At 72.3% G+C, this 57671-nt stretch carries 34 protein-coding genes and 1 pseudogene (2 of these 35 running past the window's edge); 19 read left to right on the forward strand and 16 right to left on the reverse strand.

What is annotated here, in order from left to right; genetic code table 11:
• From ACWCQM_RS07945 to ACWCQM_RS07960, 4 genes are all read left to right on the forward strand, one after another.
• Positions 1-5519, forward strand: the 3' portion of a protein-coding gene (locus ACWCQM_RS07945) for a lonely Cys domain-containing protein (RefSeq protein WP_450914429.1). 8731 nt of this gene lie to the left of the window's left edge; the window shows 5519 of its 14250 coding nt (coding positions 8732-14250); its start codon lies off the left edge, out of view; it ends in the stop codon at positions 5517-5519.
• Between the two features lie 151 nt (positions 5520-5670).
• Positions 5671-8940, forward strand: coding sequence for a hypothetical protein (locus tag ACWCQM_RS07950; protein WP_450914430.1), 3270 nt, complete (start codon positions 5671-5673; stop codon positions 8938-8940).
• 3 nt (positions 8941-8943) lie between these two features.
• The gene (locus ACWCQM_RS07955; RefSeq protein WP_450914431.1) at positions 8944-10251 is read left to right on the forward strand and encodes an RICIN domain-containing protein; all 1308 of its coding nucleotides are present in this window, start codon (positions 8944-8946) and stop codon (positions 10249-10251) included.
• Between the two features lie 39 nt (positions 10252-10290).
• Complete coding sequence (locus ACWCQM_RS07960; protein WP_450914432.1) at positions 10291-11577, forward strand: ricin-type beta-trefoil lectin domain protein; 1287 nt, start codon at positions 10291-10293, stop codon at positions 11575-11577.
• 27 nt (positions 11578-11604) lie between these two features.
• Here the strand turns inward: ACWCQM_RS07960 and ACWCQM_RS07965 are convergent, their stop codons facing one another.
• Positions 11605-11832 carry a hypothetical protein gene (locus ACWCQM_RS07965; RefSeq protein WP_450914433.1) on the reverse strand — a complete coding sequence of 76 codons (228 nt, stop codon included), beginning with the start codon at positions 11830-11832 and terminating at the stop codon, positions 11605-11607.
• 226 nt (positions 11833-12058) lie between these two features.
• Between ACWCQM_RS07965 and ACWCQM_RS07970 the strand changes: the two genes are divergently transcribed.
• Complete coding sequence (locus tag ACWCQM_RS07970; protein ID WP_450914434.1) at positions 12059-12820, forward strand: HAD family hydrolase; 762 nt, start codon at positions 12059-12061, stop codon at positions 12818-12820.
• The gene (locus ACWCQM_RS07975) at positions 12820-15249 is read left to right on the forward strand and encodes a glycoside hydrolase family 65 protein (protein WP_450914435.1); all 2430 of its coding nucleotides are present in this window, start codon (positions 12820-12822) and stop codon (positions 15247-15249) included. Before ACWCQM_RS07970 ends, ACWCQM_RS07975 begins: the two co-directional genes overlap by 1 nt.
• Before the next feature lie 44 nt (positions 15250-15293).
• Here the strand turns inward: ACWCQM_RS07975 and ACWCQM_RS07980 are convergent, their stop codons facing one another.
• The 9 genes from ACWCQM_RS07980 to ACWCQM_RS08020 all read right to left on the reverse strand — a co-directional run bounded on the left by ACWCQM_RS07980 (position 15294) and on the right by ACWCQM_RS08020 (position 27770).
• A complete protein-coding gene (locus ACWCQM_RS07980; protein ID WP_450914436.1) occupies positions 15294-15977 on the reverse strand; it encodes a class E sortase in 684 nt (227 codons plus the stop codon).
• Between the two features lie 80 nt (positions 15978-16057).
• Positions 16058-17716, reverse strand: coding sequence for an ABC-F family ATP-binding cassette domain-containing protein (locus ACWCQM_RS07985; protein ID WP_450914437.1), 1659 nt, complete (start codon positions 17714-17716; stop codon positions 16058-16060).
• Between the two features lie 539 nt (positions 17717-18255).
• Complete coding sequence (locus ACWCQM_RS07990; RefSeq protein ID WP_450914438.1) at positions 18256-18972, reverse strand: ABC transporter ATP-binding protein; 717 nt, start codon at positions 18970-18972, stop codon at positions 18256-18258.
• A complete protein-coding gene (locus ACWCQM_RS07995) occupies positions 18969-19847 on the reverse strand; it encodes an ABC transporter ATP-binding protein (RefSeq protein ID WP_450914439.1) in 879 nt (292 codons plus the stop codon). The genes ACWCQM_RS07990 and ACWCQM_RS07995 overlap by 4 nt, the downstream gene beginning before the upstream one ends.
• Positions 19844-21496: a branched-chain amino acid ABC transporter permease gene (locus ACWCQM_RS08000; RefSeq protein ID WP_450914440.1), complete on the reverse strand. Its 1653-nt coding sequence runs from the start codon at positions 21494-21496 to the stop codon at positions 19844-19846. Before ACWCQM_RS08000 ends, ACWCQM_RS07995 begins: the two co-directional genes overlap by 4 nt.
• Positions 21497-21558: 62 nt before the next feature.
• On the reverse strand, positions 21559-22518 hold the full coding sequence (locus ACWCQM_RS08005; RefSeq protein ID WP_450914441.1) for a branched-chain amino acid ABC transporter permease: 960 nt from the start codon (positions 22516-22518) through the stop codon (positions 21559-21561).
• Between the two features lie 228 nt (positions 22519-22746).
• The gene (locus ACWCQM_RS08010) at positions 22747-23988 is read right to left on the reverse strand and encodes a branched-chain amino acid ABC transporter substrate-binding protein (RefSeq protein ID WP_450914442.1); all 1242 of its coding nucleotides are present in this window, start codon (positions 23986-23988) and stop codon (positions 22747-22749) included.
• Between the two features lie 229 nt (positions 23989-24217).
• Entirely contained in the window at positions 24218-25909 is a 1692-nt protein-coding gene (locus ACWCQM_RS08015; protein WP_450914443.1) for a PucR family transcriptional regulator, read from the reverse strand.
• A 199-nt stretch (positions 25910-26108) separates the two neighbouring features.
• The gene (locus ACWCQM_RS08020; RefSeq protein WP_450914444.1) at positions 26109-27770 is read right to left on the reverse strand and encodes a PucR family transcriptional regulator; all 1662 of its coding nucleotides are present in this window, start codon (positions 27768-27770) and stop codon (positions 26109-26111) included.
• Between the two features lie 316 nt (positions 27771-28086).
• Between ACWCQM_RS08020 and ACWCQM_RS08025 the strand changes: the two genes are divergently transcribed.
• Both ACWCQM_RS08025 and ACWCQM_RS08030 read left to right on the forward strand, forming a co-directional pair.
• The gene (locus ACWCQM_RS08025) at positions 28087-29298 is read left to right on the forward strand and encodes a S8 family peptidase (protein WP_450914445.1); all 1212 of its coding nucleotides are present in this window, start codon (positions 28087-28089) and stop codon (positions 29296-29298) included.
• 530 nt (positions 29299-29828) lie between these two features.
• A complete protein-coding gene (locus ACWCQM_RS08030) occupies positions 29829-32135 on the forward strand; it encodes an esterase-like activity of phytase family protein (protein ID WP_450914446.1) in 2307 nt (768 codons plus the stop codon).
• Positions 32136-32363: 228 nt separating this feature from the next.
• Here the strand turns inward: ACWCQM_RS08030 and ACWCQM_RS08035 are convergent.
• Positions 32364-32621, reverse strand: a pseudogene (locus ACWCQM_RS08035) (DUF1838 family protein); the annotation flags it as partial.
• 279 nt (positions 32622-32900) lie between these two features.
• Between ACWCQM_RS08035 and ACWCQM_RS08040 the strand changes: the two are divergent.
• Both ACWCQM_RS08040 and ACWCQM_RS08045 read left to right on the forward strand, forming a co-directional pair.
• A complete protein-coding gene (locus ACWCQM_RS08040; RefSeq protein WP_450914447.1) occupies positions 32901-33500 on the forward strand; it encodes a hypothetical protein in 600 nt (199 codons plus the stop codon).
• A 242-nt stretch (positions 33501-33742) separates the two neighbouring features.
• Entirely contained in the window at positions 33743-34507 is a 765-nt protein-coding gene (locus ACWCQM_RS08045; protein ID WP_450914448.1) for a polysaccharide deacetylase family protein, read from the forward strand.
• A gap of 82 nt (positions 34508-34589) precedes the next feature.
• On the opposite strand, the gene ACWCQM_RS08050 is transcribed toward ACWCQM_RS08045, so the two are convergent.
• Complete coding sequence (locus ACWCQM_RS08050; RefSeq protein WP_450914449.1) at positions 34590-34838, reverse strand: DUF6243 family protein; 249 nt, start codon at positions 34836-34838, stop codon at positions 34590-34592.
• Between the two features lie 202 nt (positions 34839-35040).
• On the opposite strand from ACWCQM_RS08050, the gene ACWCQM_RS08055 reads away from it, so the two are divergent.
• Entirely contained in the window at positions 35041-35571 is a 531-nt protein-coding gene (locus ACWCQM_RS08055) for a GNAT family N-acetyltransferase (protein ID WP_450914450.1), read from the forward strand.
• A complete protein-coding gene (locus ACWCQM_RS08060; protein WP_450914451.1) occupies positions 35568-36137 on the forward strand; it encodes an AAA family ATPase in 570 nt (189 codons plus the stop codon). Before ACWCQM_RS08055 ends, ACWCQM_RS08060 begins: the two co-directional genes overlap by 4 nt.
• Positions 36138-36589: 452 nt before the next feature.
• Here the strand turns inward: ACWCQM_RS08060 and ACWCQM_RS08065 are convergent, their stop codons facing one another.
• Positions 36590-39868, reverse strand: coding sequence for an AfsR/SARP family transcriptional regulator (locus tag ACWCQM_RS08065; protein ID WP_450914452.1), 3279 nt, complete (start codon positions 39866-39868; stop codon positions 36590-36592).
• A gap of 242 nt (positions 39869-40110) precedes the next feature.
• Between ACWCQM_RS08065 and ACWCQM_RS08070 the strand changes: the two genes are divergently transcribed.
• The 4 genes from ACWCQM_RS08070 (at position 40111) to ACWCQM_RS08085 (ending at position 45189) form a co-directional block, all read left to right on the forward strand.
• Positions 40111-42165: a tetratricopeptide repeat protein gene (locus ACWCQM_RS08070; protein WP_450914453.1), complete on the forward strand. Its 2055-nt coding sequence runs from the start codon at positions 40111-40113 to the stop codon at positions 42163-42165.
• A gap of 427 nt (positions 42166-42592) precedes the next feature.
• On the forward strand, positions 42593-43024 hold the full coding sequence (locus tag ACWCQM_RS08075) for a hypothetical protein (RefSeq protein ID WP_450914454.1): 432 nt from the start codon (positions 42593-42595) through the stop codon (positions 43022-43024).
• 519 nt (positions 43025-43543) lie between these two features.
• A complete protein-coding gene (locus tag ACWCQM_RS08080; RefSeq protein WP_450914455.1) occupies positions 43544-44707 on the forward strand; it encodes a hypothetical protein in 1164 nt (387 codons plus the stop codon).
• Positions 44704-45189, forward strand: coding sequence for a hypothetical protein (locus ACWCQM_RS08085; RefSeq protein ID WP_450914456.1), 486 nt, complete (start codon positions 44704-44706; stop codon positions 45187-45189). Before ACWCQM_RS08080 ends, ACWCQM_RS08085 begins: the two co-directional genes overlap by 4 nt.
• Positions 45190-45272: 83 nt before the next feature.
• Here ACWCQM_RS08085 and ACWCQM_RS08090 read toward each other — a convergent pair whose 3' ends face one another.
• From ACWCQM_RS08090 to ACWCQM_RS08100, 3 genes are all read right to left on the reverse strand, one after another.
• A complete protein-coding gene (locus ACWCQM_RS08090; RefSeq protein ID WP_450914457.1) occupies positions 45273-48617 on the reverse strand; it encodes an ATP-binding protein in 3345 nt (1114 codons plus the stop codon).
• 104 nt (positions 48618-48721) lie between these two features.
• On the reverse strand, positions 48722-51628 hold the full coding sequence (locus ACWCQM_RS08095; protein WP_450914458.1) for an FG-GAP-like repeat-containing protein: 2907 nt from the start codon (positions 51626-51628) through the stop codon (positions 48722-48724).
• The gene (locus tag ACWCQM_RS08100) at positions 51628-54198 is read right to left on the reverse strand and encodes a S8 family serine peptidase (protein WP_450914459.1); all 2571 of its coding nucleotides are present in this window, start codon (positions 54196-54198) and stop codon (positions 51628-51630) included. The genes ACWCQM_RS08095 and ACWCQM_RS08100 overlap by 1 nt, the downstream gene beginning before the upstream one ends.
• A 303-nt stretch (positions 54199-54501) precedes the next feature.
• Between ACWCQM_RS08100 and ACWCQM_RS08105 the strand changes: the two genes are divergently transcribed.
• The 3 genes from ACWCQM_RS08105 to ACWCQM_RS08115 form a co-directional block, all read left to right on the forward strand.
• On the forward strand, positions 54502-55764 hold the full coding sequence (locus ACWCQM_RS08105; RefSeq protein WP_450914460.1) for a phospholipase D-like domain-containing protein: 1263 nt from the start codon (positions 54502-54504) through the stop codon (positions 55762-55764).
• A gap of 227 nt (positions 55765-55991) precedes the next feature.
• The gene (locus tag ACWCQM_RS08110; protein WP_450914461.1) at positions 55992-56627 is read left to right on the forward strand and encodes a DUF998 domain-containing protein; all 636 of its coding nucleotides are present in this window, start codon (positions 55992-55994) and stop codon (positions 56625-56627) included.
• Positions 56624-57671 carry the 5' portion of a sensor histidine kinase gene (locus ACWCQM_RS08115; protein WP_450914462.1) on the forward strand. It continues 56 nt past the right edge of the window, so only the first 1048 of its 1104 coding nucleotides appear in the window; the start codon lies at positions 56624-56626; its stop codon lies beyond the right edge, outside the window. The genes ACWCQM_RS08110 and ACWCQM_RS08115 overlap by 4 nt, the downstream gene beginning before the upstream one ends.

Below are 57671 nucleotides of genomic sequence, written 5' to 3' on the forward strand. Positions count from 1 at the left end.
GCTGGCACCAGGAGGCGGCCACCCCGGAGGGCCGGGAGCGGCTCGGCGGACGCGCGGAACCGCCCGCCGTCGTGCATGTGAAGGCCCCGGCCGCCCCCGCACCGCCGCCGCCCCCGGCCCGCCCCGTGTACACCAGGACAGGCACCGGCGAGGACGCGCGGCTCACCTCGCCCGACCAGGTCACCTACACCCTCCACGACGTGCCCAGGGACGGGGACGCCTTCCTCCACGCCCTGCTGGAGGGGCTGAGCAGGACGGCGCCCGAGCTGCTCACCGACCGGGGCATCGACCTCACGGACCGGCGCGCGGCAGTCGCCGCGCTCCGGCCGCTGCTCGCGAGCCGGCTCGACGACCCGTCGGACGCCGACCTGCTCGACCTGGTCGCGCCGGACGACACGGACACCTTCAGCGACGCGGAGGTCACCGCGGCGGGACTGCGGGGGGCGGGCCCCCTGGGCGTGGACACCCCGGGCGGCCGTGAGTTCGACGGGCTCGACGGGCTGATGCCGCACTCCGTCACACCGGACCGCCGGGCCCGCGCGGCGCTGGCCATCGCCCAGCTGACGCGGCCCGGCGACGCGGACGGGGAGGCCGGGTGGAACCACGGGGCGGCGGACCTGCTCCCGGCCCTCGCCGCGCGGACCTTCGGCGTGGACATCACGGTGGTCGACGCGTCGGGCCGCCCCCAGGTCTTCCACCCCGCGCCCAGCGACACCACGGGCACGCTCGACCTGCTCCTCGGCGGGCCCGCGGGACCGCCTCCCCATGTGGTGCTGAGCCTCGCGGACCGGCACTACCAGCTCGCGGTACGGGAGGACGCGGAGGCTCCGGGGACGAAGTCCTCCGAGGCCGGAGGGAAGGCACCCGGGGGGAAGTCCCCGGAGGCCAAGGGCCCCGAGGGCTCCAAGGGCCCCGAGGACTCCAAGGACCTCAAGGACCTCAAGGGCTCCCAGGACGCCAAGGACCCCAAGGGCAAGGGCAAGGCGCCGGAAGGAAAGGCTCCCGAGGGCGACGGGGCGGTGTCCGCGAAGAAGACCGGCCCCCTCTCGCCGGGTCGCCCCGCCCGGGGCCGGCCCGTGACCGTCCCCGGGTCCGGCGAGTGCCTGCTGTTCTCGTTCATGGCCGGCGACCCCGCCTATCTGCGCAACCGGCTGCCGGGCCTCGCGGAGTCGGACCCCGCCGCGTACGCCTGGCTCGGCGACCCCCGCACCGTACGCGCCGGTCTGACGGCCGCCGCTGCCGCCACCTCTCCCGACGGCACGTACGAACAAGGCCCGGAGGCGGTCGTCGCCGCCCGGATGCGCGCCGCCGTCGACGGCTATGTCAGGGCGAGCCGGGGCCGGCTGCACCCGCACATCATCGGCCAGTTGCGCATGTCGGCGGCCCCGGACTTCGCCGGCCGCATCGGCGGACTCCACCGGACCGCACTCGTCACCCTGCTCGCCCACCACGGAGTGGACGCGGACACGCTGGTGGACCGTTCGGACGCGGGTCTGCGCCGGGAGCTGACCACCCTCTACGCGACGAGTGAGGCGCCCCTGGACGACGTCGAGCTCCAGACCGTCCTGGACGCCGTCGCCCACTGGGAGGACCGGTACATCGACCCGGTGGGCGAGATCTTCCTGCCGCTGCTCGCCCATGCCTTCGAGGTCCGGGTGGAAGTGGCGAGGGACGGCCTGCTGTTCGACGAGAACCGTGCCGGGCTGCGGGACGCGTCCCGGGTCATCGAGGTGCACTACAACGGGCACAACCACTACAACGGCAGTGGCGCGGCACCCCGCGACCTCCTCACCTTCGGCGAACAGGTCGCCCCCAAGCGGGTCAAGGACGAGGAGCGGGACGCGGCGGGCGACGTACGCGTGAATCCGCTGTGGGTGCCCCTGGACGAGGTCGATCCCGACCTGCTGGTCACCGGCAGCAAGGACGCCGTGTGGATCTACACCGTCACGGGGGACGGGCGGGTGCTGCTGGGCAGCGAACAGCCGAGCGCGATCGTGACGCCGGAGCAGTTCGACGCGCTGCTCACCGGCATGCGGCGCGTGACACCCGAGCTGACCGCCGATCAGCTCCGCGCGCAGCTCGACGGACTGGGTCACACGGGGATCGCCGCGGACTTCGGCGGGAAGGGGCGGACGGTCCCCGGCCTGAGCCGGGTCTCCGGGGAGTTCCGGTGGAACGCGGAGCGCGGCCGGTGGACGGTGAACGACAAGTCGGGCCGCTACATGAGCGAGTCCGTGCGCCCCGGGCTCGATCCCGCGGTCGCGGCGGGCTGGCTGGAGCGGGTGGCCGGTCTCTTCACGGACCGGCTGGGCGTGCGGGTCGTCCCCGACCAGGTCAAGACGTCCGCCGCGCCACCGCCCGAGGGCGGTTCCGCGCCGCCGCCCGCCCCGCCGGTGGTCCCCCTGGAGGGACACGTGTCGCTCGCCGAGCTGGACGCGATCGGGGTGACGCTGTCGGCTGGGCAGACCGCGCAGGCCGTCCTGCTCGGCAGCCGGCTTCCGGTGGAGGGGCTGGGACTGACGCCGGAACAGCAGCGGCTGGTGCGGGTCCAGCGGGGCGAGCCCGACACCTCCGCGCCCACGCGGCTGCTCCTCGACTCGCCGGAGCCCTCGTCCCCGGCGAGCAGCGTCGACTCCCTCTACATGATCATGGACTGGGAGGACGGGGAGTCCGGTGAGGGCAGCCCGTCCCCCGAGCCGGGGCCGGACCACCACCAGATCCTGGTGGACCTCTACGGCCCGGACATCGACGGCAACCCGCTCTATCCCACGCTCCGGGAAGCCCTCGTGCGGCTGGACACCCTGCGCGGGAACGGCCCCCGGTCGGCGCTGCGCGACGGCCCGTTCGACCTGGACGCGGTGGCTCGGTACGTCCTGGGCCTCGGCGAGCAGGAGCCGGTGACCAGGGCGCGGCGCGGCGAACTGTTCCGGGTGGCGCTCGACGAGAACGTGGAGGGCGCCCGGGGCCTCGCCGAGCTGGCCGCGTTCCACCTGGTGCTCGAAGGGGTGTTCGCCGTCGCCCGTACCCTGCCCAGGACCGGCGGCTCCATCGGACGGAACTGGACGGGCGGCAGGGTCAGGGGCCTCGACACGGCGCAGCTCGATGCCTCCCTGCAACGCCCGGACGGAGGGCCGGTGTTCGACCCCGGCGGCCCGCCGCCGTACGTCGTGATGGCCGCCGAGGGCAGTCACGACCATGTCGTCGTGCTGGACGCCGACGGCAACGCCCACCGGGTGCCGGGCGAGGTGTTCGCCGAGCTGATGGCCATGGACCCGGTGCTGGCCGGGCTCCCGCCGGACGTGCCGCTGGTCCTGCTGGTCCCGGAGGCGGGCGCCCGGGGCCTGGACCTGCCACGAGCCGTCGCCGACCGGACCGGCCGCACGACGTGGTCCACCAGCGGACGTCTCGCCTTCTCCGGGTCCGGGGACCGGGCCGTGGTCTCCCCCGAGCACCGGCCCGGTGAAACGGCCGGGGTCTGGATCGTCAGCGAGCCCGGTCAGCTGCCCGGGCCCGGCGCCCGGCAGGACGCGCAGGACTGGGAGAGCGACGTCGTGTCGTACACCCAGGTCTCGCAGGGGAGGTCCATCGGACGGTTCGTCTTCCACCCCGCCGAGGCGGCCCGCTTCGAGGGGCTCATGCGGCAGATGCCGACGACGACGGAGCTCTGGCACCAGAACCCGGTCACGGGTGTCCTGACCAAGGACCCCGGCCTCGTGCCCTGGGCGGGCAGGCCCGCGTACTTCTTCGCCGTGCACGCCTTCCCGGGGATGACCGACATGGCGCTGGAGGGCGGAGCGAACCACATGGCGCGCGGGCCCCTGACCGGCGCCTTCCTCAAGCGCCGGCCGAGTGTGTCCCAGCTCCCCGACGACCATGTGATCGTGATGGACGCCTGCTGGCACGCGACCCCGGGCGGCGCGGACTTCGTCAACGGGGACTCCCCGCGGGCGCCGTACGTCGCCGATCCGCTGGCGACCGTCAGCGACGCCCAGTACACCGCCAACGAGACCGGCCGCACCGTGTTCGCCTCCACCCGGCCGAGCGGAATCCAGCGGCTGAGCGCGCGGCAGGGCGGCGGACACGTCCGCATCCTGAGCACCGATCCGCAGGGCAGGCGCGGACGGTGGCTGGAGTTCCGGCCCGAGCCCACCGGCGCCGCGCTCGACGCCACGGCACGCGGCGCGGGCCTGCACCAGGGTGACGGGCCCGCTTCGCCCGAGGTCCGGGACGCGGCGCTGCGGCTGGTGCGCGCCCTGCGGAACGTGTTCGGCCCGGATGTGGAGCAGGACGCCGCGTACTCCCAACTGCTGGCCGGCATAGGTTCCGTGGAGTCGATGCGGGCGGGGGACCCGGCGCTGGCCGGTGCCACGCCGTTCACCATGGACCTGCTGGAACAGACGGTACGGGCCCTTCGTGGCCCCCTGCCCGGCACGGCCCTCACTCCCGACGACCACCGCGCCGCCCTGCTGCACGCAGCCACGGCCTCCGGTACCGGAGCCGCGCTCAGCGCGTTCGTCGCGCTGCCCCTGCTCGTCGAGGCCGCCCGGCGGCTCGACGGCTTCGCCGGGCCCGACGCCCTGGACGCCGAGGCCGCGCGTGTGCTCGGGCTGCCGACGGGCGCCGAGGTGGGGCCCGCCCAGCGGGCCTGGCTGTTCTGGGCGACGGCCGCCGCCCTGGCATGGGAACAGCGGACGCCCGATCCCGACGCCGCCGGGGCGCGCCTCCTGCATCTCGGCGGGCCCGACCCGGCGCGGCGCGGCGACGTCATCGACCTGGTGACCCGGGCGGCCGCCGCCGGGCGGGACCTGGACAACCCGACGGCCGTGGCGGCCTTCCACCTGGAGACGCTGGGCGCCCTCGCGCCGGAGACCCGGCTGCTCGCCGCCGACGGCAGCACGGCGGGCCGCACCTGGTTCCCGACCCCCCGGAAGCCCGGCCCCCTGAACACGGCCGCCCTCGTCACGGCCGTGCCGGGGCCCGGCGGCGGCTTCCAGCCGGGCGGCGTGGTGCCCGCGCCGTGGAAGACCCCCGACAGCCCCGACCCGTACGTCATCTGGGCGCCGGGGGACTCCGGCCACCTCGTGATGCAGCTGCCCGGCAGCCCCGTCCTGCGGGTTCCGTACGACGAGATCGGCGAACTGCTCTCGCGCGACAGGGAACTGGCGGGCAAGCCCCTGCGGACCGATGTGCTCCTGGCCGTGCGGGAGGCCGGAACGGCGGGCGGCACCGATCCGCGCCCGGTGATCGGCGCGCTGACGGGCCGGGGTGTCTGGACGACCACGGACAAGGTGTTCCTGACCGGTTCCAGCGCCCCGGGTTCCCCGTACGCCGTCGTCGTCCTCCGGGACCAGGCGGCGCCGGGCGGGCCTTCGGCGGCGGGGGCCTGGTCCCGTGCCCGGCCCGGGGACCCCGCGCAGCCCGGCCCCGGCACGGCGGTCCCCCAGACCGGAGAGCCCGGGTTCCTGCTGACGCCCGGCGCCGTGCCGGGGCCGGGCGGGACACGGACGACCGCGGGCTGACCGGGCAGCCGTTGTCGTATGTTCACCCAGTCTTCATGGCGTAACTACCCGCCCTGTGCGACCAGTTGGGCTCGGCTGGGTGATGTGGGGCGGTAGTGGTTGCCGAGGCGTGGACACGTGAGGACCGTATGACTGAGCTCGGAGCCGGGCTGTGAGCCGATGGTCCCTGAAGCGCAGGAGGCCGGCCGGTCACGTCCGCCCCCCGGAGACCGACGGCGCGGCGGTCTTCGCCGTCGAGGAGTACGACGGCGTCGTGCTGCTGCGGTCGCCGTCGGACGACGCGCTGAGCACCGCCGACATCGGTGATCTCGCCCGCTCCCTGGCCTTCGACGACGACGGCACGGTGACCGTGGTGACCGGCGCCGACGAGTCGCTGGCCGACGCGCTGTGGCCACGGCTCGCCACGCTGCTCGACTCGCTCCGGGAGGAGGACGTCACCTCCGTCAGGCTGGTCATGTCCGGTGCCGGACTCGACGGCCCGGACCGCGAGGCCCCCGCCCGCCGCATCGCCGACGCCTGGGGGCTGGAGGTGATCGCGCCCGACGCGGTCGTCCTGGTCGTGCCGGGCGGCGGGCTCTTCGTCCCCGGCGTACGCCCCGGCTCCCGTACGGAGGCCGGCTGGTGGCGCTTCTCGCCGGGGGCCGAACCGGTCGCGCTGGGCCCGAGGCAGCCCGCTCCCGCGTGGCAGCCGGGACCCGCGGCCGGGGTGCGGAGCACGGCGGGCGGATGTGTGGTCGAGCAGATACCCGCCGGGCTGCTGGTACGCCCCAGGGACGCGATCGCTCCGCGCCTCGGGGACCTCTGCTACGCGATACCGGTGGACCGGGGCGGGCCGCTGGTCCTCGTCGGCGTACCGGACGGGGAGGACGTGCTGCCGGCCGATGTGGCCGAGGCCGTCGGGTCGCTGCCCCCGGCGGCGCGCTCCCGGGTCAGGATCGCCCCGGGGGGACGCAGCGACGTACTGGAGGCGGGGCGTGCGCTCGCCGGGTCGCTCGGCCATGAGGTCGTCGTCCACACCGGGCTGCCGCTGCTTCCGGCCGGCGGTCTGACCGACCGGTACTCCGTGCGCGCGACCCTCGTCGACGCCGAGGGGGTCCCGCGCTGGCACCCGTATGTGGACGCGGTGGTGTGCCCGCCGGGGAAGGAGCCCCGGCTGCTGCGCTGGACCTCTCCGGTCCCCGGCCGAGGGGCGGGCGAGCAGGGGGTGCTGCCGCTCTCCGGCCGCTGGCAGGTCAGCGTGACCCGGGCGGGCCTGTGGGTCGGCGGCCCGGACGGTGAACCCGCGCCCGTCGCCGGACGCCCGGTGGCCGCGGACGGCCCGGTGATCGAGGTGGGCCGGACCGGCGAACCGCTGGACGCGTCGCTCTGGCCGGAGCTGTCCCGGCTGCTGGGCGCGCTCGGGGCGGACGTCTGCACCCGCGCCAGGCTCGTGGTGCACGGCACCTGCGTGGACGGCGGCCAGGCCCTGCGGCACCTGGCCGGCCTGCACCATCTGCGAAGCCTCCGCTTCGGGAAGCTCCCGGTGCCGGGCAAGGTGCCGGGGCGTACGGCCGGGCGCGGGGCGGGGCACGCGACTGCGGGGGCCGCGCCGGCACGGGGCGCGGGGTCGGCGCCCCGTACCCCGGCGGTCGCGGCGCCCAGGGCTCCTGCTGCGGGGACGTCCACGCGGGGCGGCGTGCCCGGCCCGGCAGCCGCGTCGGCGTCGTCCGCCGCGCCGGGCCGGGGCGTTGCGCCCGACGGGGGTTCGGGTGCGCCCGGCGGGGGTTCCGCGCAGGGCCGGGGGGTTGTGCCTGGCTCGGGGGTCGTCTCAGTCCCGGGCGCGACTGTTCCGGGGTCCGCATCTGGCCCGGGCGCGACGCCGGGTTCGGCCTCGGGGTCTGCTTCGGGGTCTGCCTCGGCTCCTGTTCCGACTTCGACGTCTGCTCCTGAGCCGGCTCCTGAGCCTGATCCGGCGTCTGCGTCTGCTTCGGCCTCGGCTTCCTCCTCCGCTTCGGCTTCTTCCTCCGCTTCGGCTTCCGGTTCTGGTTCCGCCCCGGCTTCGACGTCTCCTGGTCGGGCTTCCGGCCCGAGTCCCGCTTCGCGTCCGGGCGTCTCTCGTCCCCGGATTCCGCTGGCCCAGCTCCTGGAGCCCGACCCGGAGCCGGCGGGCCCGCCCGGCTCTCCGGCCGCCGCGTCCGGGCGGACGCCGGGCCGTGCTCCCGTCGCCGCCACCACGGGCGGCGGGCCGTCTCCGGCGCGTACGGCGGCGACCGGGGCCGCACCCGGACACGGCGACCCGGAGCCGGCCGGTGCTGCCGAGCCCGCCGGTGCGGCCGAGCCGACCTCGGGTTCCGCTGCGACCGGGCGCACCTCAGCACCTTCGGGCGCCCCGGACTCTTCGGGTACGCCGAACTCCTCGGGTACGCCGAACTCTTCGGGTGCCCCGGAGCCCTCAGGCACCCCCGCCCCTTCGGGTCTCTCCACGGCCCCCGAGGGTGATCCCGCACCCCCTGTCCCCGCGGCCACGACGTCCGGACAGCCCGCCGAGACCGTGTCCGCCCCGCCCGTCCGAGCCATCGCGACCTCCTCCGCGCCCGGTCCGACTCCACCCGAGGGCGGGACCCCGGCGACCGGTGTCGTCCGGGGGGTCGAGGACTTCGCCCCGGCGCCGTTCCTGCCCGGGTACAGCAGCACCGAGGAGGACCGGGTCGCGTTCCGGGGGGTCGCGGAGTCCGAGTGGGAGCGTTACGGGGCCGCCGTGGCCCGGATGCTCACGCGGATGCCCGCACTGCGCGGCCAGGAGCAGGAGGCCGCCCGGGCCGATCTGATCGCGCTGAGTCTCTATCTGCGGTCCACGGTCGGGCCGTTGAGCCACACCGCACTGCACCGCGCCCTCGGTTCCGGCGACGGGCGGCTTCTGCCGTACGCCGCCTGTGTGGCCTCGGGGCTGCGCCGCCTGCCCGCCTTCCGAGGTGCGGCCGTGCGGGGCGCGGGCACGGGGGCGGCCCCGGCGCCGGGCAGCCTGCTGAGGGACGCCGGGCCCGTCAGCGCACTGCCCGTCGGCAGTGATGAGCCACTGCCGGGCGGTGCGCGGTACGTGATCTGGTCGGTCACCGGGCGCCGGGTCCGGCAGCTGTTCGACGGCCCGGCGGAGAACACCCGGACCGACGAGGTGGTCTTCCCGCCAGGGACGGTGTTCCGGGTCCTGGATGTCCGCCAGGGCGGCGGTGCGCCCGCCTCCCCCCTGATTCTTCTGCGTGAACTCCCTGGAATCCCAGGGGAATCCGCCTCCGGTGGGACACCGCTCGACGAGCAGGACGAGGCCGCGCTGGCGCGGCTGGACGCCTCGCTGAGCCGGAGCCCCGACGGGGCGGCCACGGGCCCCTGGCCCGGCCGCTGTGCCGGACCGGTCGGCCTCCCCCACAGCGATGGAAGTGAGTGACTCATGGCCAGTGAAGAAGGCACCGCGCAACCGGCGGTGCGCCGCGCCACGGCCCTGCCTCAGGTCTCCGGACCCGCCGCCGCGAACCCCGCCCTCGCCCCGCGCACACCGGCGGCGGGCAGGGCCGGAGCCGAACCGGGCGCGAGTGAGCCGGGGCCGGGTGCGCCGACCGCCGAACCGGGCGCGAGCGCACCGGAGCCGGCCGCATCTACGGCAGGCGAGCCGGCGGCAGGCGAGCCGACAGCGGGCGAAACCGCACGGACCGGCACGACGGGCCGCGCCCGGACGGTGGGCAGCACCCCCGTGACGCCCGAACCGGGCCCCGGCGCCGCCACCGCCCAGCCGGACGGCGGGACCGCCGCCGCGTCGGGCGCGGGCGGTGCCGCGGAGCCGCCCGCCGTGACCACGGCCGCCGGTGACCCGCCGTCCCCGCGCCCCAACAAGCCGCTGCTCGCCGCTGCCGCGATCGGCGGGAGCCTGCTCATCGGCGTACCGCTCCTCTTCATGGGGATGAGCGACGACGACACCCGGACGCGACCCACCGCGGCGTCCGTCTCGTCCGACGTGCTGCCGCACGACTCGGGCCGGTCGGGCAGCACCCCGGGCAGTTACGTGCCCGCCTCGCCCTCGGCGACGCCCTCGCCCACCACGGGCCCACGGAAGGAGTCCACCGGGCCCTCGCCGTCGACCCGGGCCGCCGCGGACACCGGCCCTGCCCCGGCGAGCGGTACGCGTAAGGAGGCGGCGGAGAAGCCCGCGAAGGCGGCACCCTCACCCACGGCCGCCGCCCGCCGCGCCGCCGTACGTGCCGGAGGCGCACTGCCCACGAGTGCGCGGTTCTCGACCGTCACGGGCATCCTCATCAAGAACCGGATGACCGGGCTGTGCGTCGACGTGCCGAACTACGGCAAGGGGAAACTCAACGGCTCCGTCGAGCAGTTCACCTGCGACGGCACCAGCCGCGACAACCAGCTGTGGGACCTGGTGGTCAACCAGAAGGGTGCGGGCCCCGGCGGCGCGGACCTGTTCACGGTCCGCAACGGCAAGGACAACTACTGCCTGGACCTGCCGGATTACGGGGCCAAGCCCGCCAGGACCGCCGTCTACGAGTGGCACTGCAACCCGGGCTCCGGGGACAACCAGATGTGGTACCTGGACAAGCGGGCCGACGGCGCCTTCTGGATTCGCAACCACAAGAGCGCGGGCCTCTGCCTGGACGTCGCGGGCCTGGGCGGATCGGGCGGCCGAGGCGCCAACCTCACCGTGTACGGCTGCTCCGCCCAGGACGACCACCTCTGGTCGTTCGCCTGAGCACCTGCTCGCCCCCCACCTCACGGAGGATGTGATCCGATGTCCGTTCCCCCGGTTCCCGGAGGCAGCGGGGCCGCCGCGCCTGTCCCGTCAGGCCGGCCCGGCCCGCCCTCCGTCCGCCAGGCGGTCGCGCTGCCCGCAGGTCCCGGCGCGCCCGGTACCGCCCTCGTCCCCGCAGCCGCACCGCCTGCCACCGCCTCTCCTGAGGCACCCACCGCCACACCGCCTGCCACCGCCTCGCCCGCGGCATCCACCGCCGCGACCCCGGCGGCGGGCGGCACCACGACGACCGCAGCCACGACGGCCGGGGGCAGCGGTAGAGCCGGCGAGGCCGCGAGGGCGAGCCGGGCCGGTGACCCCGAGGCGGCCGGTCAGGCACGCCACGCGGGTCAGGCAGGTCAGGCCGTGACGACCGGCCGCCCCGGCGCGGGTTCCCCGGGCGAACCCCCGGCCGCAGCGGTATCGACGGCCTCCGCCGAGCTCCCGGCAGCGGCGGCGGCAGCCGCCTCCGCCGTGCCCGGCGGTCCCGGTGCCGACGGGGAGGCCGCCGTGGGGGGACGGCCCAAGAAGCCACTGCTGGCCGCCGCCGCGATCGTCGGCTCCCTGCTGATCGCCCTGCCCTTCGCGCTGGCCTCCGACGGCGGCCGGGACGACGGCGCGGCCCAGCTGGTCACCTCGCCCACCACGGGCACCGTGCTCCAGGACGGCTCCTCCCGCAGACCCGGTGCCTTCACCGCCGCGTCCCCCTCGCCCTCACTCTCACCCTCACCGTCCGCCTCCTCGGCGGGCCCCGAGGACAGGCAGCCGAAGACCGCCCCCAGGCCCGCACCCGCCCCCGGTGGCGAGAAGGCGTCCACCGAGCCCGCCACGGTGAAGAAGAAGCCCGCCGCGTCACCGAAGGCGACAGCCAAGGGCACCGGCACGTCGGTCGGCGCGGCGCCCAAGCCGCCCGGGAACGCCCTGGTCAGCGCCCAGTCGGGCAAGTGCCTCAGCGCGGGGTCCGGAAAGGACGGCACCCAGCTCAGCCTGTGGCCGTGCGACGGATCAGCTTCCCAGCGCTGGGACTTCAGGGCGGACGGCACCGTACGCGCCCTGGGGATGTGCATGGATGTCGCCTGGGCGTCGACGGAGGACCTCACCGCGATCCAGGTGGCCTACTGCAGCGGCAACCCGGCCCAGCAGTTCTACCTCAACTCCACCCAGGACCTGGTCGCCAGGATCGCCACCAAGTGCGTGGACATCTATCAGGCGAGCACCGCCAACGGCACCCCGGCCGTGCTCTTCCCCTGCTCCGGCGGCCCCAACCAGACCTGGTCGAAGGCCTGACCCCGGGCCCGAGCCGGACGAGAGACCCTAGGCGGACCCGTGGGAGACGGACTCGCGGGAGTCGCGCGTCGTCCCGGCGACCCGGGGCTTCTCTCCGTACCTGTGGCAGTGGGGGTTGTGGCAGGACCCGGGACCCCAGTGCGGGACGAAGATGCCGAGGGTCTTGTGCCGCTCCAGGACGGTGTCGACGGGCTTCTTGCAGGCCGGACACGCGTACTCCGCCTGCCGGTCGGTCTGACGCTCGGTACTGGCCATGTCTTTACGGTAATCCAACATCGGACAATAAGAAACTTGTCCGACTTTTTACCCTCTGGGGTCCGGAGGAGCGCCGGAAACGTGCTCCGGAAGTGTGCCGCCCGGGGCGCCCGCCGGGCCTTCCGGCAGCGCACGGCGGACCGGCCGCAGGGGCTACAAGGAGCGGCCCGGCCCGGAACCTGATGCCATGGGACGGGGGACGCCTCGACGAAGGGACCATCCGGTCATGGCACGCGCACCGTCACCGGCCGCAGTCCTGCTCTCCGTGCACGCCGTCGTCTTCGACACGGACGGTGTGATCACCGACTCCGCGACGGCCCACGCCTCGGCCTGGAAGGAGGCGTTCGACGCCTGTCTCGCCACCCATGAGGGGCAGCGGCCGTTCGACGAGGCCGAGGAGTACCGGCAGTACGTCGACGGCAAGGCGCGCAAGGACGGCGCCTCCGCGTTCCTCGCTTCCCGGGGGATCGACCTCCCGGAGGGCAGCCCCGACGACCCGCCGGGCACCGGGACGGTGTGGGCGGTTGCCGCGCGCAAGGACAAGGCGTTCACCGAGAGCCTGCGCACCCGTCCGATCGCCGTCTGGCCGGGCACAGTGCGCCTCCTGCGCGTGCTGCGCGACGCGCGGGTGCCGATCGCCGCCGCCTCCGCCTCCCGGCACGCGACCGAACTGCTGGCCGGTGCCGGTCTCCTGGGCCTGTTCACGGCGGTGGTCGACGGCAACGAGGCACGCCGCCTGGAGCTGCCCGGCAAGCCCGATCCCGCCCTGTTCATCGAGGCGGCCCGGCGCCTGGGCGTCCCGCCGGGGGACAGCGGAGTCGTGGAGGACGCGCTGGCCGGGGTCGAGGCGGGCAGGCGCGGGGGCTTCGGCCTGGTCGTCGGGGTGGACCGCTCGGACACGCCCGAGGGCGCCGCCGCCCTGCGCCGGCACGGCGCGGACCTGGTGGTGTCCGATCCGGGGGACCTGCTGATCAGCGGGGCGAACTGATGGCGCGGGACTGGGTCTGGGTGTACGAGGGGTACGACCCGGAGAAGGAGCGGCTGCGCGAAGCCCTGTGCACCCTCGGCAACGGCTACTTCGCCACCCGGGGTGCCGCGCCCGAGACACCGGCGGCGACGTCGCACTACCCGGGCACCTACGCGGCGGGCTGCTACAACCGTCTGACCTCGTCCGTCCAGGGCCGCCAGGTCGAGAACGAGGACATCGTCAACCTCCCCAACTGGCTGCCGCTGCGCTACCGCATCCACCCCGAGGGCGCCGGCCCCGGACCCTGGCTGACCCCCGACCACCCGTATCTCGCGGAGCACCGGCAGTCCCTCGACCTGCGCGGTGGAGTCCTCACCCGCCACTCGGTGTACGAGGACGGCGACGGCCGCCGTCTGACGGTCGCGCAGGAGCGTCTCGTGCACATGGGCGACCCCCATCTCGCCGCGCTGCACACGGTGTTCACGGCCCATGGCTGGGCGGGTGAGCTGGAGGTGGAGGTCGCGATCGACGGCGACATCCGCAACTCAGGTGTCGCCCGCTACCGGGAGCTCGCCGACCGCCACCTCATCGGCTGGGAGACCGGCACGGAGCCGGAATCCGCGGTGTGGCTGCGCTGCCGCACGGTCGAGTCGGACATCGGTATCGCGCTGGCCGCCCGCACGGTGGCCTCCTGCGGCCCGGAGCGTAACGGCGACCACCGGGCGGAGCCCCGGCAGGAGCCGCGAGCGGTCCACCAGACGCTGATGCTCCCGCTGTCCCCGGACTCGGACGCCGTCGTCGACAAGACGGTCGCGCTCTTCACCTCCAGGGACCCGGCGATCGGCAGCCCGCTGCGGGCCGCCGTGTCCGCCGTCGATGAGGCTCCGGTGTACGCCCGGCTGCTGACCACCCACCGCCGGGCCTGGGCGGATCTGTGGCAGCAGGCCAGGCTGGAGGTGCCCGGCGAGCCCGGACGCATTCTGCGGCTGCACCTCTTCCATGTGCTCCAGACACTCTCCCCGCACACCGCCGAGCTCGATGTCGGCGTACCGGCCAGAGGGCTGCACGGCGAGGCGTACCGGGGGCACGTCTTCTGGGACGAGCTGTTCGTCCTGCCTTTCCTGAACCTCCATCTCCCGGAGGTCTCACGGGGGTTGCTCGACTACCGCCACCGGCGGCTCCCCGCCGCCCAGGCCGCGGCGCAGGCGATCGGCAGGTCCGGGGCGATGTACCCGTGGCAGAGCGCCGACGAGGGGCGCGAGGAGACCCAGGAGGTCCACCTCAACCCGCGTTCGGGGCGCTGGCTGCCCGACCGGTCACGCCTCCAGCACCATGTCGGCTCGGCGGTCGCGTACAACGTGTGGCAGTACTGCCAGGCGACCGGCGACACGGAGTACCTCTACTCCAAGGGCGCCGAGATGCTGCTCCAGATCGCCCGTTTCTGGGCGGACAGCGCGGAGTGGGACGCGTCCCTCGGGCGCTACCGCATCAGGGGCGTCGTCGGACCCGACGAGTACCACGACGCCTACCCGGACTCGGAGTCCGCGGGGCTCGACGACAACACGTACACGAACGTGACTGCGGCCTGGGTGCTGGCGAGGGCCGGTGAGCTGTGCCGCTCCCTCCCCGCGAGCCGCTGCCGGCAGCTTCTCGACCGGATCCGGCTCGACCCGTCCGAGATGGACCGCTGGGACGAGATCTCACGCAGGCTGTACGTGCCCCATCACCGAGGCGTCATCAGCCAGTTCGCCGGTTACGGGGATCTGGCCGAGCTGGACTGGGAGGGCTACGGGGAGCGGTACGGCAACATCCGGCGCCTGGACCGGATCCTGGAGGCCGAGGGGGACACCGTCAACCGCTACCAGGCGTCCAAGCAGGCCGACGTGCTGATGCTGGGCTACCTCTTCTCGCCCAGGGAACTCGCCTCGCTGTTCCGGAGGCTCGGGTACGAACTCGACGACGAGACCTGGCGGGCCACCGTCGACTACTACGTGAAGCGCACGAGCCACGGCTCCACCCTCAGCTCCCTCGTCCACGCCTGGGTGCTGGCCCGGGTGCACCGCGACGACGCCTGGGCGTACTGCGAGGAGGCGCTGATCGGGGACGTCGCCGACATCCAGGGCGGTACGACGGAGGAGGGCATCCACTTGGGGGCGATGGCGGGCACGCTCGACTTCGTCCAGCGCGGCATGACCGGTCTGGAGACCCGCGACGACGCCCTGTGGCTCGCCCCGGCCACCCTGCCGCAGCTGTCGAAGTTCCGGATGCGGCTCCGTTTCCGGCGGCACTGGGACGTGGACCTGCGGCTGCGCGCCGAACGTCTGCGGATCGCCGTGCCGGACTCGGAACGGCCGGGCGTCCGGGTCAGGCTGGACGGCAGCGCCTATGTCGTCCAGCCGGGGACGGCGCGCTGGCTGGAGCTGCCCACCGACATGCCCGGCGGGTCCTGAAAGAGGGGCCCTGGGAGCCGGCCGCTTCCGGGGCCGGTCCCCGTTCACGCGGGCCGGGACGACACCAGCACGCCGATCTTGTCGATGCGGTGTTCCGGGTTGTGCTGGGCGTCGCGCCAGAAGTTCCCGGCCGCGTCGTCCTCCGGCGTCGCGCAGGTGGAGAGGGTGATCATGGCCTCGGTGGGCTTCTCGCCCGGTTCGCCCGGCACCTCGGCGCGCTGTTCGGCGAGCGAGCGCTCCGAGCGGAACGAGGTCTCCCGGGTCTCCGTGATCCGGTACTCGTACACCGTGCCGCTCCGGGTGACGAGGACCGTGTCGCCCTTCTCCAGCGACGGCAGGTCGTGGAACGGACCTCCGGCGGAGAGCCGGTGGGCCGTCACCAGGTAGTTCCCTCTCTCGCCGGGCCCGACGCCGCCCTTCTCGCCGTACGGGCTGGCCGCCGCACCCGTGTCCTGGACGCGGGTTCCCGGAGCGTCGTCCGTCGTGCCCTCGTACGGCACCACGCGCAGGCCGGTGATGCCGATCGCCGGGACGGTGAGCTCGGCGGTCTCGGTGCGCGGGTCGGTCCTGTCGGTGGGCGCCGCGGCTGCCGTGGCCGCGGCGGCCGGGGTGGCCGCGGCGGCCGGGGTGGCTGCCGCGACCGCCGCCGGACCTCCGGCGGCCAGCACGACGACGGCTGCGGCGGCGCAGGCTCGGGGGAGCCGGCGGAGTGCCTGGGAAGGGTGCATGACGGGTTCCGGATCGATGGCCGGTGCTGCCTCGGTGCGGGCCTGTGGGGCCCGGCCCGCACCTTCCAGTACACCACCGGTCATCCGGCGGCGCCCGGGTCGAGCAGCTCGCGCACCTCCTCGGCGGTCGTCTCCGTGAGCTCCTCGCCCACGAGCACCCAGCGGGTGATGCCGACCGACTCCAGGAAGGCCAGGTCGTGGCCGGCGATCACGAGCGCGCCCTCGTAGGAGCCGAGTGCGCTGGTCAGCTGCCGCACGCTCGCCAGGTCCAGATTGTTGGTCGGCTCGTCCAGCATCAGCAGCTGGGGCGCCGGGGTGGCGAGCATCGTCGCCGCGAGGGCGGCACGGAAGCGCTCCCCGCCCGACAGGGTGCCCGCCTCCTGCTCGGCCCGCGCGCCCTTGAAGAGGAAGCGCGCGAGCTGCGAGCGGATCTCGTTGTCCGTGGTCCCCGGCGCGAGACGGGACACGTTCGCCGCGACGCTCAGCGAGTCGTCCAGCACGTCCAGGCGCTGCGGCAGGAAGCGCAGCGGCACGAAGGTCCTGGCCTCCCCCGACTCCGGTGCCAGCTCCCCGGTGAGGGTGCGCAGCAGCGTCGTCTTGCCCGCGCCGTTGCGTCCCACGAGCGCGACGCGTTCGGGCCCCTGGACGTGGAGCTCGCCCTCGCGCAGGGTGCCGAAGCGGGGCCGGAGCCCCTGCACGCTCAGGACCGTGCGGCCCGCGGGGACCGCGGTGCGGGGGAGCTTCACCCGGATCTCCGCGTCGTCACGGATCGCCTCCGACGCCGTGTCGAGCCGCTCGCGCGCCTCCTGGAGCCGGTCCTCGTGCAGCCCGCGCAGCTTGCCCGCGGCCTCCTGGGACGACCTCTTGTGCTCGCCCGCGACGATCCTCGGCGCGCGCCGCTGGGCGTCCATCTTCTTGTTGTGCCGCTGGCGGCGGGCGACCTTGATCTGGGCCTCCTCCAGCTCGCGCTTCTGACGGCGTACGTCGGACTCGGCGGCCCGCACCATGCGCCCGGCCGCCTCCTGCTGGGTGGCGAGCGCCTCCTCGTACGCCGACCAGCCGCCGCCGTACCAGTTCACCGTGCCGGCGCGGAGATCGGCGATGCGGTCGACCCGTTCCAGCAGGTCACGGTCGTGGCTGACCACGAGGAGCACACCGGAGCGCCAGGACTCGACGGCGTCGTACAGCCGGCGGCGCGCGAACACGTCGAGGTTGTTGGTCGGCTCGTCGAGCAGCAGCACGTCGGGGCGCTCCAGCAGCAGCGCGGCCAGCCGGAGCAGCACGGTCTCGCCGCCGGACAGCTGCCCGGCGGTGCGGTCGAGGCCGACGTCGCCGAGGCCGAGCGAGCCCAGGGTCGCCAGGGCCCGTTCCTCGACGTCCCAGTCGTCGCCGACCGTCTCGAAGTGTCGCTCGGAGACGTCCCCGGCCTCGATCGCGCGCAGCGCCGTACGCCGCTCGGTGATGCCGAGGGCGTCCTCGACACGGAGGTCCGTGTCGAGCGTGATGTTCTGCGGCAGGTACGCGAGGTGACCGCCGACGGTCACCGAGCCCGACGAGGGACGGAGCCGGCCGGCCAGCAGCCTCAGCAGGGTGGATTTTCCGGAGCCGTTGGTGCCGACGAGACCGGTGCGGCCCCGGGGGACGCTCAGGGAGAGCCCGTCGAAGACCTGCGTGCCGTCCGGGTGGCTGAAGGACAGGGCGGAGCAGGAGAGCGACGCGGCGGGCGTGGGCTGGGACATGTGATCCTCGCGGTCGTAAGCATGTGATCAGGGGCTTCGTGTGCGAGCACCACGCGGCGACCGGCCGAGGAGAGAAAGGGGTGCGGTCCTCCGGAGAGACGGGAGGACGGTCCATGCACCGAGGTCGCATCCACGCGGGGTCACGGGGCGGCAGAAGAGCCGACGGCGGCGTGACGGGCTACGGCAGGGGCCGTACCGCGCGATGATCGCGAACCTCAGATGCGCAACGTCCACCTCTATCGGAGACAACAGGACTCAAAAACTGTACACCGTGTGCGGGCCGGCGGCCCGGGATTTCGCGGGGGACGCCGTCTTGACGCGGGGGCGCGGGTTCCTCAGCGTCTGCTCGCCCGATCGCGGGGTACTCCGAAACATTCGGGATCGGCGATGTGTGACGCCGCCTCCTGCGCTGAGGGACCGGATCAGGCCCGCGGAGCCCCGGTCGCGTCAGCCGATCCGCCCCGCGAACAGGGCTCCGCCCCCGCACGCACGCGGGGAGGCGTGTGCGCACGGGGGCGGAACCGGGGGACGGGGCGTGGTCAGTCCTCGCCGAGGTAGGCCTTGCGGACGCTCTCGTCGTGCAGGAGCTCGGGGCCCGTGCCGGACAGCACGATGCGGCCGGTCTCCATCACGTACGCCCGATCCGCCAGCGCCAGCGCGGCGCGGGCGTTCTGCTCGACGAGGAGGATCGTCGTGCCGGACGCCTTGAGTTCGGCGACGGTCGCCATGATCTTCTGCATCATGATCGGTGACAGCCCCATGGACGGCTCGTCGAGCATCAGCAGCGAGGGCTGGCACATCAGCGCGCGGGCCATCGCGAGCATCTGCTGCTCACCGCCGGACATGGTGCCCGCCGGCTGGGACCGGCGTTCCCGCAGGCGGGGGAAGAGCTCGTACGAGCGCTCGATGTCCTCGGCGATCGAAGGGTCGTCCTTGCGGATGTACGCGCCGAGCAGCAGGTTCTCCTCGACGGTCAGCCGGGGGAAGATGTGCCGCCCTTCCGGCGAGTGGGCCAGGCCCAGCGAGACCACCTTGTGGGCGGGTACGCCCGCGAGGTCCCGGCCGTCGAAGCGGACCGAACCCGCCGACGGGAGCAGCTGACCGCTCAGGGCCTGGAGCGTCGTCGTCTTGCCGGCGCCGTTGGTGCCGATCAGGGTGACGACCTGGCCCGCGTCCACAGTGAAGGAGATGCCCTTGACGGCCTCCACCTTCCCGTAGGCGACGCGAAGGTCGGTCACTTCCAGCAGCGCGCTCATGGCGTCTCCTCCTCGGCGGTCGCGGTGGTGGCGCCGGGGGTGGACGGGGCGTCGCCGCCGAGCGCCTCCTCCAGTTCCGGCGGGGCGCCCAGATAGGCGTCGATGACGCGCGGGTCCGCCTGGACCACGGCCGGGGCCCCCTCGATGATCTTGCTGCCCTGGACGAGGACCGCGACCCGGTGGCAGAGGTTCATGATGAAGCGCATGTCGTGCTCGATCACCAGGATCGCGACGCCCCGCTCCCGTATCGCCAGGACCAGTTCCTCGGCCTCGCGGGTCTCCTGCGGGTTCATGCCCGCCGTCGGCTCGTCGAGCAGGAGCAGCGCGGGGTCGGACGCCATGGCGCGGGCGATCTCCAGGCGGCGCTGGGCACCGTAGGAGAGGTTGCGGGCCAGTGAGTCGCCGAGGCCGTCCAGGCCAGTGAAGGCGAGGAGTTCGTCGGCCTTCGCCCGCGACTCGCGCTCGGTGCGCCGGTGGCGGGGGCCGTGGCCGATCGCGGAGAGCAGCCCGGCCCGGCTGCGGGTGTGGTGGCCGACCATGACGTTCTCGCGGACCGTCATGTTGGCGAACAGCCGGATGTTCTGGAAGGTACGGGCGACCCCGGCGCGGGTGACCTTCGCGGGGCGCGGCGGCAGGGCCGCGCCCCGGAACCGCACCTCGCCCTCGGTGGGCACGTACAGGCCGGTCAGGCAGTTGAAGAAGGTGGTCTTGCCGGCGCCGTTCGGGCCGATCAGTCCGACGATCTCGCCCGCGCGGACGGTCAGGTCCACGTCGTCGACGGCGGTCAGGCCGCCGAACCGCATGGTCACACCCCGGGCGTCCAGGATCGCCTCGGCGGTGGACGCCTCCGCGGTGTGTTCGGTGGTCTCGGTCATGCCCTGGCCTCCACAGCGGCCTCGTGTGCCTCGGCTTGCGCCACTTCTTCCTCGTGGAACTCCAGTTGCCGCTTGCGGTCGGGCACCAGGCCCTCCGGGCGGTAGCGCATCATGAGGATGAGCGCGAGACCGAAGAGCATCATCTGGTACTTGCTGAAGAACTCGAACTTCGCCGGGATCAGATACAGCAGCGCGGCCCCGACCAGCGGCCCGGAGATCGTGCCCATGCCGCCGAGGACGACGGCCGCCAGCAGGAACGCCGAGTTGGGCGGGGCGGTGTCGGCGAACTTGTAGTTGTCCGGGACCGCGTTGGTCTGGAGGTGGGCCATGACCGCCCCCGCGAGACCGGCCAGCGAGGCGCCGAGGCCGAAGGCCAGCAGCTTGAACCGGAAGCCCTCGATGCCCATCGCCGTGGCCGCGGTCTCGTCCTCGCGCAGCGCGACCCAGGCCCGGCCGACGCGTGAGTTGCCGACCTGCGCGTAGACGAAGACCACCAGGGCGATCACCGCGAGCAGCAGCAGGTAGTAGTTGGCGAACCGGCCGAACGTCACGCCGAGGATGGTGTGGCTCTGCCCGAAGTCGAAGCCGAGGACGCTCAGGTTCGGGATGGAGTTGATGCCGTTCGGGCCACGGGTCAGCAGCGGACCGGACGTGCCGTCGAGGTTGTTGACGGTGATCCGGAAGATCTCGCCGAAGCCGAGCGTCACGATGGCCAGGTAGTCGCCGTGCAGACGCAGTGTCGGCGCTCCGATCACCACACCCGCCACCAGCGAGACGGCCATGCCGAGCAGCGCCGCCGCCCAGAAGGGCAGGGTGATCCCGATCGTGGAGAACGAGGACCCGGAGACCAGGGCGGCGGTGTACGCGCCGGTGCCGAGGAAGGCGACGTAACCGAGGTCGAGCAGCCCGACCATGCCGACCACGATGTTCAGCCCCAGCGCCACGGCGGCGAACACGAGGATGTTGTCCGCGATGGCGGTGTACTGCTCGTTGCTCTGGGTGAAGGGGAAGACGAGCGCGGCGGCCAGGGTGGCGACCGCGACCGCGATCCTGTGACGGGAGTTGATCTCGCTCATCCGCGCGGTGAGGCCGCTGACCACCAGGGCGCGCAGACCCAGCCCGGCGGCCGGGAGGAAGGCCAGGAACTCCTCGGCGGAGCCCGTGGTGATCCCGTACGTCAGGACGTACATCGCGGCCAGGAACACCACGGTGATCAGGGCGATCTCGGCGGCGTGCGGCAGCCGTACGGCGGCCTTCCGGGCCACCGGCGCGTCCTCACCCGCCGGCAGTCCGTAGGCCCCGGCGGTGAGCAGCAGGACGGCCGCGGCGGCGAGCCAGCCGCCCGGCTCGATGTTGACGGCTCCGCCCAGGGTGACGGCGATGGCGCCGACGGTGATCAGGGTGCTGGTCAGCGCGGCGAGCGCGGCGGCGCGGACGGCCCTGACCTGGCGCAGCACGGCGAGGAGCAGGGTGAGCAGTCCCGTGGCCAGCGTGACGAACTGGCTGCCGCCGGGATAGCCGGCCAGAGTCAGGTTGCCGGGGAACGCGGCGGTCCACGTCCACGGCAGGAACGGGGAGACGAGGGTCAGGGCGAGGCCGGTGCCGGTGAGGGCCTTGGCCGCCACCGGGTTCATGGGCTTCATGGGCATCACGGATTTCATGGAACGCGCGGGGGTACGGGCGCCGGAGGCGGGAGTCGTCGTCATCGCGGTCACGCCCTGTCCGCGACGCGTTCGCCGAGCAGGCCCTGTGGCCTGATCAGCAGCACGACGATGAGGATGACGAAGGCCCACACGTCCTTCCAGACGGACCCGCCGAACATCGACAGCGACGGGATGTGCGGGAGGATTCCGGAGGCGGCGGACTCGGCGACACCGAGCACCACCCCGCCGAGCATGGCTCCGCGGATGTTGCCGATCCCGCCGAGCACGGCGGCGGTGAAGCCCTTCAGACCGGCGATGAAGCCCATGTTGTACGAGATGAGCCCGAGGCGGAGCCCCTGGGTGACGCAGGCGACGGCGGCCAGGACGGCGCCGATCGCGAAGGCGATGACGATGACCCGGTCGGTGTCGATGCCCATCAGCCGTGCGGTGGCGGGGTCCTGGGCGGTGGCCTGCATGGCGCGGCCGGTGCGGGTGCGGCGCACGAACCAGGCGAGGCCCGTCATGCACAGCGCGGCGACGACGACGGTCAGCACGGCCGCGTGACTGATGGCCACGCCGCCGATCTCCAGTGGCTTGCCCGGGAGTTGGGGGAAGGCCACGGGGGCGGTGACACCGACGGACTCGCCCGGCAGCGTGAAGAAGTTGAAGACGACCTGCTGGAGGAAGAGCGACAGGCCGATCGCCGCGATCAGCGGGGCGAGCCGGGGCGCCCGGCGCAGCGGCCGGTAGGCGAAGCGTTCGGCGGCCACCGCGGCGGTCACCGCGATGATGATCCCGGCGATCAGCAGGACGGGCAGGGCCAGCCAGAGCGAGACGGACTGGAGCCCGGGGACCCAGGCGTAGACGAAGAGGGCGCCGAAGCCGCCCAGCATGAAGATCTCGCCGTGGGCGAAGTTGATGAGCTGGAGGATGCCGTAGACCATCGTGTATCCGACGGCGATCAGCCCGTACATGGAGCCGAGGACGAGTCCGTCGGCCAGGAGTTGTATGAGTTCGGTGAGGGTCACCCGGGGTCCTTAGGGGGCGGGGTGGATCTGGGGCGCTGGGTGCGGGGGCGGCGGCGGGGCCGCGTCCTGGGCGGGGCTGCGGGACAGGCCGCCGGGGCCGGGAGGGCTGGGGGAGTTCGCGTGGGGAACGGCAGGGCGGCCCGGGGTGTCCTCGCGGGGGACGGCCGGGCGGCCCGGGGGAGTTCGCGTGGGGAACGGCCGGGCGGCCCGCCCGCCGGTGCGCCGCCGCTACTTCTCGACGGTGATGACCTCGACGCCGTCCTTCCAGGCGCCGTTCTCCACGGCGTTGACGCTGATCACCTGGTTGACGCTGTCCCCGAACTCGTCGAAGGCGACCTGGCCGGTGGCGCCGGAGAAGGAGACCTTCTGCATCGCGGTGACGACGTCGGGCCGGAGGTCCTTGACCGCGCCGATCTTCCCGTCCTTGCCCTCGGCCGCCGCCTTGACCGCCTGGATGAGCGCGGTCGTCGCGTCGTAGGTGTACGCGCCGAAGACGCCGTACGGCTCGGAGTAGCCGGCCGCCTTGTAGTCGGCGATGAAGCTCTTCGCCGAGTCCAGCGTGTCCACGGGGGCGCCGTCGGACGTCGTGTACGTACCGTTCGCCGCCTCCTTGCCCGCGAGCTCGATGAGCTTGTCGTCCTTCACGGCGTCACCCGCGCCCATCGGCCCGTCGAAACCGGCCGCCACGAGCTGCTTCTTCAGCGGGCCGGCCTGCGGGTACTCACCGCCGTAGAACACGCCCTGCGCACCGGAGGACTTGACGCTGTTGACGACGGCCGCGTAGTCGCTCTCGTCCGGGTTGATGCTCTGGTGGATGGCGACCTTGCCGCCGAGCTCCTTGTAGGCGTCCGTGAAGTTGCCGATGATGCCCGCGCCGTACGTCTTCTTGTCGTCGACCGTGGCGATCTTCTTGATCTTGAGGTCGTTGAAGAAGTACTCCGCCATGACCGGGGCCGCCACCGCGTCCGTGGTGATGGTGCGGAAGTAGCTGGCGTACTCCCGCTTCGGCGTCTTCTTGTAGTCGGAGCCCTGGGTGAGGGTGGGGTTGGTGTTGGCGCCGGACACCTGCACGAGCTTCGCGTCGGCCAGGGTGGACTGCATGGCCGCGGACACCGAGGAGTTGTACGCCCCGACGACACCGATCACGCTGTCGTCGGCGGCGAACGCGGCGGCGTTCTGCTGACCGATGTTCGGCAGCGCCTGGTCGTCCTTGGCGACGAGCTCGAACGTGACCCCCGGAACGGTCTTGTCCTTGTTGGCCTTCTTCACGGCCAGCTCGGCGGAGTTCTTCATGCCGAGGCCGACGGCCGCCAGGTCCTTCGAGAGCGGGGCGTCGAAACCGATGGTGAGGGTGGTGGAGCCGCCGGCGGCATCGGTGCCGTCCCCGGTGTCCCGGCTGCCGCACGCGGACAGGGCGAGCGCCCCGGCCATGACGGGCACACCGATTCTGAGCAGGCGAACGTGACGCATGGTTCCTCCCCAAGACATGTCCGCGGCCGACGGTCGTCCGGGCTGCGCGGTGACTGAACGTTATGGGGGCGGTGGCTTGATCCAGGCTGTCTGCGCGGACGACGTTGACGCCCGCACGTTGTCCGACCGGACAATGCGCGACACGCGCGGGACGCATTGCGGAGACCTGGGCGCACGGAAACCCTTCATCCCGTGCGGCACAAGGGATTCCGGGTCTCCGGCGGCCCAGTCAGAGGGCCGGTCTGCCCGCCGTACGGAGCTGGAGCATGGCCATCAGCCGCTGCTCCGGGTCGTCCAGGTCGAGGCCGCTGAGGGAGACCGCACGCCGGATGCGGTGGCGCAGCGTGTTCGGGTGGATGTGCAGCCGCTCCGCGACCTTGGAGACGTCCCCGAAGGCGTCGAGGTACAGGAGCAGTGACGACGCCAGCTCGGTGCGCTGTCTGCGGTCGCGCTCGATCAGGACGTCGAGCGCGGGATCGCGTACGTCGGGCCTGGCGTCCAGCAGTTCGAGGATCGCGCCGAGCGCGACGGAGGAGCGCACGTCGTCGTACGTCGCCACCGCCCGCCCCGGGGTGCCGGCCATGGCGTCCAGCACGGTGTCGGCGGTGCTCCGCGCCGTCGGGGCTTCCGCGAGCCGGGCCACCGGCCGGGCGAGCGCCCCCTGCACGGGCGTCCCGAGATGGCTGCGCAGCGTGGACACCAGATCGGCGGCCCAGGACAGCACCGCCGGATCGGACGGCGCGGTCCCGGCACTGTCCTGCGGACCGGCGGCCCCGGACCCGTTGCCGGCCGCGGGCTCCTGGACGCCGGGTCCTGGAGGGGCCTCCGGCAGCAGGACGTAGACCCGGCCGTCCAGCCGCGCGGCCACGGCGCTGCGCCGGTAGGCGGCGGCGTGCACGGCGACGATCCCGGCCGCCCGGGTCCTGCGCAGCTCCAGCTCGGGACCGGCGGGCCCGGCGGCGTCCTCGCGTTCCCGCAGGTCGATTCCCAGGACCGTGGCCCCGCTGTCGGCGGCCACCCCCAGCTGCCCGGCGGCCGAACCCGCGGCCGGCCGGCCGGCCAGCAGCCCCGCCACCAGCTCCTCGCGCAGGGCGGAGCCCGGTCCCGCCCTGCCGTGCCCGCGCACGAGGAGGAGCGCCGCCAGACGGGCGGCACCGCGCAGCACCCGGTCGGTGCGCTCCTCCAGCGGGCCCTGGCCCTCCTGCACCCAGATCGTCCCGAGCAGCCTGCTGCCCGCGCTGATCCCTGCGACCCGGCGGCTGCGGATGCCGAGTTCGGGCCTCTCCCGCACGGCCACGATCTCCTCGCCGCCCCGCAGCCGGGTGTAGACCCCCCAGTCGCGCAGGACGGCGAGGAACTCCTCGGGGCAGACCCGCCCGAGGATCGAGAGCCGGCGCAGCTCGTCGACCTGGTCGCCCGAGCGGCTGTACGCCATCACGCGGTTGGCCGCGTCCTCGATGCTCACGATGCCGCCGGTGAGGGTCGCCACGGTCTGGGCGAGCGAGAACAGGTCGCCGTCCGTGCCGAGTTCCGCCGGATCGGGCACCCCGCCGACGGAGTCCACGACCGCGCGGGCCGCCGACTCCACCTGCTCCCAGCGGGCCCGCGGGTCCACGGCGAGCAGCGCGGTCCCGCACTCCGCGGCGGCCCTGCGCAGCTCCTCGCCGTCGCCGGCGCCGGTCTTGACGGCCACCGCGACCGCGCCGGCCCGTCCGGCGGCGATGAGCGCGCGCAGCGCGGCCCGGCCCCGGGCGCCGATCAGGAGCACCAGGTCCCCCTGGCAGTCCAGGAGTTCGGTGTCGCACGGCTCGGCGATCACGACGTCGCGCAACGGCGCCTCCAGACCGCGCGGAGCCGTCAGCAGGTCCACACCCGGGCCGCCGAGCGCGCTCACCACGTGGTGCAGCTGGACGGCGGGCACCACGACCTCCCCCACGCTCGGCAGCTGCGTCGTCAGCAGGCACGCTAGCGGCGGCGGAGGGGCGGCCGGATTGTCCTGCCGGACAACATCTGCCGCCCGGGACTGTCGAGGCGTCCAGCGCGGTGGGGCCGGCCGTGCCGTCCGGACGGGTTCCGCGGGTCAGCGTGCCGGCGGCCGTGCCGCCCGGAAGGGTTCCGGGTCAGCGTGCCGGGAAGGGGCTGGGCCCCGTCTCCCCCGTACCGCCGAGCAGCCGCAGCTGGAGCATGGCCGCGAGCCGGTCCTCGGGGTCGTCCAGGTCGAGTCCCGTGCGCTCGGATGCCTTGCGCACCCTGTACCGCAGGGTGTTGGGGTGGACGTTCAGGCTCTTCGCGACCCGGGTCACATCGCCGAAGCCGTTCAGATACGCGAGCAGGGAGCTGGCCAGCTCCGTACCGTTCTCCGCGTCGTGGGCGACCAGTGCCTCCAGCCCCGGGTGGCGGATCTCGCGGTGGCTCTCCAGGACCTCCAGCAGATCGCGCACCATGAGCGACGCGGTCAGCCTGCTGTGGCTGTCGACGGCACGGTCGGGTGTGCGGGCCATGACCTGGAGCGCGTGGTAGCCGCGGAGTTTGACCGAGGGGATGCCGTCGAGCCGCTGCGCGGTGCCCGCGACGGCCGCCTGGACCGGGGTCCTGTGATGGCGCCGCAGCGTGGCGACCAGATCGGCGGCCCAGCGGAGCAGCGGCGCCTCGTCGGTGTGCCCGGCGGGGCCGGGCAGGATGGCGTAGATCTGCCCGCAGGCCTGGGCGACGACGGCGTTGGTCCGGTAGGCGGCGGCGTGCACCGACACGATCTGCGCGGCCTCGGCCCGCCGGGCGTCGTGCCAGGCGGTGTCCCCGTCGTCCGGGTCGCGGAGGTCCACGGCGACGACGGAGGCGGACGCGGCGGGGGCGATCCCCAACTGTGTCCCGAGCGCGACGGAGTTGAAGCGCCCGGTGAGCAGGCCGTGCGCGAGGTCGGCCCGTGCGGGGAGCCGGGCGGTGGAGTCGCCCCTGTAGTAGTGGTCGACCATCTGCGGCACGGCGAGCCGGGCGGCGCCCCGGAGCACGTCGCCCGTGCGGTCGGAGAGCGGGCGCCGACCCTCCTGTACCCAGATGGTGCCCAGTGGCCTGCTCCCCGCGTTGATGCCGATGACCAGCCGACGCCGCACCCCGAGGTCGGGGCGGTCCGGCACCTCGATCACCTCTTCCCCGGCGCGGGCCTGCCGGTAGACGCCCCATTCGCGGAGCAGGGCGAGGAACTCCTCGGGGCAGGCGCGGCCGAGGATGGACTCGCGCCGGAAGGCGTCGGCCTCCTCGCCCGATCCGGCGTAGGCCACGATCCGGTGGGCGTTGTCCTCGACGGCCACGACGCCGTGCGTCAGCGTGACGACCGTCTGCGCCAGGGAGAAGAGGTCGCCCGACCGGTCCGCCGGCTGCGTCGCCCCGCTGTCCAGCAGTCCGCGCACCCGGGCCTCGACCTGGTCCCAGCGCAGCCCGTCGGGTACACCGAGCACGGAGACCCCGGCCCCCATGGCGGCGGCCCGTACGCCCTCGGTCAGCCCTTCGGGCCCGACCCGCACCGCGACGGCCACCGCCCCCGCCGCACCGGCGGCGCCCACGGCCGCCACCGCCGCGGCTCCCCGGGCCCCCGCGACCAGCACGAGCGCGCCGGGAACGGGGCCGAGCGCCTCCCCGGGCGCGGCGATGACCACCTGGGCCACGTCGTCGTCGGTGCTCCCTCCCGCCTGGGCGACGGGAACCCCGAGATACGCGACGAGCAGCGGGAGAGCCACCCCGGCACGGGGGCGTGCAGACGTGTCGCGTCTGTCAGCCAGATCCATGTGCGAAGGGTAAGGGCACTTCCTGGGAACGACGGCGGGCGTCCACAACGGTTCCGCTACTTCCCCGCCCGGTGTCCCCGCACCCCCGCGCTCAAGGGCTCTTGGCCTGTGCACGATGTGCGAAGCCTGTGTTGCCTTGTGTGGCGCCGGATGGACGCGCGGTCAACAATATGGCGCGGTCATGACAGCTGCCCGGGAATCCTTGCCCCTCCCGAACGCCCCCGGCCATCGTCGGATGCGGCGCACGAACCCCGTACGCCGCACCCGTCGGCGCGCCGGACCCAGTGGCGCGCCACCGTTCGAGGAGGACCTCTCGATGGCAGCAGTGCGCAACACCAAGCGGCGGATCGCCGCCGCGATCGCGACCGCGACGACCGTGGCACTCGCAGTCGGAGCAGGAGCGGCCTTACCCGCCCAGGCGGCCCAGCCGGAAGGCAGAGTCCTGCACGCCGGGGCGGCCGGGGCGGTGCCGGGAAGCTACATCGTCACGCTCAAGCAGACGGCCGGCTTCAAGGCGTCCGCGAGCGAGGGCAAGCAGCTGATAGCCGAGCACGGCGGCACGATCAAGCGCACCTACGCGTCGGCGCTGAACGGTTACGCCGCCACGCTGAGCAGCACCGAGGCCAAGCGGCTCGCCGCCGACCCGGCGGTCGCCTCGGTCGAGCAGGACCAGAAGGTCCACTCGACCGCCACCCAGACCAGCGCGCCCTGGGGCCTCGACCGGATCGACCAGACCAGCCTCCCGCTGAGCGGCACGTACACCTACCCGGACACGGGCGGCAACGGCGCGACCGTCTACGTCCTCGACACCGGCGTGCGCATCACCCACCAGGAGATCAGCGGCCGGGCCTCGTACGGCTACGACTTTGTCGACAACGACGCCACCGCCCAGGACGGCGCCGGCCACGGCACCCACGTCGCCACGACCGTCGCCGGCACCACCTACGGTGTGGCGAAGAAGGCGAAGATCGTCGCGGTCCGGGTCCTCGGCAACGACGGCTCCGGCACCACCGCCGGAGTGATCGCCGGAGTCGACTGGATCACCGCCAACCACGTGGCCAACTCCGTCGCCAACGTCTCGCTCGGCGGCGGGGCCAGCACCACGCTGGACAACGCGGTACGGCGCTCCATCGCGTCCGGGGTGACCTACTCCATCGCGGCGGGCAACTCGGGTGCCCTGGCCTCCGGTTACTCACCTGCCAGGGTCGACACCGCGATCACGGTCGGCGCCACGACGAGGACCGACGCCAGGGCCACGTACTCGAACTACGGCCCCGTCGTCGACATCTTCGCGCCGGGCTCCGCCATCACCGCGGGCTGGAACACCTCGGACAGTGCGACCTACACCGGCAACGGCACCTCGTTCGCCGCCCCGCACGTCTCCGGCGCCGCGGCGGTCTACCTGACGAGCCACCCGGGCGCCAGCCCGGCGACGGTGGCCTCGGCACTCGTGAACGGCGCGACGGCCAACGTCCTCACCGGCGTCGGGACCGGCTCCCCGAACAAGCTCCTCAGGCTCGTCCCGTAAGTCCTGCGTGTCCGGCGGGTTCTCCCGGACCCGTGTGTGTGACACCACCGACGGCCGGGGACCCGTGTGCCGGGGCCCGTACGGGGCGATCCCCCGTACGGGCCCCGGCTCCCGCCGTTCCCGGCCCTCTTCGGACATGGTCCGCCGGTTCCCACAGCGCATTCACAGGTGTTCTTCAGATGGTGCTCATCCCCGCGCCGCAAGCTGGTCGTCCACACCGCGCAGGGTGGACGCACACACCCCGCACGGTGGGCAGCGCGCACATCGAGAACGACCACGGAGACCCGACCGCAGGACCGTACACACCGAGCACCACCCCCTGGACGGGCATCCGCCGGAGCACTTCGCAGGCCCGGCACACCCCTGGACGCCCGCCGCGAACGACGGGGAAGCCCCGGACCGCACCACGCGGCCCGGGGCTTCCCCGTACCGCCACCCGGCCGCACACGCGCTGTTCACCCGGACGCCGCTCCACGCTCGCCCGCAGGTGGGACCATCTCGCTCCGTCACTGTCGCGCAACGGAGAAACGATGCCCCCGAAGAGAACCTACGCCGCGCTCACAGCCGTGGCTGTCGCCGTCGGCACGCTGGCGGTCACGGGCGCGGCGAGCGCCCACCAGGAGACGCGGCGGCCCCTCGCCTTCGACCGCACCGCGACCTACCCGGTCTTCCAGAACCGGCCGGCCGGCGAGGACCCGTCCGCCGCGACCGTCGCCGAGATCTCCGCGACGAGCGAGGACGGCAGGACCCTGATCTACACCGACGCGCTCGCGCGCCGGATCGGCTTCCTCGACATCAGCCGGCCCGGAGAGCCGCGCGGGCTCGGCACGCTGTCGCTGGCCGAACTCGGTGACGCGGAGGACGAGCCGACCTCCGTCGCCGTGGTCGGCGACCACGTCCTGGTGGTGGTCAACACCAGCGCCGGCTACACCACCCCGTCCGGACGCCTCGACGTCATCTCGCTGCGCGACCGCAAGCGGGTCACCAGCTTCGACCTGGGCGGCCAGCCGGACTCCATCACCGTCACCAAGGACAAGCGGTACGCCGCCATCGCGATCGAGAACGAGCGCGACGAGGAGGCGACCCCGCCCGGAGGCGAGGAGGGCGACCTCCCGCAGGCCCCGGCAGGCTTCGTACGCATCGTCGACCTCAAGGGCGGCAAGCCCCAGGGCTGGAGCCTCCGGTCCGTCCCGCTGACCCGCCCCGACGGCACGGCGCTCCCCATGCTGGCCGACGCCGGTATCGCCGAACCCACCGACCCGGAACCGGAGTACGTCTCCGTCAACAGCCGGAACCAGCTCGCCGTGACCCTCCAGGAGAACAACGGCATCGCCCTGGTGGACCTGCCGACGGGCCGGATCACCAAGGCCTTCGGCGCGGGTACGGCCACGGTGCGGGGCATCGACACGGCCAAGGACGGCGTGATCGACCAGACCGGCTCGATCACCGGCGTGGCACGCGAGCCCGACGCCGTCAGCTGGGTCGACGACCGCTATCTGGCGACCGCCAACGAGGGCGACTGGAAGGGCGGCACGCGCGGCTGGTCCGTCTTCGACAGCCGGACCGGCAAGGTCGCCTGGGACGCGGGCAGCAGCTTCGAGCGGATCGCCGTACGCCACGGCCTGCACAACGAGGACCGCGCGGGCAAGAAGGGCACCGAGCCCGAGGGCGTCGTGGTCGCCACCTTCCGCGGGGTGCGCTACGCCTTCGTCGGATCGGAACGCAGCAACTTCGTCGCCGTCTACGACCTGACCCGGCCGGCCGCCCCCGTCTTCCGCCAGGTCCTGTCCACCACCAACGGCCCCGAGGGCCTCCTGCCGATCCCGTCGCGGGACCTGCTCGCGGTCTCCAGCGAGGAGGACGACGCCTCGGTCAACGTACGGGCCTCGGTGACCCTGTTCCAGCTGGGCCGGGGCCCCGCAGCCGCGGCCCCGGGCATCGTGTCCGCCCCCGACTCCACGGGCGCGCCGATCGGCTGGGGTGCCCTCGGCGCCCTGTCGGCGGTGCCCGGCAGGCCGCACGAGCTGTACACGGTCACCGACGCGGCGTACGACGACACCCGCGTCCTGACCCTGGACACGTCACGCACTCCGGCGGTCATCACCCGCGCGCTCACGGTGAAGGACGCGGAGGGCCGGCCGGTCGGCTACGACGCCGAAGGAATCTTCGCCCGACCCCAGGGCGGGTTCTGGCTCGCGGTCGAGGGCGCGACGGGCGACGGCAACAGGCTGGTCCGGCTCGACCGTGACGGGGTGACCCGACAGGTCGTCACGCTCCCGGCGGACGTCGCCGCGGGCCTGACGAAGCAGGGATTCGAGGGAGTCACCGCCACCACGGACCGCAAGGGCCACGAGGTCGTCTGGGCCACGCTTCAGCGCGAGGTCAAGGGCGACCCGGCCGGAACGGTACGGCTCGGCCGGTACGACGTCCGGGCGGGCACCTGGAGCTGGTACGGCTACCGGATCGGCACCACCGACACGCCGGGCGACTGGATCGGCCTCTCGGAGATCACGGTGGTCGGCGACAAGCTCGCCCTGATCGAACGGGACAAGCTCAACGGCCCGTCGGCACAGGTCAAGCGGATCTACACCGTCGCCCTCCCCGCGTCGGCCGCCCCCTCGGGCCCGCTGCGCGTCCTGCCCAAGACGCTGGCCCACGACGTGCTGCCCGACCTGCGGGCGACGAACGGCTGGACCCAGGAGAAGCTGGAGGGCCTGACCGTGGGCGGAGACGGCCAGGTCTACGCCGTGACGGACAACGACGGAGTCTCCGACGCCACCGGCGAAACGGTCTTCCTGCGCCTCGGCTCCAGCAAGCGCATCTTCGGCCGCGACTGACCCGCGTACGACGGGCAGGCCGCGACCCGGGCCCGGGTACGACGGGCAGGCCGCGACTGACCCGCGTACGACGGACAGTCCGCGACCCGGGCCCGGGTACGACGGGCAGGCCGCGACTGACCCGCGTACGACGGACAGTCCGCGACCCGGGCCCGGGTGCCGCACACGCCGCACCCGGGCCCGAGCAGCCGCACACCGGTGTGGGGGCCGGTGCGGCTACCGCGGCGGCTGGAGGATCTCGCGGCTCGTGGGGTCCAGATAGAACGCGGCCTCGCGGGTGAGCAGTTGGTACGCGTCCTGACCGGCCTCGGCGTCCTGGACGAGCCGGGCGACATTCAGCCCCTCGAAGCCGAAGACGCGCTGGTAGGGCTCGTCGGGAGCCCAGGAGTACACGTCCCCCGACCACCAGTACGTGACCTCCTCACCGTCGAGGGAGGCACGGGTGCGGGCGAAGGAGCGGAGCAGCTCCGCGGGTGTCGTCGTCATGGCATCCACTCTGCGCGTCCCCCTGCACCGGCGGGGCGGAAAGCGGCCAGGAACCGGCCGGGGTGCTGCTGCTCGAATTCCAGGACCGTAAAGGTTCTTTTCTTCCGCACCGCGACAGATGTGCGCCCGGCGCTTTGCGCTGGGCCTTTTGTGCAGGAAAGCGCCTGGAAGATTCACCGTATTTTCGTCGGCGCGAAGGCGTGTAAAGGGGCTGGGTTGTCCACCTTCGTGATATAGTCCTAATGAATTTACAGGACGCCACGAAAAAAGGGGAATGGCGTGAATACCGAGAAGGTCACGGCTCGACGTCTCACGGCCGAAGACGTTGCTGAATTGGGCCTCCAGGACGCCATCTTCGTCTCGGCGGAGATGGATGGCCTCCCTCTCGACTGCTACGCCCCGGCTTTTCTCACCGAGCCGGGTAAGAATTTCGAAGGGGGGTCCTTCGTCGCGAGGACGGTCTTCGGGAAGGAAATTCACGTCCTTCCGAACAATTCCGAGGAGCCCGGGATCTGGATCGCCGACAAGGCGGGCGAAGAGATCGAGGTTCTCCAGAGTGCCGGTGTCCTCCTGAACCTCGCCCTTTTCGTTCCCGGCGGCAACAAGGAATCTCTGGATTCGCTCTACGCCGCCGCGCGGGATGCCTTCGGTGCGGGAATCGTCCAGCGCTGGAGCGAGGAGACCGTCGAGGTGCCGGACGTCAAGATCGACCTCTACGAGGAGCCGGCCCGGGCGCGGAAGAACACGAACAACCAGAACCGCGACCGCCGAGCCCTGGACATCTACCCGACCCGGGTGCGCTTCCTGGAGCCCAGCGACGGCTGGAAGTTCGTGATCGAACCGCACAAGGAGATCGTCGACGACACACCGACGATCTGACCTGATCGCAGGTTGAGCCCGGCCTTCACAGGAGCCCGTCAGCACGCTGACGGGCTCCTCCGCGTCCGCCCGGCCCGCATCTCCCCGGCCCGTCGCACCCTCCCTCTGTCGCGGAACTCCCGCGTTTGTCGTCGGCCGCCCCCGGGTTCGTCCGCGATCCGTAACAGGGGCTGCTCACAGCGGTGTTCGTGTGACTTGATGAGGGCACGGCATCGGCGGAGGCAGCAAAGGGGCGGGCGGTCATGGCAAAGCACAAGGGAAGGGGATGGCACAGCAAGCTTCTCGCGGCGGGACTCGGGGTGACGGCGCTGGCCGCCGCCACCTCCGTATGGACCGCGCAGGCCGACCCCGCCGGAGGCCGGCAGCCGCAGGCGCGGGCCGCGGCGCCGGAGACCCTGGCCAAGGTGTCGGCGGAGATCGCGCACGCGTCGGACCGAGGTGACCGGGGCGTCAACATCACGATCGACGACGGACCGGACCCGGCCTGGACGCCCCAGGTGCTGCAACTGCTCAAGGACAACGGCGTGAAGGCCACGTTCTGCATGGTGGGTACGCAGGCCAAGGCCTACCCCGACCTCGTCAAGAAGGTCGTGGCGGACGGGCACCGGCTGTGCGACCACACGGTCTCGCACGACACCACCATGGACACCAAGTCCGAGGCGTACCAGTCCCAGGAGATCCTGGACGCCGAGCGCATGATCACCGAGGCGTCGGGCGGCGTACGGCCCGCGTACTACCGGGCCCCCGGGGGCGCCTTCACCCCGTACAGCAGGCAGCTCGCCGCGTCCCGGGGCATGCGTCCGCTGGGCTGGAACGTCGACACCAAGGACTTCGAGCACCCCGGCGCGGACACCATGGTCGAGACCGTCAAGACCGAGATCTCCAACGGGCCGACCATCCTCTTCCACGACGCCGGAGGCGAACGCTCCCAGACCGTGGAGGCCCTGCGCGAGGTGCTGCCCTGGCTCAAGGAGCAGGGCTACACCTTCGGCTTCCCCGTACGCTGACCGACGAGCAGGCGGGACCTACGGGGCGGTCACCCCGCTGAGCGCCGGCGACGGCGGCGCGTCCGGGACAGCCGAGGCGGGATCACGTAGTCGTCGACGGCTCCTCGCCGCCGGTCGGCCCGTCACCCTCGGCCGCACCGGTCTGCCCGTCACCCTCGGCCGCACCGGTCTTCTCGCGCATCTTGCGCACCAGCTCAGCCTTGAGGTCGGCGGCGCCCTTGCGGTCCAGGTTGCGGTGCGGGCCGTTGTTCTGCCGCTCGGCACGGGACAGCCGCTTGCGCTGACCGCCGCCCATGCCCACGGGGTTGTTGATGTTCTTGCTCACGGTCATGCGTTCTCCCGGAATGCTGTGAAGTGATCTACGGACTCATCTGCGGGGGACGGGTGCGGCGACATCGAGGGGCACGCCAGCAGGGCCCGTCACGCTCTCACTCGTACATCACATGACAAAGACGTTACCCGGTCCCGTGCGAGGGTCGTGCCCGCGCCGAATTCCGTTGTGCGGATCTTCTCCGGAGTGCTGGGATGGCGGCATGAGTCTTTCGCCGCCCGGGGCGGCCGAGGTCGTCGTCCGTGTCCACGTCCGTGATCTGACGCCCGCTGATCTGACCGCCTGCGCATGGTCCGGCTCGGCGGCCCATCTGGGGCAGGTGGCGCGCGAGCTGGAGCGTGCGGCGGCCGGAGAGGTGGACTACCTGGCGGTCTGTACTCCGGCGGGCTTTCCGGTGGCGATCGGCGGTGTCGACTACCAGCCCGCGGCCGGTGCCGGAACGCTGTGGCAGCTCGGGGTGCTCCCGGCCCTCCAGTCGTGCGGTCTGGGCACCCTGCTCATCCGCGCCGCGGAGGACCGCATCCGGTCACGCGGTCTGCGGCGTGCGGAACTCGGGGTGGAGGAGAGCAACCCACGCGCCCGGACGCTGTACGAACGCCTGGGGTACGCGGCCTACGGAAGCCGGCCGGACGCCTGGGACGTGGAGGCACCGGACGGCTCGCTGCGCCGGTACGAGACCGTGTGCACGCTGATGCGCAGGGACCTGTCCTCCTCGTCGGAGCAGGCGAGATGAGCTCCGGGCCGACGGTGGTCCCCACAGGACTCGTCGTCCTCGTCGGACCGCCGGCCTCGGGCAAGACCACCTTCGTCCGTGAGCTGGTCGCCCAGGGCAGTCTCGACCCGGAAGCCGTTGTCTCCAGTGACGAGATCCGTGCGGAGTTCTGCGAGGGCGAGGCGATGGACGCCGCGTCCGACATCATCGACGCGCAGGTCTTCGACGAGCGTGACCGCCGGCTCAGCAACAGACTCGCTGCGGGCCGCATCGCGGTCGCCGAATCGACGAACGTCACACCCCGGGCACGCGCACGCCTGGCGGCCATCGCCGAACGATTCGGCGCACCGGTGACCGTGCTGCGCTTCTGCCAGGACGAGGCAGACCTTCTCAAACAGAACCAGGAGCGGGAGAGGACCGACGTCTCTGCCGCGGACGTCAGCGCTTACGCCGCCCTCATGAGGCGGGATGCGAACGGTGCCCGGCTGCGCGTGGAAGGTGCTGCCTCCGTGTACGACGTCCCCGGCCGGGGACAGGGCGCCACACCTGCGGAAGCCGCCCGGCGATTCAGGTTCCGCCTGCTGTGAGCTATCCAGCCAAGCACCAGTGGGGCGGTCACCGGCTCCTCGTCATCCTCCGACGACGGGACTGACCGGCCCGGGCTACAAAGAAGCCCCCGGCCGAGGGCCTGGGGCTTTTTTTGATCTGCCGCTGGACATTTTTCGACGGTCATCGATTCGGAGCGTAAAGCCGAGGGCGGCGGGCCTTTTCGTGCCGTCGTTGCCAGCTACATCACCTTTGAAAATGGGTGAAGCCGCTTTATATCATTATGCAGCCGACTTTCTTAGCGATTACCGGGGAGGCAGCTGCAACATTCGTCATCGTCCCTACTGCCAAGGCGGCCAGACAAACGAGGGTGGTGGCCGCCAGGATTCTCCGCACGTGCGGGGCCTCCCTTCCTGTGGATCTTGAGAGGATGCGGAGATTATCAGACCATCACCAGGTCTGCACTTCGCATATGCCAAGGCGATATTCCGCCTTATTCGTCCCGGGTGGAGGGTCGGGAGTCTGGCACGATTTCATATATGCGTTCGATTTCAATCAGGCGACGAGCGATTCTACGCGCATCAATGCCGTCCCGATTCCTCACTAATTCGAACGCCTGACGCAATGTCATGTGCGCATCAGTGATGTCTCCCGCCGCGAGCCGGACCTCCGCCAGGAGGGTTCGCGAGGCGGTCTCCTCGTCGACATCATGGGTGCGGGCGGCGATGAGCACTGCTTTACGTAGTCGGTCCGTCGCGACAGCCAGCTGGCCGTCGGCGAAGTCCGCCCGTCCGAGGCGGCGCAGGGCCTGGACCTCGTGGTGGGTCGCTCCGATTTCCTGTGCGATATGCAGTGCTTCGAAAAGGCGTCGACCGGATTCCATGACGTCCCCGAGTCGCCAGTACGCCTCGCCGATTCCTACCAGGGTCTCGGCCTGGCTCTTCCGGTCGCCGAGAGAGTGGAATTCCGAGAGGGTTTCGCTGAACATGACAAGTGCTGGTGCCGCCTCGCCCGCCTCCGTGAGGACTTCGGCCAGGTTTCTCCGTACGGTCGCACGGTCGTATCGGCTTCCGTCCACTTCCAGGAAAGAGAGAGATTCCTCGAAGGAGTGGCGTGCGGCTGCGAACTCCCCCGCCTGTACCTGTAATTCCCCGATGTTGTTCAGCGTCTTGGCTGCTGCCGTGCCATCGGCGGCTTCGCGGAATCCTTCCAGAGCGCTGCGGAAATGTGTGAGCGCCCTTTCGCGCTCTCCGAGGAAAAGCAGCGTCACCGCAATATTGTTCCGACTCCGGGCCTTGTCCCAGGTGTTGCCTGAAAGTGACTTTATGGCGAAACACTTCTGGAGCAGCGCGAGGGCCTTGCGATTCTCGCCGAGATGCCAGTTCAGTGTGCCGAGAACCCGTAGGGCCTCGGCTTCGGCAGGCTCATCGCCCAGCGCACGCGCGAGTTCCAGTGCACGCTCCCCCGCTCTCGCGGACTGGGCGTAGTCCCCGACACTGGCGTGCGTGGCGCAGAGATCGGTCAGAACCTGGCACAGGGCCGGAGCGTTGTCGTTCGTCCGTTCCCAGTGGTCGACGGCTTGCCGCAGGAGCGCTCTGGCGTCCTGCCAGTGGCACTCCGACAGCAGAAAACCCGCCAGGCAGCCGGCGAGGCGGGCTGCCTGCCCGGGAGCACCGTTGCGCCGGGCGTGCTCCTCGACAGCCAGCAGGTTGCCGCGTTCGGCGACCAGCCAGGACCGCGCGGCGGCGGAGTCCGGCCAGGGCGACGGAGTCGCCGGCGGGGGAGGCGTCGATGAGTCCAGCCGCACGCGGTGTCGGTGGGGGTATGCCGTGCGGTCCGCCAGGTCGGTCGCCGTGAGGTAGAAAACCGTGAGCCGGGCTACGGCCTCGCGGCGTTCCTGCTCACTGTCCACCGAAAGGGCAAGATTATGGGCATATTCGCGCAGCAGGTCGTGGTAGCGATAGCGGTCCGGCACGGGCTCCCTGAGCAGGTGGCATGCCAGTAGCCCTTCCAGCAGGCGCTCCGTCGTGTCCTGCGGCATACCCAGCAGGGTGGCTGCCGCCGCGGCGGTGAAATCGGGGCCTGGATGCAGCCCGAGACGGCGAAACGCGGTCCTCTGCTGCGGGCCGAGAGTCCGGTAGGAAAGATCGAACGCCCGCGCCATCTCCTGCTGCTGATCCGCGCTGCGGATTTCCTTCAGACGTCCGGGACTTCGGGCGAGGCGGTCGGCGAGGACGGTCAGCGTCCACGATTGACGTGCCCGGAAGCGATGGGCCACCAATTCGATCGCAAGGGGCAGGTATCCGCACAATTCGACGATCCGCGCCGTCTCCGCACGGTCATGAGTACGTTCCTCCCCCGCGAAGTCGCGGAAGAGCGCGACGGCGTCCTCCTCCGGCAGGGCGTCGAGCGGGACGGACAGCGCTTGCGGGATACCGGTCAGATGCCGACGGCTGGCGATGATCGTCAAGGACGGCGAACCGCTGGGCAGCAGCGGGCCGATCTGTTCGGGCCCGGTCGCGTCGTCCAGGACGATGACCACACGGCGCTCGGCCAGCATGGTTCGCCACAGGGCGGTACGCCCCTCCAGCTCCGTGGGGATGGAAGGGGCCGGCGCACCGAGCAACCTCAGCAGCGTCGCTAGCGCAGACCTGGCGCTGAGTGGTTCCTGGGTGGGTGAGTGACCGCGCAGATCGATGTAGAGCTGACCGTCCGGGTACCTCTCGGCGAGCACGTGGGCGGTCGCGACGGCCAAGGCCGTCTTCCCGACCCCGGCCATGCCGCTGACCGCTTCCACGGTGACGACCGATCCGCCATGCGCACCCTCCTCGGCGATCACCGAGGTCAGGGCCCGCAACTCCGCCCGTCGCCCGACGAGCGACGGCTGCTGGGGGAGATTGCGGCGTGGCGGCGCTCCGGGGGGAAGCCGGGCAGGCTCGCTGGCCTCGGGCCGTGGTGCCAGTGGGGTGGCGGCGGCGGAACCGACGGGAGCGGCTGCGCGCGCCGGGCGTTCGCCGTGCACCAGTTCACGTGCCGGTACGCGGGCCAGTATGCCCTGGTGGATCATGTTCAGCTCGGCGCCGGGAAGGGCTCCGTACTCCGCCATCAGCGACTGCCGGGCGCGCTGGTGGATGCTGAGCGCATCCGCGTACCGTCCGCTGCCGTAGCAGGCGAGCATCAGCTGACCGAGCAGGGTCTCGTGTCCGGGATGCCGCTCGACCAGCGCGGAGAGTTCGGCGATCTGATCGGCGAAGCGCCCCAGCCGCAGTCCGGCCGCGATGCGTGAGACACCGGCGCTCAGCCGCGCCTCCGAGAGTGTCCGGCGCACGGTTGCCGCCCAGAAGCCGGGAAGGCCCGACAGCGCCTCGCCCTGCCACAACGCCTCCGCCTGAGTCAGCAGCTCACCTGTCCGGGTGTCACTGTCACTGGTGAACGCGGCATCGACGAGCCGCCGGAAGCGCTGCCAGTCGACGGCGTCGCGCCCGGTGCGAAGGGTGTAGGTGTGCGCTCGCCCGATGATGGTGGGCGCGTCCGGCACCGAGCCGGCGGCCCGCAGTTGTCGGCGGATACGCGAGACATAGGTGTGCGTGTTCTCGCGTGCGCGTGCGGGAGGGTCGCCGTCCCAGAGGCGTTCGATCAGCTGGCTGATTGCGACAGGGCGGCCGGCGTCGAGAGCGAGCGCGGCCAGCAACGCCCTTTCCTTGTCCGATCCGAGCGCCAGCCAGTGCCCGTTCAGCCGTAGCCCCACCGGTCCGAGAATCTGGAATTCCACCAGCGCCCCCGCTGGTCCGTCGTATAGCTCACGAGCATGACATCACGTGGGGGTTTCCGCCATACACCGCTGGCATACCTGGCCTGATCCGTCTCATTCCCGACGGTCATTCCAAGTCACGCGTGGGTAGAAAGCGAAGGAGTTCGGACATTCGGCAATTGATCTCCGGGGGCGGATGGATGAGTGATTCGAGTACGGCCTCGCACGGGCCTCACAGAAATGAGATCAGTGGCGAGTCACGAATGTACGGTCCTACCGTCCAGGCCCGTGAGGTGCGCGGCGGCATTCATTTCCATCAGACTCCGGTGGTGCCCGCACGGCCCGCGCCACCCCGCCAACTGTTGCCTGTTCCCGCGAACTACACCGACCGGGAGAGCGATCTGGAGGCCCTGGACGATCTCCGGGCCACGGGGTTGCCGCTGATCGTCGTCAGTGGTCCGGCCGGAATCGGCAAGACCACTCTGGTGTCCAAATGGCTGCGGGCGCTGAGTGCCGAGTTCCCCGACGGGCAGCTGTATGCGGACCTGCGTGGGCACACGGCGGGTGACCCGGCGAGGCCTGCCGAGGTCCTCGGCCAGTTCCTCCGGGCGCTGGGTGCCGGACCTCCGCCCGCCGACGCGGTCGAACTGGGCGCCCTGTGGAGGTCCCTCACCGCCGAACGGCGGATCGTGATCATGCTGGACAACTCCTTCACGGCTGCCCAGGTGCGGCCGTTGCTGCTCAGCGGGCCGGGCGGCCTCGTGGTCGTCACCAGCCGCCGAAGGCTGACCGGCCTGCGCATGCAGGGAGCGGGCTTCCACCAGCTCGACGCGCTCGGCACGGAAGCCGGTGTCGAACTGCTCACCCGTGGGATCGGCGTGGACCGCGTCGCGGGGGAACTCCCGGCAGCGCAACGCCTGGTGGCGCTCTGCGCGGGGTTGCCGCTCGCGGTCTGCCTGGCCTCGGCCCGCCTCGCGACACGGCCCAGGCAGTCCGTCGGCGCGCTTGTGGACGCCCTCGCGCGGAACACGGACGGCGGCCGGCTGGCCGCGCTCGACGTGGAGGGGGAGACTTCCGTGCACAAGGCCCTGGACGCGTCCTACGCGGTGCTGAGCGGCGAAGCCGCCCGCCTGTACAGGACGCTCGGTCTGCTCCCCGTGCATACCTTCGATGCCGTGATCGCGGCAGTGTCCTGCGGTGAGTCGCTGGAGTGGGCGGTGCGCCGGCTGGACGAGCTGGTCGAGGCCAATCTGGTGGAGGACATCGGCCCCGAGAGCTTCCGCCTCCACGACCTGTTACGGATCCACGCGCACGGGCGCGCCGTGGACGACGATACGAGCGCCGCCCAGGAGGAAGCGCTGCGGCGCTTCTGCGACGGGTGCCTGTACACCGCGACGGCGGCGCAGGAGCGGCTGACGCCGGTTCAGTTCACCCTTCCCAGGATCTATGCGTACCGGCCGGAGATTCCGCTTCCGTTCGGCGACGACATCGCGGCGCTCGGTTGGCTCGACTCCCATCGGGCGCAACTGCTGGAGGCCGTACGGCTCGCGGCGGGCAGGGGCTGGTACGACACGAGCTGGATGCTCGTGGATGCCCTGTGGCCGCTCTTCCTGCGTCTGCGCCACTACACCGAGTGGATCGAGGCCCACAAGATCGGTCTGGAGGCCGCCCGACAGGCCGGGAACAGGGAGGCCGAGCGGCAGATGCTCAACTCCGGGGCCATCGGGCTGGGGGCCGCCGGCCACACCGACGAGGCGACGGCTTGGTACCGGGACTCCCTGCGGGCCGCGCGGGAGGCCGGTGACCCACGGGACGAGGGCCAGGCACTGCTGGGCCTCGGCGCGTGTCATCGCGAGGCCGGGCGGCTCGACGACGCCGTCGGCCACTTGAACCGGGCGATCTCCGTGTGGGAGGCCTGCGGGTACCCACGCGGTGCGGCCCTCGCCCGGACCACCCTCGGTGAGATAGCACTCGCGAAGGACGCCCCGGCCGAGGCGGTCGGCTCCTTCACCCGGGCACATGCCGCGCTGGTGGCGGTGAACGATCCCCACGACGCCGCGCGTGCCCTCGCGTTCCTGGGGCGGGCCGGCGTCCGGGGTGGGGCGTACGAGGAGGGTATGGCAAGGATGAAAGAGGCTCTGGAGGTCTTCAACGGATCCGGAGCGGTCTTCTGGCAGGCCCGCACCCTGGAGATGCTGGGGCAGAGCGCCGCGGAGCATGGCGACCGGACGGGCGCGGAGGAGTTCCTCGGGCGGGCCCTCACTCTGTTCGAGACCACGAGCCCCGCCGACGCGCTCCGGCTCGGCGGGGGCGGGTGATCCGGCAGGAGAGACCGAGCCGCATCGGCTGCCCGGTCCCGGTCTGCGACGGTGACCCCCCGCCGTGCTCTTCGGGGCGGTAGACAGCGGACAAGAGAGGGCTTCCACAGCGCCGGAAGAAGGTCCACCGCAGGGCCGTTTCCCCAGTTCAGGCGCCAGATGGACGCCCCCACCGACCAGGTGGCGGAGCTACGCAGGCTCACGGACAACGTCTCCGGCCACGTGGCGGAAGCCGTAGCCCGCCAGATGCGAACGGAGGGGGTTCACCGAGCACCCGTTCGGTCGTCCCGCTGGTGTCGGCGACACTCGGCGCACCCGACCAACGGTCGCGCACTCCCGCCGGTCGAGGAATCCGCCAGAACCACCCAGTTCTTCGCTTTCCCGACCTAGGCTTGACTGCCACGACATCGACGACGGGGAGCCCGGCATGGACTCGATCACGGCAGCGGCCCTCGCAGCACTGGCCGGGAGCGCAGGCAGTGAGGCCGGCCGCCAGGCATGGGTGGGGCTGACGGCTCTCGTGCGGCGCCCGTTCCGGCGCGGGCCGGTTCCGGAGCCCGACGAGGCCGGGGAACCTCGGGTCAGCACCGGCGAGTTGGAGCTCGCGGCGCTACAGGAGGACAGCACCGATCCGAACCGCTCGCAGGCGCTCGCGACGGCGCTTCACGTACGGGCGGCCCTGGACGAGGAATTCCGCTTGCGTCTTGACGAGTGGTGGCGGAGGGCACAAGCGGCAGGTGGCGAAGCACACAACAGCGTCTCGGGAGGCACGCAGAACGGTCCCGTGATCCAGGGCCGCGACTTCTCCGACCTCACCTTCCACATGACCCGCGACACGGGGGATTCGAGGCCTGAGTAGCCGATTCATCCGCATGCCGGGTGGTCGCCGACCTGGTTGCGTGCGAGCCCGCCGTCGGTCGGAGGTACGCATTGGAGTCCCGGTGGGCATCGACGCCGCACACTGGCGTGCCTTCGGCCGGCCTTGAGTGAAGGCAGGGCGCCTTCTTTCCGCGCAAGGCCCTGCCCCGCCCCTCTCCAGCCTAGGTGCCGAGATTCGGCGGCACTCGGTGGACGCGCTACAGCTCGCGCAGGCGCGTGTGCGTCCCGCTACCCCCGGGACCACACTCGATCGGTCGTGCGTCGACGCCGCCGCCGGTGGCAGAGCACTGCAAGGTTCTCGCAAGGCTTCGTCGAGCCTTCCGTCCCACCCGCCGGGCATCCAGGTCACAGAAGCAGTTCGTGACAGCCGGACAGAAGCCAACAGGGGGACGCCATGACGGCGTTAGGTGGTCTCGGAACGATGACGGGCACGGCGAACAGATTCGAAACGCCCACCGCGGGGGCCGGTGTTGCTGAATCACGGCAGTGGCTGACACTGGTGGGTCGCAAGAAGGTACTGGCAGTGGTGCACACGGTCACGTACGGGAAGCGGCTGCTCGATGTCCTTTCCCTGCTGGACGCCGACTTCCGGATCCAGGTCGTCTTCACCGCACCGCCGCACGCCTTCGGAGACGACGTGCCCGCCTTCCTGGCACGTCTGGGCAGCGCCGTGTTGCCGTGGGAACAGGCGACCCGCATGACCTTCGACCTCGCACTCGCCATGGGACCGCGCGGCGTGGAGCGCATAGAGGCGCCACTGATCACGCTGCCGCACGGAGCCAACTACCTGAAGAGGGTGGCCGAGGGAGCACACGCGGGCGTGGCGGGGTTGCGCCGAGAGGATCTCATGCCCGGTGGTCGGCCGCCCGCCGCCGTGGGCGTGCCCCACCACTCCGAACTGCGTGAGCTCGCACGCAGCTGCCCGGAGGCGCTCCCGCTGGCGCGTGTCATCGGTGATCCCGCGCACGACCGGATCGTGGCCAGTCTGCCGCTGCGCGCCGCCTACCGCCGGGCGCTCGGGCTCACCGAAGAACAGAAACTCGTCGTCTCGGTCTCAACGTGGGGGGCTCACTCGTCGTTCGGCCGGTTCGACACGTTGTTGCCTCGGCTGATCGGCGAACTACCGTCGGGGCGCTACCGTACGGCGCTGCTCGTCCACCCCAACGTGTGGGCGGGACACGGCGCCTACCAGGTCAGGTCGTGGCTGGCTCGGTGCGAACAACGCGGGATCGCGATCGTGCCCCCGGAGGCGGACTGGCGCAGCATCCTGGTCGCTGCGGACCTGATCATCGGCGACCACGGATCGGTGACTCTCTACGGGACGCTCACCGGGGCGCCGATTCTGCTGACCACCTCTCCGGAACGGGAGATCAATCCCTCGTCGCCGGCCGCTGCTCTCGCGGCCCACGCACCGACGCTCTCTCCCACTCACCCGCTGGTGGACCAGCTCGACTATGCGGCGCGGGTGTACCGGCACGAGGAGTACGCCCCGATCCGGGCCCGCATCACCTCGGAGCCCGGCCGTTTCAACCGGAACACACGCAAGCTGATGTACGAACTCCTGAGGATGGGACAGCCCGCTCACGAACCGCTGACCGTCCCGCTGCCGACGCCGCTGCCGCCGGCGGCGTGGGCAGCCGGCCGTGGGGAGGAATCGGCGTGAAGCGCTTCGTCGTGGTCGAGGCGAGCCCGTTTCCGGACGTCCTGCTGGCCCGGTGCGACAACGCGTCCTTCAGCGTTCGGCTGAGGTCGGTGCACCGTCTTTACCGCGCGTCGGTCATCGACGAGCACCTCGTCGTGGACGTGGACAGCTGCCGGGACCCCTCCCTGCTCGACTGTGCGGACGTGCTCCAGGGAAGCCGGGCTCACTCGGTCGCTGGTGCGCTGCGCCGACTGGCCGGTCTCACGTCGGCCCATCCGTCCTGCGGTATCGCCGCGGTGCCTCTGTCGGAGGCCGGGGGCGCGGACGGCTGGATCCTGGCAGGCGGATCCGACCGGTCCCCGTTCCTCGTACCGCACCGCCCCTACCGGCGGTGCCAGGACTCCTCGGAGCAGTCGCTGCTGCCGTCGTGTGTGCACGCCTGGCTGGTGGCAGGGCGGTCACTGCGGGAATGGCCGTACGCCCACGAGGCCTCGGGCGGCTGAATCGCACAGGGGCACGTGGGGCACATTCGTGGAGCCCGGCCGTCCACACCCTGCTCCCGGGTCCGGCAGCCGTGGGGCAGGCGCTACGGCCGCGCCGGCGCCTCGGTCTCGCCCAGCAGCTTCCGGGCCCGTCCCAGACGGCCGGCCCAGGCCGGGTAGGGCAGTGCGGTGGCGAGCGACGAGGCGTGCGCCAGCTCCTCCTCGCCCTCCTGCGTACGGGACAGGCGGGACAGGCAGGCGCCGAGTGCCGTGCGGGCCTCCACCTCGGCGAGGCGCTCTCCGGAGCGGGTGGCACGTTCCGTCTCGGCGCGGGCGATGCGGAGCGCCGACTCGGCCTGACCGGCGAGGAGATGGGCCCAGGCGGTCAGGGCCGGCGCGGCGGTGGCATGGCCGTCGAGTGCGGCCAGTGCCTCGTCCGGGCGGTGTGCGAGCAGGGCGAGTTCGGCGCGTGCCGTGCTCACCTCGTACGCGGCCTGGCGGTCCTCCAGGGTGGTGGCGATCCGCTCGGCGCGGTCCAGGACAGCCACGGCGCCCGCCAGGTCGCCGGTGCGCAGCAGTACGCGGGCCTGTGCGGTCAGGGCGTAGGGGAGACACCAGCTGCCGTCCGCCTCGGCTCCGGTCACCGCGGCGTCCGCGAGGGCCGCGGCCGGGGGCGTCTCCTCCAGGAGCAGATGGAGTTCCGCCAGGTTCGCCCGCTCGAACGCGATGGCCGCCGGATCCCCGGAGTGCTCGGCGAGGTCGAGGGCGCGCCTGCCGAGTCCGACGGCCTCGTGCAGCCGCCCGGCGCGCCGGGCGTTCTCCCGCAGTGTCGACAGCACCGTGCCGAGCAGTTGCGGGTCGCCGTACGCCTCGGCGGGCTCCAGCGCCCGGTCGCCGGCCTCGCGGGCCCGTTCGAAGTGGCCGGCCAGGCCCAGATTGCTGGCCAGCAGGGTGTAGGCGCGGGCGAGCAGCCCCTGCCCCGCCGCGCCGGGCACCTGCTCGGCGGCGGGGAGGGCCAGGCGGGCGGCGGCGTACCCGTCGTCGTAGCTTCCTTCGTAGCAGCAGACCAGGGAGAGGGCCAGGTGGTGGACGGCCGCCGGTTCGGGCGCGGTGTCCGCGGTCGCCCGGTGGCCGTGCAGGATCTGCCGCCCGGCGGCGGAGTCCTTCGCCCTGACCAGGCTCTCGGCCAGATAGCCCGCGGCCAGCACGGCGCGGTCGTGGTCGCCGCGCCGTACGAACTCGTCGAGCGCGCTCCGCAGCGCCTCGGCCGCCCGGTCGAACCGGCCCATGCGGCGCAGCACCTGGGCGTGCGCGAGCCGGGTGCGGGCCGCGTCCACATCGAGGCGGACCACGAGGTCCTGGTAGTAGCGGTCGGCGGTGTCGTTGGCGTAGAGGGCCGAGGCACGCTCCGCCGCGAGCCGCAGATATTCGGCGGCCAGCGGGTCGTCGGCCCGCGTGAAGTGCGAGGCGAGGGTGTCGACGGCGTCGGGCCTGCGCTGCCGCACCGCGTGCGCGAACGCCTTGTGCAGCTGCATGCGCCGTACGGTGGTGAGCCCTTCGTAGCAGGTGAGGCGGACCAGCGGATGGCGGAAGGCGAGGCCGGGCACATGCCGCCCGGACGCCACGACGGGCCGCTCCTCGATGAGCGCGGCGCCGATCGCCCGTTCCAGGGCGACGGTCGCGGCGGCTCCGGTCACCGGCGGGTGCAGTCCTTGCGCGGCGACGTCGAGCAGTTCGGACGACGCCGTCTCGGAGCCCGCGACGGACAGTGCCTCGACGAGGCGCCGGGCATCCGGGTCGAGCCGCGCGAGGCGCTCGGCCACCAGCTGCCGTACGCCTTCGGGCGCGGCACCCTCCTCGGGGGTGTCCGCGAGCGCGCGGGCCAGTTCCACGGCGAACAGCGGATTGCCGAGGGACAGCTCCCAGACGCGGTCCAGCGGCGCGGCGGCCCCGACCGCGTCCCGGGCAACGGCCAGGCAGGCCTCCTTCCCGAGCCTCTCCAAGTCGTGCGGCACGGCGAGCCCTTGGCGCACCAGGAGGGTCAGGTCCGCGCGTCGCGGATCGGTGTCCGGCAGTTCCTCCTCGCGGTACGTCACCAGGAACCGCAGGCGGCTCCCCGGCCCGGCGGCCCGCCGTGCCAGATGGCTCAGCAGCTGGTACGAGCCGGAGTCCGCGGCGTGCAGATCGTCCAGGACCACCAGGACCGGACGGTGGGCGGTCAGCTCGCCGAGCAGCCCGGTGGCCGCCCGGAACAGCCGGTCGCGTTCCTCCTCGGGGCTGCGTTCCCCGAACCCGCTGATCTGACCCAGGGACGGCAGGAACGCGGCCAGGTCGGGGTACTCGGCGCCGATCCGGGCGCGCTCGGCCACCCCCCGCTCGGCGAGCCAGCCGTCGAGCGCCTCGGCGAACGCCCCGTAGGGGGTGTGACCCTCCGCGTCGTGCCCGGCCCCCCACAGCACGGCGGTGCCGGAGCCCGCGGCCCGTCGTGCCGCCTCGGCCACCAGCCGGGTCTTGCCCATGCCGGGTTCGCCGGTGAGCAGCCTCACCGGCGGACCGCCGTCGGCGAGGAGGCTGCGGAGTGCGTCGTCCCGCCCGCGCAGCGGTGCCACGGCGATCCCCCGCAGCGGCGCGGGCAGGGCGGGCCCGGTGGCGGTCGGCGTGGGGGCGGTGGTGAGCGCGGCCCGGTGCAGCCGCTCGGTCTCCGGCCCGGGGCGCACCCCCAGCTCCGCGTCGAGGGCGTCCCGGCACAGGTGGTACTGGCGCAGTGCCTGGCGGCGCATCCCCTGCCGCAGAGCGATGTCCATGAGGGTCCGGTGGGCGCCCTCCTCGGCGGGGTTGGCCTTCAGCACCCGCTCGGCCGCCGCCGCGGCCTGCGGCAGGTCCCCGTGCGCCAGGTGCGTGGTGGCGAGGGCGAGACCCACCTCGACCTGGAGGGCCGTGAGCCGCGTGCGCCGCGCATCGGCCCAGCTCGCGTACGGGTCCTCGGGCAGGAGCCCGCCCTCGAACCGCTCCGACGCGTTCTCCAGTGCGGTCACGTCCCGGGAGGCCAGCGCGGACAGCGCGGCCTCCTCGACGTGATCCGCGTCGACCCACACGGTGGCGGGGTCGAGGAGCAACAACGCCCCGTCGGATATGAGGTACGACGAGGTGGCGCGCCGCGCGAGCTCGGGTTCCAGGGCCCGCCGCGCGGCGTGCAGCGCGACGCGCAGGTTGTTGGGTGCCGTCTGCGGGCCGGCGTCCGGCCAGCACAGGTCCATGACCTGCTCCCGCTGGAGCCGGTGGCCCGGGGAGACGGCGAGCAGCTTGACGACGGTCCGGCCGGTCAGCCGGGGCCAGCGTTCGGCGGGTGCGGGACCGCTGTCGCGGGTGGCACGGAAACCGCCGAGCAGGTGCAGGCGCAGCAGCGGCGCATCCGGTCCGGCGCCGGGCGGAGTGGGCTGCGCGTTCATTGGGCAGCCACTGTAGCCCGGCAGCCCGCCGGCCCCCTGGGCAAGGCCCAGGGGGCCGGTACGACGGGCCCGTGCCGGCACGGACCCGCCGGCACATCGGGCCGTCAGGCCTTGTCGATGGTCCAGGTGGCCGCCGAGCGGATCGCCGTGTACCGGCCGGAGACCTCGCCGCCGGTCAGTCCGGCAGTGCGGTCGACACCGTAGTCGTCGAAGGCGAGCAGGACGACCTCGTCCTTCCCGTCACCGTCGAGGTCGGCCACGAAGTGCTCCCGGGAGCCGGTCATGCCGGTGGAGACGGTGGCCGCCGGGTAGTTCACGCCGGACGTCAGGACGGAGGCGGGGTACAGGTTCAGCACCTGGGTGCCGCTCGACACCACGATGCGGGCGCCGTCCGGACCGGTGGCGAAGGACGAGCTGCGGACCTCGGCCAGCGTGTTCAGCTTGTACTCCTTGCCGTTCGGCCCGTCGGTGCGCAGCGAGACCAGGCTGGCCTCGGTCAGTCCGTCGGGACCGGTGAGCCAGTTGGCGAGCGTGGCGTACCCACCCGCCTTGCGCTCGTGCAGCAGGTCGCCGGTACGGCCGTCGCGGATCTGGACCATGTTGGTCAGCTGGTTCGGCGGGGACTGCTCGGAGTTCCCGCGGACGACGTACGTGAAGACCACGGCGTGTCCGTCGGCGTACGGGATGTCCTTCGAGGCGAAGGTGCCGGCCCGCAGCGGGATGCCGAGCACGGAGCCGGTGCTGGTCGCAGGCGCCTCCGGGGTGAAGTTCCAGACAGCGGTGCCGTTCCTGCCGTTCAGGGCGACGCCGCCGACGGAGACCGGAGCGGTCGGGCTCTTGCCGCGGGTCTGGTACTGCGCGTAGACCTTGCCGTCGTTCGCGGACAGGTCCGCGAAGGCCGGGGTGCCGATCTCCGACGGGACCGCGTACTCCCACTTCAGGGAGCCGTTGCCCTCGTAGGCGCGCACCTTGTCGGTCGCGACGGCGATCTCCGCGGCACGGTCACCGTCGAGGTCCGACGCGACGACGTTGCGCACGTATTCGCCGGCCGCGGCCTGGATGGTGGTGAGTACCTTTCCGGTACGGGCGTCGACGATCGCGACGCCCTCACTGGCGGCGACGACGATCTCGTCACGGCCGTCACCGGTGGTGTCGGCCTTGACGACCTGCACGACCCGGCCGGGCATCGTCGCCGCCCACAGCCGCTCGGGCGTGCCGGAGACCAGGGACGGGCCGTCGTAGGCGTACAGGCCCGCGGAGGAGCCGCCGACGACGACATCCTGCTTCTTGTCGCCGTTGATGTCCGTCGCGACGGCGGTGTAGGGGATGCCCTCGACCGGCTGGACGCTCTCCTGCTTGCCGTTGCCGACCCTGTACGTCCGGACGTTCTGGTCGGTGTCCGTGGTGCGCAGCCGCCAGTCGCCGTTCTTCTCGAACAGCTGGCCGCCCAGCATCGAGCCGACGGTGCCGCGTTTCTCCCACTTCACGTCGCCGTCGGCGCCGTCGAACGCCGTGATCCGGGCGTAGTGGTTGGAGTAGCGGTTCTCGGCGGTCGTGCTGTCCCTGTCGTCCATGGCCGAGGCGATGAGCTTGCCGTCGACGGCCTGGAGGCCCCAGACGGAGGCCAGGTCCCCGTCGACCTGGTCCTCGGGCCGCTTGAGGGTGCGGGCCCACAGCAGGCTCGCGTCGTCGCCCTTCAGCGCGCGGACGCTGTTGGTGTTCATCGACAGGCTGTCGTCGATGGTCGACTCGCTGACCGTGTACTCCGGCTTGGAGCGGCCCTGGATGTCGCCGACCTCGAGGTCGAGCGGGAACGCGTTGATCCGCTCGCTGAGGGAGGTACGGGTGCCGTCACCGGGTGCGTACGTGCTGAGCTCGTACTTCACGCCGTCGGCGTAGTCCGACTGCTCCAGGGCCACGATCCGGCCGCGCGCGGCGTCCAGGTGCAGCTGACGCACGTAGAGGCTGCCGCCCTTGGCCCACTTGACGCTGCCGTCCTCGGTGTCGATCACCAGGGCGTGGCCGCCGGCGGCGTTGTCGGGCGCGTAGCGCTTGGCCTGGTTCCAGGAGGCGGCGAGCAGGCCGCCGCCGACCGGCTCCAGCGCGCCCCACTGGACACCGGTGTAGGTGCCGGCGTCATACGTCCACATCTGCGACGGGGTGAGCTTGCCGTCGGCGTGGTCGAACCGGAAGCCGTTCAGCGTGGTCTTCGCATCGGCCGGCGAGTTCATGTTGTCGTACGCGGAATCCGCGACGACCAGAGTCCTGCCGACCAGCTTGATGTTGTACGCGGCGGCGAACAGCTTCGACCAGAGCGTCTTGCCGGTGGCGCCGTCGAGGATCGTGACGAAGGTGCCGTTGGGCAGCGTGGAGCCCGGCGAGGTGAAGGGCCGGTACGGGTTCACGCCGGACTTCGCGGTGAAGACGATGTCGTCGACGCCGTCACCGGTCAGGTCGCCCGTGGTGACGCCGTTGTCCGAGGTCGGGGAGAACGGGTCGACGGCGTTGAAGCCCATGACCACGGCGGCCGGGTAGGGCTCCTTCACGGCGCGGGGGGTCGGGGTGACCTGCCAGTCCGAGTCCAGGGACGTCGAGTCGCGTGACCACAGCCGCTTGCCGTCGGCGCCGACGCGCTGGATCGGGGTGAGGCTGTTGACGGTGAAGTAGTCGCCCTTCGAGCCGCCGACCGGGAAGGTCTGCGCCATGCCCTGAGCGCCCTCGACGGCGGACTTCCTGGTCAGCTTCCAGGGCGAGGCGGCGTCGGTCCCGCTGCCGGCGGTGGAGCTGTCGCTGTCACTCGTGCCGGCGTCCTCGGTGGCCTGCTCCAGGCTCGTGCCGCCGTCCCCGTAGACGTCGGGCATGGAATGCTGCGCCAGCTGTGCGGCCTGGCTCTCGGTGAGCGTCAGGAGACCGTTGTCGTCGGCGTGGACGGCCGGGGCGACGGTCAGCGCGAGCCCGGATGCGATCAGTACGGAGGCCAGGCGCAGGCCCCGCCGGTTGATGTTTCTCATCAGACGCCCTTCGGGGTGAAGCGGATGGCGGTGGCGTCGCTGAGGACGGTCTGCTTGAAGGAGGTGCCGAGTGCGTCGGTGCCGGCCTGGTTCTCGATGCCGGTGGTCGCCGAACTGCCGCGCTGCAGGGCGCTGGTGCCGATGCCCTTGTACTGCAGGGTGACGGCGCCGGTGGCCTCGTCGAAGACGGCCTCGAAGGAGATGCGCACCGAGCTGTCCGCGGCGATGGAGGCGTTGTTCCAGACGACGGCGAACTTCCGCGCGCCGCTCCTGCCGGTGGTGGCGGTCTGCACGCTCGACTTCTTGTCGAGGACCAGGTCGTCCCAGAAGGCGGCGACGACGCCGTTGGGCCTGGCGGCCGTGGGCAACGCGGTGTTGGCGTAGTCGCCCAGGCGCGGCTGGAGGAAGTTGACCAGGCCGTTGGTGGTGACGGAGGCGCTGGTGTACTTCACGCCGTAGTACGTCACGGGGAACGGCAGGCCGATCGTCCTGGCGTCCTCGTCACCGGTGAGCCCGGTGGTGGTCGAGCCCTTGATCCAGGAGGAGGCGACGGGGGCGCAGGAGTAGGTGCCGCCCTCGTCGGTCCGGTTCGGCAGCTTCACGTCGGCGCTCTCGGCGCCGTCGACCGTGAGCCGGCCGGCGTAGGCGCCGTTGCAGACGACCGGGGCAGCGGGCGTGACGCTCAGGTTGTACGCGCCCTCGGCGACCTCGGGCAGCGTGTACGTGCCGTCGGCGCCGGTCGTGACGGAGTCGACGGGGACGCCCGTCAGGGAGACGGTCGCCTTGGCGAGCGGCTTGCCGGTGACGTCGAGGACGGTGCCGGTGACGGCGTGGCGCGGGACGGCGTCGAGCGCGACGTCCTGGGTGAGCGGCGTGCCGGTCGTCAGCGTGACGCCGGAGACCGTCCTGCCGGTGTAGCCGTAGCCGCTGACGGTGAAGTCGTACGTGCCCGCGGGCAGCGTCAGCCGGTACGCGCCGTCCGCGCCGGTGGTGACCTGGCGGCCACCGGTGGCCTGGAAGGTGAAGCCCCGCAGCGCGGCGCCCGTGGCCCTGTCGGTGACCTTGCCGGAGACCGTCACCGCCGTGTGCGGGGCCTTGTCGACGGAGGCGAGGATGTCGAGCTTGCCCTCACCCCAGACGTTGTTCATGCCGGCGGTGCCGCCGCAGCGCGTGTCCTCGACGTCACGGGCGCCCTCGTTCAGGAGCGCGCGGGTCTCGTCGATCCTGCCGATCAGCGAGGGGGCCGCCGACCACAGCAGCGCCACCGAACCGGCGACGTGCGGGGTGGCCATCGACGTGCCCTGGATGGAGTTGTGCGAGGAACCGGGCCAGGTCGAAGTGATGTTCACGCCCGGCGCGGAGATGTTCGGCTTGGCCGTGCCGTCGACCGGCGAGGGACCGAATCCGGAGAAGCCGGCGATCTTGCCGCTCGCGTCGTAGGCGCCGACACCGTAGGACGAGTTCATCGAACCCGGCGGGTGGGTCGTCGAGCAGGTCACGCCGTTGCCGTCGTTGCCTGCCGCGAACGCCTCGAAGATGCCCGCCGCGTTCCAGGCGTCGAGGATGTCCTGGTACATGGGGGTGTCGGGGTCGTCGGAGCCCCAGGAGTTGTTGACGATGTTCGGGGCGAGGTCCGGGCGCGGGTTCTGGCCGTTGCGGTCGGTCGGCGCGAGGATCCACTGACCGGCGGCCAGCAGGTCGTCGTCGTAACAGACGTCCGAGGCGCAGCCCTTGGCGGCGATCCACTTCGCGTTCGGCGCGACCCCGATGCCGTTCTTGGCGACCATCGTGCCCATGGTGTGGGTGCCGTGGCCGGCGTTGTCGCACGGGGTGCCGCTGGTGCCGCACTCGCCGGTCGGGTCGTAGAAGTTGTAGTCGTGGCTGAAGGTGCCGTCGCCGTTGTTGCCGCGGTAGTTCGCGACCAGGTCGGGGTGGTCGTACTGGACGCCCGAGTCGACGTTGGCGATGACGATGCCCTCGCCGCGGTCGTCGTACTGGTCCCAGACCTGGTCGGCCTTCACGTCGGAGACGCCCCACGTGGGGGTGTCGTCGCCGTCCGCGGACGAGGTGGTGCGCGACGCCGTGACGCCGCTGCCGTCGGTCTCGATGTCGTCGAGCCTGAACGCGTTCCGCTTGACGATCGATTCCACGTCCGAGCGCTTCGCGAGCTCGTCGACGAGGGCCTGGTCACCGGTGACCTGGACCGTGTTGGCGATCCAGTAGCCCTGGTGACCGACCTTCTTCCTGTCGAGGAAGGAGGTGAGCGACTTCTGGCTGTCCTCGGCGGCCGTCCGCAGCGCCTTGTACGCGGCCGTGGCGGCCTTGGCGTGCGTCTTCTGCTTCCTGGCGGCCGTCAGGTCGGCCTTGTCCTTGAGGACGACGAAGAACGTGGCCTCCTTGCCGCCCTTCACCGCGCTCGTCAGCGCGCTGTCCACCGTGGCGCCGGTGCCGGCCTGCGTGGCGGTGTCGGCGGAGGCGGTCAGGGGACTGGCCAGCAGGGCGACCGCTGCGGACAGCGAGGCCGCCGCCCATATGGCGGCTCTGCGCCGGGGTGGTCGGGGCACGCTCATCGTTGCACTCCTCCAGGAACGGAACGGGGGGAGCCCGGACGCTAGACAGCCGCCATTACTTGAGCATTACAAGCTGTCCGGCTCTCCCCACCCCGCCGACGCCGACACCCTCAAGGGCCGGCTCGTCCTGGAACGACAGGGCGGCAGGACCCGGGGCCGGGGTGACCGACCGCGACAACGCCCCTTGGAGTCCTTCATGCACGTGCCATGGCGCTGAAGTCATGGTTGTCTGAGCCGGTTTGACGAACCAAAAGATCCCCGCGGCGCACAGCGCGGACGTACGAGGAATGAGGAAGAACGAAGATGTTACCGACGCTCGCCAGAACCCGTTCATGGCCCCTGTCCCGGTTGTCCGCCTCCGCTCCGGGCAAGCGTGCGGCCGGCGGGCTGCTCGCCGTCACCGCCTGCGTGGCCGCGCTGCTCGCGCCCGCCCAAACGGCCGCAGCGGCGACCGTCCCCGCCGGCCCGGTCTTCAACAAGCCGACCGGCAGCACCGCCGAACAGGAGGCCATTCGCACCCACGTCCGCTCCGTGATCGCGAACGCGGACAGCGGCTCGGTCCTGCGGCTCGCGATGTACCACCTGTGGGACGAGACGATCGCCGCGGACCTCGGCGCCGCGAAGGCCCGCGGCGTCAGCGTCAAGGTCGTCCTCGACGAGACCACCCTTGAGTACCGCGCCTCCTACGACCTCCTCAGGAGCAGCCTCGGCACCAGCACCTCCGCCGCCTCCTGGGTGGCCCTGTGCGCCACGGGCCGCTCGTGCCTCGGTACGGCGACGACGGGCATCAACCACAACAAGTTCCTGCTCGCGAGCAGCGTCGGCGGTGGCGCCCAGAAGAACGTCGTCGTCCAGCTGACCTCGAACCTGACGCCGTCCAACTACAAGCGATACTGGAACAGTTCGGTGACCGCCGTCGGCAACGCCACCCTGTACGACGGCTACGTGGACTACTTCACCCGTCTCCCGGCCCAGAACCGCACCGCCTGGTCCTACACGTACGGCAACGCGGGCGACTACAAGTACTACTTCTTCCCCCGCGCGGGCAGCGACGACACAACGGACACCGTGGTCAACGCGATGGACAACATCACCTGCCGCTGGACCGACTCCGCGGGCACCGCGCGCCGCACCACCGTCCATGCCGCGATGCTGAAGATCACCCGCCAGGGCGTCGCGGACAAGCTGCGCACCCTGGCGGGCCAGGGCTGCCTGGTCGACCTGGTCTACAGCGAGACCGACTCCGGCACCTGGAGCGCCCTGCACGGCGTCTCCGGCATCACCAACCGCTGCTACCAGCACGACGCCGACGACGACTCCACGACGCCCAACCTGATCGTGCACTCGAAGAACTGGATGGTCGACGGCATGTACGCGGGCACCGCCCAGAAGGTGCTGTTCACCGGCAGCCACAACTGGAGCGGCCCGGCCCTGCGCAACAACGACGAGGCCCTGCTGCGCATCACCACGCCGGCCGTCTTCGACGCGTTCGAGGCCAACTTCCAGACCACGCGGTCCGCCGCCGTGCCCGGCACCAGCGACAACGTGGCCGTCTGCAAGAGCTGAAAGCGGCCGGACCCGCCGCCGCGCGGTAGGCGCACACCGGTGCGCCTACCGCACGGGGTGGCGCCGCGGAGGGGCTGCCCACCGGGGTGATGTGGAACAGCGGACCACCGGCCGGGCGTCGCCTCGCGTACATCGATCGAAGTAGTCGTGTACTCCGCTGGCGCAGGCTCGAATGACGCGCCCGGGACGATGTTCCCGGGGGCAGGCCGGACCTACCGTCTGGCCCCATGACCAAGACATTCTCTCTGGCGGGCTTCGCCCTCGCCGTCCTCGCCTTCACGGTGTCCGATGCGGTCAACAGGGGGTACGACCCGTTGGCCGAGACGATCAGCAGGTACGTCAACCTGCCGCACGGCTGGCTGGTGACCGTCGGCCTCCTGGCGGTCGCGGCCGGGTCGGCGGCCCTTGCCGCCCGCGTCACCGGCGATCGATGGGGTGGGTGGCTGCTGCGCTGCTGGGCGGGATGCGTACTCGTCGCCGCTGTCTTTCCGGCGGACCCGCCGGGCAACTGGAGCAGCCCCTCGGTCTCCGACGGGGTGCACGGAGCGGCGGCCTGGGCGGGATTCCTCGCGTTGGCGGCCGCTGTCGTCCGGCTGACCGTCGTATGGCGGCGCGATCCGGCGTGGGCCTCGAAGGCGCGCGGCCTGACCGTCCTCGCGTGGGCGTCGTCGGTGGCCTTCGTGCTGTTCGCCGTGGCGATGGTGGACAGGGCGGCCCTCACCCACACGGCTCCTCTGGGTCTGGCCGAACGAATCCTCCTCGTCCTCAATCTCGCCTGGCTGGCACTGGCCGCCACATCGGCGGAGTCCCGGCCCTCGGCGTCGGGCACGATGGGCCGCATGACGTCAGGCATCGTCAAGTGAGCCCCCGTCCGCAGACCGGGTGGCACCCCCGGCTGGTGGACCTGGCCCTGGCGCTGCTGACCGCCGTGGGCATCGGTGCGGGTCCCGCCGCGATGGGCGCACCGCCGTCGTGGCACGGCACGTTCGGCCTCGGTGTGATCCTGGGCGGCCTGCTGCTGGTCCGCAGACGCCGGCCCGTGCTCGTGCTCGTCCTGTCGGCCGCCGCGCTGGTCGGCTACCAAGGTGCCGGTCTGTTCGAGGGCGGCGCCGTCTGGCCTCTGACCTTCGCCCTGTTCACCACCGCGCTCAGCCGCCCGGTCCGGGCCGCCGCCATCGGCGCCCTCACCTTGGCATGCGGCCTGGCCCTGCAAGGGCTGGACGCCTCCGAAGTCCTCGCCCGAGGGGGCGTCGAGCTGCTCTGGCTGGCCCTGGTGTCGGCTGCGGCGAGTTCCTGGCACCAGTACGGCCGTTGGCGGGCCGAACACCAGGCCCGTCTCCTGCAACTGGAACAGACCCGGCTCGTCGAGCAGCGCCTGACCATCTCCCGGGAGGTTCACGACGTGGTAGCCCATACGCTGGCCGTCGTCGGTGTCCACCTGAACGTCGCCGTCGAGGCCCTGGACGATTCGCCCGAGGAAGCGCGCGCCGCCCTGCGCACCGCGATCGCCGTGCGCAAGCAGGCCATGACCGACCTGAAGACGTTCGTGGGTGAGCTCCGCGACGTGCCGCAACACGGCCTGGAGTCCGTTGCCGGCCTGGTCGCGCAGGCCGAGGCCGCCGGGCTGGAGGTGCGCTACGTCTCGGAGGGCAACCCCGAGGCCGTTCCGGCGGCCCAGGCGCTCACCGCCTACCGGGTCGTCCAGGAGGCCGTGGTCAACACCCTGCGCCACTCCGACGCGGGGCGCCTCACCATCCGGATAGAGGCCCGGCCGCGAACCCTGGCGGTGCAGGTCACCGACGACGGGCGCCCAACAGCGGGCGTCACGGAGGGGCATGGCCTGACCGGGATGCGCGAGCGCGTCACGGCCCTCGGGGGCACCCTGCGTGTCGAAGCCGGCAGTGGCT

This window comes from Streptomyces sp. NPDC002125 (assembly GCF_053593715.1).

Coding starts and splice junctions, on each gene's coding strand:
- ACWCQM_RS07990 (WP_450914438.1), bottom strand. CDS start 18,972: ATGAGCGCGCTGCTGGAAGTGACCGACCTTCGCGTCGCCTACGGGAAG.
- ACWCQM_RS07970 (WP_450914434.1), top strand. CDS start 12,059: ATGGCACGCGCACCGTCACCGGCCGCAGTCCTGCTCTCCGTGCACGCC.
- ACWCQM_RS07985 (WP_450914437.1), bottom strand. CDS start 17,716: ATGTCCCAGCCCACGCCCGCCGCGTCGCTCTCCTGCTCCGCCCTGTCC.
- ACWCQM_RS07975 (WP_450914435.1), top strand. CDS start 12,820: ATGGCGCGGGACTGGGTCTGGGTGTACGAGGGGTACGACCCGGAGAAG.
- ACWCQM_RS07995 (WP_450914439.1), bottom strand. CDS start 19,847: ATGACCGAGACCACCGAACACACCGCGGAGGCGTCCACCGCCGAGGCG.
- ACWCQM_RS08045 (WP_450914448.1), top strand. CDS start 33,743: ATGGCAAAGCACAAGGGAAGGGGATGGCACAGCAAGCTTCTCGCGGCG.
- ACWCQM_RS08050 (WP_450914449.1), bottom strand. CDS start 34,838: ATGACCGTGAGCAAGAACATCAACAACCCCGTGGGCATGGGCGGCGGT.
- ACWCQM_RS08030 (WP_450914446.1), top strand. CDS start 29,829: ATGCCCCCGAAGAGAACCTACGCCGCGCTCACAGCCGTGGCTGTCGCC.
- ACWCQM_RS08060 (WP_450914451.1), top strand. CDS start 35,568: ATGAGCTCCGGGCCGACGGTGGTCCCCACAGGACTCGTCGTCCTCGTC.
- ACWCQM_RS08110 (WP_450914461.1), top strand. CDS start 55,992: ATGACCAAGACATTCTCTCTGGCGGGCTTCGCCCTCGCCGTCCTCGCC.
- ACWCQM_RS08070 (WP_450914453.1), top strand. CDS start 40,111: ATGTACGGTCCTACCGTCCAGGCCCGTGAGGTGCGCGGCGGCATTCAT.
- ACWCQM_RS08105 (WP_450914460.1), top strand. CDS start 54,502: ATGTTACCGACGCTCGCCAGAACCCGTTCATGGCCCCTGTCCCGGTTG.
- ACWCQM_RS08000 (WP_450914440.1), bottom strand. CDS start 21,496: ATGCCCATGAAGCCCATGAACCCGGTGGCGGCCAAGGCCCTCACCGGC.
- ACWCQM_RS07960 (WP_450914432.1), top strand. CDS start 10,291: ATGTCCGTTCCCCCGGTTCCCGGAGGCAGCGGGGCCGCCGCGCCTGTC.
- ACWCQM_RS08025 (WP_450914445.1), top strand. CDS start 28,087: ATGGCAGCAGTGCGCAACACCAAGCGGCGGATCGCCGCCGCGATCGCG.
- ACWCQM_RS08100 (WP_450914459.1), bottom strand. CDS start 54,198: ATGAGCGTGCCCCGACCACCCCGGCGCAGAGCCGCCATATGGGCGGCG.
- ACWCQM_RS08010 (WP_450914442.1), bottom strand. CDS start 23,988: ATGCGTCACGTTCGCCTGCTCAGAATCGGTGTGCCCGTCATGGCCGGG.
- ACWCQM_RS07965 (WP_450914433.1), bottom strand. CDS start 11,832: ATGGCCAGTACCGAGCGTCAGACCGACCGGCAGGCGGAGTACGCGTGT.
- ACWCQM_RS08075 (WP_450914454.1), top strand. CDS start 42,593: ATGGACTCGATCACGGCAGCGGCCCTCGCAGCACTGGCCGGGAGCGCA.
- ACWCQM_RS08090 (WP_450914457.1), bottom strand. CDS start 48,617: ATGAACGCGCAGCCCACTCCGCCCGGCGCCGGACCGGATGCGCCGCTG.
- ACWCQM_RS08095 (WP_450914458.1), bottom strand. CDS start 51,628: ATGAGAAACATCAACCGGCGGGGCCTGCGCCTGGCCTCCGTACTGATC.
- ACWCQM_RS07980 (WP_450914436.1), bottom strand. CDS start 15,977: ATGCACCCTTCCCAGGCACTCCGCCGGCTCCCCCGAGCCTGCGCCGCC.
- ACWCQM_RS08055 (WP_450914450.1), top strand. CDS start 35,041: ATGAGTCTTTCGCCGCCCGGGGCGGCCGAGGTCGTCGTCCGTGTCCAC.
- ACWCQM_RS08020 (WP_450914444.1), bottom strand. CDS start 27,770: ATGGATCTGGCTGACAGACGCGACACGTCTGCACGCCCCCGTGCCGGG.
- ACWCQM_RS07955 (WP_450914431.1), top strand. CDS start 8,944: ATGGCCAGTGAAGAAGGCACCGCGCAACCGGCGGTGCGCCGCGCCACG.